This window comes from Sphingobium fluviale (assembly GCF_004122115.1).
Taxonomy (GTDB): Bacteria; Pseudomonadota; Alphaproteobacteria; order Sphingomonadales; family Sphingomonadaceae; genus Sphingobium; species Sphingobium fluviale.
Genome location: NZ_SBKP01000017.1, coordinates 1 through 43922 on the forward strand (window position 1 = coordinate 1; position 43922 = coordinate 43922).

39 protein-coding genes and 2 pseudogenes are annotated in these 43922 nt (G+C 62.3%); 22 read left to right on the forward strand and 19 right to left on the reverse strand.

The window, feature by feature from the left end; all coding sequences use genetic code 11:
- Positions 1 to 121: 121 nt before the first annotated feature.
- The 3 genes from EQG66_RS13315 to EQG66_RS13325 all read right to left on the reverse strand — a co-directional run bounded on the left by EQG66_RS13315 (position 122) and on the right by EQG66_RS13325 (position 6427).
- Positions 122 to 1561: an SNF2-related protein gene (locus EQG66_RS13315; RefSeq protein WP_129405075.1), complete on the reverse strand. Its 1440-nt coding sequence runs from the start codon at positions 1559 to 1561 to the stop codon at positions 122 to 124.
- Positions 1562 to 1701: 140 nt separating this feature from the next.
- Positions 1702 to 5187, reverse strand: coding sequence for an ATP-binding protein (locus tag EQG66_RS13320; protein ID WP_129405076.1), 3486 nt, complete (start codon positions 5185 to 5187; stop codon positions 1702 to 1704).
- Entirely contained in the window at positions 5174 to 6427 is a 1254-nt protein-coding gene (locus tag EQG66_RS13325) for a metallophosphoesterase family protein (protein ID WP_245988093.1), read from the reverse strand. Before EQG66_RS13325 ends, EQG66_RS13320 begins: the two co-directional genes overlap by 14 nt.
- 236 nt (positions 6428 to 6663) lie before the next feature.
- On the opposite strand from EQG66_RS13325, the pseudogene EQG66_RS13330 reads away from it, so the two are divergent.
- Positions 6664 to 7437 (forward strand): annotated as a pseudogene (locus EQG66_RS13330) (ArdC family protein); the annotation flags it as partial.
- Positions 7438 to 7479: 42 nt separating this feature from the next.
- Here EQG66_RS13330 and EQG66_RS13335 read toward each other — a convergent pair.
- Together EQG66_RS13335 and EQG66_RS13340 are read right to left on the reverse strand one after the other, a co-directional pair.
- Complete coding sequence (locus EQG66_RS13335) at positions 7480 to 8301, reverse strand: ArdC family protein (RefSeq protein ID WP_129405078.1); 822 nt, start codon at positions 8299 to 8301, stop codon at positions 7480 to 7482.
- A gap of 81 nt (positions 8302 to 8382) precedes the next feature.
- Positions 8383 to 10497: a ParB/RepB/Spo0J family partition protein gene (locus tag EQG66_RS13340; protein WP_020819396.1), complete on the reverse strand. Its 2115-nt coding sequence runs from the start codon at positions 10495 to 10497 to the stop codon at positions 8383 to 8385.
- Between the two features lie 152 nt (positions 10498 to 10649).
- On the opposite strand from EQG66_RS13340, the gene EQG66_RS13345 reads away from it, so the two are divergent.
- A complete protein-coding gene (locus EQG66_RS13345; protein WP_021222983.1) occupies positions 10650 to 11516 on the forward strand; it encodes an arginase family protein in 867 nt (288 codons plus the stop codon).
- A 204-nt stretch (positions 11517 to 11720) separates the two neighbouring features.
- Here the strand turns inward: EQG66_RS13345 and EQG66_RS13350 are convergent, their stop codons facing one another.
- Both EQG66_RS13350 and EQG66_RS13355 read right to left on the reverse strand, forming a co-directional pair.
- The gene (locus EQG66_RS13350; protein WP_020819394.1) at positions 11721 to 12332 is read right to left on the reverse strand and encodes a PAS domain-containing protein; all 612 of its coding nucleotides are present in this window, start codon (positions 12330 to 12332) and stop codon (positions 11721 to 11723) included.
- A 33-nt stretch (positions 12333 to 12365) separates the two neighbouring features.
- On the reverse strand, positions 12366 to 12740 hold the full coding sequence (locus EQG66_RS13355) for an NAD(P)H-dependent oxidoreductase (protein WP_328588205.1): 375 nt from the start codon (positions 12738 to 12740) through the stop codon (positions 12366 to 12368).
- 277 nt (positions 12741 to 13017) lie between these two features.
- Here EQG66_RS13355 and EQG66_RS13360 point away from each other — a divergent pair, with 277 nt between their 5' ends.
- The 4 genes from EQG66_RS13360 (at position 13018) to EQG66_RS13380 (ending at position 18648) form a co-directional block, all read left to right on the forward strand.
- Positions 13018 to 14271 (forward strand): metallophosphoesterase family protein, encoded by a 1254-nt coding sequence (locus EQG66_RS13360; protein ID WP_020819392.1) that lies wholly within the window; start codon positions 13018 to 13020, stop codon positions 14269 to 14271.
- A 3-nt stretch (positions 14272 to 14274) separates the two neighbouring features.
- Positions 14275 to 17724, forward strand: coding sequence for an ATP-binding protein (locus tag EQG66_RS13365; protein WP_020819391.1), 3450 nt, complete (start codon positions 14275 to 14277; stop codon positions 17722 to 17724).
- A gap of 364 nt (positions 17725 to 18088) precedes the next feature.
- Positions 18089 to 18358 carry a CopG family ribbon-helix-helix protein gene (locus tag EQG66_RS13375; RefSeq protein ID WP_020819389.1) on the forward strand — a complete coding sequence of 90 codons (270 nt, stop codon included), beginning with the start codon at positions 18089 to 18091 and terminating at the stop codon, positions 18356 to 18358.
- Entirely contained in the window at positions 18307 to 18648 is a 342-nt protein-coding gene (locus EQG66_RS13380) for a type II toxin-antitoxin system RelE/ParE family toxin (RefSeq protein WP_223308239.1), read from the forward strand. Before EQG66_RS13375 ends, EQG66_RS13380 begins: the two co-directional genes overlap by 52 nt.
- Positions 18649 to 19076: 428 nt before the next feature.
- Here EQG66_RS13380 and EQG66_RS13385 read toward each other — a convergent pair whose 3' ends face one another.
- Positions 19077 to 19925: a DUF7146 domain-containing protein gene (locus tag EQG66_RS13385; RefSeq protein ID WP_066521295.1), complete on the reverse strand. Its 849-nt coding sequence runs from the start codon at positions 19923 to 19925 to the stop codon at positions 19077 to 19079.
- A 171-nt stretch (positions 19926 to 20096) separates the two neighbouring features.
- Here EQG66_RS13385 and EQG66_RS13390 point away from each other — a divergent pair, with 171 nt between their 5' ends.
- The 4 genes from EQG66_RS13390 to EQG66_RS13405 all read left to right on the forward strand — a co-directional run bounded on the left by EQG66_RS13390 (position 20097) and on the right by EQG66_RS13405 (position 23961).
- Positions 20097 to 20279, forward strand: a complete 183-nt coding sequence (locus EQG66_RS13390) for a hypothetical protein (protein WP_020819384.1) — start codon at positions 20097 to 20099, stop codon at positions 20277 to 20279.
- Between the two features lie 207 nt (positions 20280 to 20486).
- A complete protein-coding gene (locus EQG66_RS13395) occupies positions 20487 to 21683 on the forward strand; it encodes an AAA family ATPase (RefSeq protein WP_015460581.1) in 1197 nt (398 codons plus the stop codon).
- The gene (locus tag EQG66_RS13400) at positions 21680 to 22750 is read left to right on the forward strand and encodes a ParB/RepB/Spo0J family partition protein (protein WP_025160828.1); all 1071 of its coding nucleotides are present in this window, start codon (positions 21680 to 21682) and stop codon (positions 22748 to 22750) included. Before EQG66_RS13395 ends, EQG66_RS13400 begins: the two co-directional genes overlap by 4 nt.
- A gap of 80 nt (positions 22751 to 22830) precedes the next feature.
- Entirely contained in the window at positions 22831 to 23961 is a 1131-nt protein-coding gene (locus EQG66_RS13405; protein ID WP_020819382.1) for a replication initiator protein A, read from the forward strand.
- 1939 nt (positions 23962 to 25900) lie between these two features.
- Here the strand turns inward: EQG66_RS13405 and EQG66_RS13410 are convergent.
- On the reverse strand, positions 25901 to 26935 hold the full coding sequence (locus EQG66_RS13410; protein ID WP_025160827.1) for a hypothetical protein: 1035 nt from the start codon (positions 26933 to 26935) through the stop codon (positions 25901 to 25903).
- Between the two features lie 158 nt (positions 26936 to 27093).
- Between EQG66_RS13410 and EQG66_RS13415 the strand changes: the two genes are divergently transcribed.
- The 5 genes from EQG66_RS13415 (at position 27094) to EQG66_RS13435 (ending at position 30705) form a co-directional block, all read left to right on the forward strand.
- Positions 27094 to 27375, forward strand: coding sequence for a hypothetical protein (locus EQG66_RS13415; RefSeq protein ID WP_020819380.1), 282 nt, complete (start codon positions 27094 to 27096; stop codon positions 27373 to 27375).
- Positions 27372 to 27782, forward strand: a complete 411-nt coding sequence (locus tag EQG66_RS13420; protein ID WP_020819379.1) for a type II toxin-antitoxin system VapC family toxin — start codon at positions 27372 to 27374, stop codon at positions 27780 to 27782. Before EQG66_RS13415 ends, EQG66_RS13420 begins: the two co-directional genes overlap by 4 nt.
- Before the next feature lie 58 nt (positions 27783 to 27840).
- On the forward strand, positions 27841 to 28131 hold the full coding sequence (locus EQG66_RS13425) for a hypothetical protein (protein ID WP_020819378.1): 291 nt from the start codon (positions 27841 to 27843) through the stop codon (positions 28129 to 28131).
- Between the two features lie 13 nt (positions 28132 to 28144).
- Positions 28145 to 29272: a tyrosine-type recombinase/integrase gene (locus EQG66_RS13430; RefSeq protein ID WP_020819377.1), complete on the forward strand. Its 1128-nt coding sequence runs from the start codon at positions 28145 to 28147 to the stop codon at positions 29270 to 29272.
- Between the two features lie 197 nt (positions 29273 to 29469).
- Positions 29470 to 30705: an NnrS family protein gene (locus EQG66_RS13435; protein WP_051585721.1), complete on the forward strand. Its 1236-nt coding sequence runs from the start codon at positions 29470 to 29472 to the stop codon at positions 30703 to 30705.
- A gap of 141 nt (positions 30706 to 30846) precedes the next feature.
- Here the strand turns inward: EQG66_RS13435 and EQG66_RS15645 are convergent, their stop codons facing one another.
- The 3 genes and pseudogenes from EQG66_RS15645 to EQG66_RS13450 form a co-directional block, all read right to left on the reverse strand.
- Complete coding sequence (locus tag EQG66_RS15645; protein WP_037487314.1) at positions 30847 to 31164, reverse strand: ATP-binding protein; 318 nt, start codon at positions 31162 to 31164, stop codon at positions 30847 to 30849.
- Positions 31165 to 31222: 58 nt separating this feature from the next.
- Positions 31223 to 31450, reverse strand: a pseudogene (locus EQG66_RS15770) (response regulator); the annotation flags it as partial.
- Between the two features lies 1 nt (position 31451).
- On the reverse strand, positions 31452 to 31847 hold the full coding sequence (locus EQG66_RS13450; RefSeq protein WP_066521301.1) for a PepSY domain-containing protein: 396 nt from the start codon (positions 31845 to 31847) through the stop codon (positions 31452 to 31454).
- Positions 31848 to 31999: 152 nt separating this feature from the next.
- Here EQG66_RS13450 and EQG66_RS13455 point away from each other — a divergent pair, with 152 nt between their 5' ends.
- On the forward strand, positions 32000 to 32353 hold the full coding sequence (locus EQG66_RS13455) for a hypothetical protein (RefSeq protein ID WP_037487485.1): 354 nt from the start codon (positions 32000 to 32002) through the stop codon (positions 32351 to 32353).
- A gap of 99 nt (positions 32354 to 32452) precedes the next feature.
- On the opposite strand, the gene EQG66_RS13460 is transcribed toward EQG66_RS13455, so the two are convergent.
- A complete protein-coding gene (locus tag EQG66_RS13460) occupies positions 32453 to 32740 on the reverse strand; it encodes a TFIIB-type zinc ribbon-containing protein (protein ID WP_129405084.1) in 288 nt (95 codons plus the stop codon).
- A 503-nt stretch (positions 32741 to 33243) separates the two neighbouring features.
- Between EQG66_RS13460 and EQG66_RS13465 the strand changes: the two genes are divergently transcribed.
- The 4 genes from EQG66_RS13465 to EQG66_RS13480 all read left to right on the forward strand — a co-directional run bounded on the left by EQG66_RS13465 (position 33244) and on the right by EQG66_RS13480 (position 35237).
- Positions 33244 to 34008: a TerC family protein gene (locus EQG66_RS13465; RefSeq protein WP_037487488.1), complete on the forward strand. Its 765-nt coding sequence runs from the start codon at positions 33244 to 33246 to the stop codon at positions 34006 to 34008.
- Between the two features lie 246 nt (positions 34009 to 34254).
- Positions 34255 to 34620: an IS66-like element accessory protein TnpA gene (tnpA, locus tag EQG66_RS13470; RefSeq protein ID WP_037486794.1), complete on the forward strand. Its 366-nt coding sequence runs from the start codon at positions 34255 to 34257 to the stop codon at positions 34618 to 34620.
- Positions 34617 to 34964, forward strand: a complete 348-nt coding sequence (tnpB, locus tag EQG66_RS13475; protein ID WP_037486792.1) for an IS66 family insertion sequence element accessory protein TnpB — start codon at positions 34617 to 34619, stop codon at positions 34962 to 34964. Before tnpA ends, tnpB begins: the two co-directional genes overlap by 4 nt.
- A 60-nt stretch (positions 34965 to 35024) precedes the next feature.
- Positions 35025 to 35237, forward strand: coding sequence for a hypothetical protein (locus EQG66_RS13480; RefSeq protein ID WP_129405079.1), 213 nt, complete (start codon positions 35025 to 35027; stop codon positions 35235 to 35237).
- Positions 35238 to 35360: 123 nt separating this feature from the next.
- Here the strand turns inward: EQG66_RS13480 and EQG66_RS13485 are convergent, their stop codons facing one another.
- On the reverse strand, positions 35361 to 36734 hold the full coding sequence (locus EQG66_RS13485) for a DUF7986 domain-containing protein (RefSeq protein WP_031293519.1): 1374 nt from the start codon (positions 36732 to 36734) through the stop codon (positions 35361 to 35363).
- Positions 36735 to 37304 carry a recombinase family protein gene (locus tag EQG66_RS13490; RefSeq protein WP_013849886.1) on the reverse strand — a complete coding sequence of 190 codons (570 nt, stop codon included), beginning with the start codon at positions 37302 to 37304 and terminating at the stop codon, positions 36735 to 36737.
- A 140-nt stretch (positions 37305 to 37444) separates the two neighbouring features.
- Here EQG66_RS13490 and EQG66_RS13495 point away from each other — a divergent pair, with 140 nt between their 5' ends.
- The gene (locus EQG66_RS13495) at positions 37445 to 40414 is read left to right on the forward strand and encodes a Tn3 family transposase (RefSeq protein WP_015449292.1); all 2970 of its coding nucleotides are present in this window, start codon (positions 37445 to 37447) and stop codon (positions 40412 to 40414) included.
- A gap of 48 nt (positions 40415 to 40462) precedes the next feature.
- Here the strand turns inward: EQG66_RS13495 and EQG66_RS13500 are convergent, their stop codons facing one another.
- From EQG66_RS13500 to EQG66_RS13515, 4 genes are all read right to left on the reverse strand, one after another.
- Positions 40463 to 41041 carry a site-specific integrase gene (locus EQG66_RS13500; RefSeq protein ID WP_245988095.1) on the reverse strand — a complete coding sequence of 193 codons (579 nt, stop codon included), beginning with the start codon at positions 41039 to 41041 and terminating at the stop codon, positions 40463 to 40465.
- 386 nt (positions 41042 to 41427) lie between these two features.
- Positions 41428 to 42558: a tyrosine-type recombinase/integrase gene (locus EQG66_RS13505; RefSeq protein ID WP_245988096.1), complete on the reverse strand. Its 1131-nt coding sequence runs from the start codon at positions 42556 to 42558 to the stop codon at positions 41428 to 41430.
- A gap of 134 nt (positions 42559 to 42692) precedes the next feature.
- Positions 42693 to 43106, reverse strand: coding sequence for a type II toxin-antitoxin system VapC family toxin (locus EQG66_RS13510; protein ID WP_129405081.1), 414 nt, complete (start codon positions 43104 to 43106; stop codon positions 42693 to 42695).
- Positions 43106 to 43396, reverse strand: a complete 291-nt coding sequence (locus EQG66_RS13515) for a FitA-like ribbon-helix-helix domain-containing protein (protein WP_129405082.1) — start codon at positions 43394 to 43396, stop codon at positions 43106 to 43108. Before EQG66_RS13515 ends, EQG66_RS13510 begins: the two co-directional genes overlap by 1 nt.
- A gap of 160 nt (positions 43397 to 43556) precedes the next feature.
- Between EQG66_RS13515 and EQG66_RS13520 the strand changes: the two genes are divergently transcribed.
- Positions 43557 to 43802 carry a hypothetical protein gene (locus tag EQG66_RS13520; RefSeq protein ID WP_129405083.1) on the forward strand — a complete coding sequence of 82 codons (246 nt, stop codon included), beginning with the start codon at positions 43557 to 43559 and terminating at the stop codon, positions 43800 to 43802.
- The last annotated feature ends 120 nt before the right edge of the window (positions 43803 to 43922 follow it).

The window sequence follows — 43922 nt, forward strand, 5'->3', positions numbered from 1 at the left end:
CTCAATAACGCCATGTCCAACACTCCAATATCCCCTGATCACCAAAGACAGGGAAGCGTTCAAACATGGGTCACTTCTCAGTGGAAATTACTCCCCACACCGGGTCAACTCTCAATGAAAATCAACAGAGCAATTCGAAGAAGTCGAAATCGAGCTCGGTCAGGATTGTTTCGGCGGTCCGTTGTTCCGGAGGCAGTTTCGACCAGCGGTTGAACGCGGCCTGGGCTCTGCGGAAGATTTCCTCAACGCTGGATGTGGTGTTCAGCTTCTCGGAAAGAATGTCGGATTGACCTTCATAGGCGAGGGCCAGCTGGTTGCGCAGGTCATTGAAGCGGTTGTTGACCGGGGTCGCCGACAGCATGAGGACTTTGGTTTTGACCCCGGCCCGGATGACCTGGTTCATCAGCTTCTGATAACGGGTTTCCTTCTCCTTGAAGGCGTCATTGTTCCTGAAATTGTGGGATTCGTCGATGACGACGAGGTCGTAATTGCCCCAGTTTACCCGGTTCAGCGGGATCCCGTTCGAGGTGCCCGATGTCCGCGACAAGTCGGTATGGCACAGCACATCATAGTTGAATCGGTCCCGGGCGAAGGGGTTGGTTTTGAGATTGGTGCTGTAGTTGAGCCAGTTGTCCGTCAGCTTCTTCGGGCAAAGCACGAGAACCGAGCGATTGCGCAGCTCGTAATATTTGATGACGGCAAGCGCGGTGAAGGTTTTGCCGAGGCCTACGCTGTCTGCGAGAATGCATCCATTATAGGTTTCCAGCTTGTTGATGATGCCGGTTGCCGCGTCGCGCTGGTAGTTGAACAGCTTTTGCCAGACCAGGCTCTCCTGATAGCCGGTGCGGTCGTTCGGCAGGACGTCCTCGTCAATGTCTTCCAAAAACGCATGGAAGATATTGTAGAGCATAATGAAGTAGATGCGCTCTGGGGAGTTCTCCTGGTAGACCGAGGCAATGTGATCGCAGATCGCATCGGTTACATCTTCGACCCGGGTCGGATCCGACCAGATTGTGTCGAACAGCTGAATATAGCTCTGCGTGTGAGACGCCTCATCGAACCGATTGACGAAGTTTGAGACGGCATTGCCGCGAGCGTAGCCAAGGTCGACAGCCGTGAATCCCGATAGCGGCATGTAGGCAACCGCGCCTGCCGCGCCATCTGCCGAAAGGAATTGCTGCATAGGCGAGCTCGATGCATTCGACTTGAAACGCGCCTTTTTGCGAATCCACTCCGCGCACTCGCGCGCGACAGCGCGCTGCGTCAGTTGGTTGCGCAACTGGATTTCAAACTCAGATCCTGTCAGCCCAGCGACGCGCTTGGCCTTCGGTATGAAGAATTCGCGGCGCTCGCGAGCTTTCCCGTCGGTTGCGCGTTCTGCGGTGAATGTCTGCTCAGTAAACAGGAATTGCAGTTCGTCGATTTGCTGCAACTCTTTACGGAGAGCCTCGAACGCAAAGATCGAAAAGCTGGACGCGGCAATCCGAAGGCGTTGCCCTCGCTTGAGGTCCTTTTTCAGCTCATCTCCGAGGAGGACATTGATGTTATCGATTATCTGCAAAGGTCACCGGATTCGCAAAGATTGAAGAGGGCCGTTGGGTTGCGGTTCTCGATCGAGTGTTCCGCATTCGTGCGAGGACCGTAATCCGACCAATGGTTTGGCGAAACGCGCCGCTACCCTTGCCTCCGTTCGCACAGACCTCATGTCGCACGATCCAGATCGATGATGTTTGCAAGGCCTCGTTGCGCCAGCGGTTCGGCGAGGGCCCGGACGCTGCGATGGTGCGTGAACAGCAGGACCTGGTTGGTCTTGCCAAACTCGGCGAGCAGGTCGAGCGTGGACCGGCTGCGCTCATCATCGAAATGCACCAGAATGTCGTCCGCAATGAAGGGCAGCGGCTCAGTCGCACTGGCATAATTCTCAAGACTTGCCAGCCGGAAGGCGAGGAAAAGCTGGTCGCGGGTGCCGTCGCTCATGGTGGCAACCGCAGCGATACCGCCATTGGTTCGCCGTCCAACCACGACTGGATGGCCTTTGTCATCGATATCGGTTTCGATACCGGCAAACTCACCGAGCGTCGTTGCCGTGAACAGTTCCCCGGCCCGCGCAATGAGCGGATCTTGCTGTTCTGCGCGGATCGTTGCCATGGCCGACGTCACCAATTCGCGCGCAACCGATAGCTCGAGATAGCGTTCGAGGGCGAGATGCATCTGCGCTGCCGCCGCTTCGCGTTCGGCAACGGCGTGATTGACCTCGCTCTGGCTCAGATAGGCAGCAAGGTCGTCCTTTGCCGCCTTCTCGGCGAGAATGGCTGCCTCGATTTCGCTCTCGATCTCGCTAGCACGCGATGTCTGCTCGGACAGTTCCGCGCGAACCTCATCGAGGTCGCGTTCATCCCATTCCGCCCGCAAGGAAGCGAGATCAAGCTTGTCGCCCACGTCCGTCGCGGTGCGTTCCGCCAGAGCGATCTCATTGCACAAAGCCATACGTGCTTCACACCGTGAAGCTGCGTCCAGAAGGGCCCCATCATCGCCGCCATCAAGTTTTGCCGAAGCCGCGAGCCGAGCCAGCTCCTCCCGAGCGGTGCCAAGGGCCTCTTGCGCCTGGTCGGCCTCGACCTTCGCCTCTTCAAAGTCGGGCAGTACCCCGTCATATTGCGTTTGCGCTGTTGCGTTGTCGGTAAATCGGGCCAGCACCATCTGCGCTGCAACCACACAGTCTTCGCCGATCTCGATGGCGAGTTCGGTCGCGAGGCTGCGGACATCCTTCGCAAGGCTCGTCTCGTCGTCGTCCATGCGCTTTAGCCGCTGGCGGGCCTGCCCTATTGCCGTAAGCACACCGCGTGCGCCCACCCATTCGGTGACCGCACTGTTGGCATCTGCCGGCGAAATGTCGGGTTTGAGCCCCAGCGCACCTGTTGCCGCAGGCCATGCCGCATCCCAGGCGGCCTGTGCGTCCGTCAATTGTTGCACTTCCGCCTCAACCAGCTTGTGCTGCCGCGCCAAGTCCTCCCGGTCCCGCGTGTCCCTGGCATACTCGGCATGTGCTTGTTCATGCCGGGAAATGGCGTTTTGCACCGCGCTGACCCGGGCCGCGAACGACAATGTGGTATCGAGCTTGCGGCTCTGTTCGATTCGCTCGAGCAGCTCAACGGCCGGCGCAAGCTGGGCCTCTTCCAAAGCCAGTGCATTTGCCGAATTCCGCAAGCGTTCTGATTCATCCAGCACCAATTGTCGGGCCTGGGCAAATTGGAGCAGCGACGCCAGTTCCGGGTGTTTGACCAGAACTTGCGGAAAACTGTTCCCCCATTGCGCGATGCGCACTTCGCCTTGTGCGACAAGCGCGGCCGTCTCGGCCTCTGCCGCGGTAACCGCAGCCCTTGCCTCCGCGACGCGCCGCAACGCGAGTGCGAGCGATGCAGCCCGTTCTGCCTCTGCCGCGCGGCGATCGGCAAGTTCGTCTGCAGACACGATTGCCGTTTCCAGACCGTCAGCAATAGCGAGGCGAGCAGCGCCGTCATCGGGCAGCTGTCCCGCGACATATGCCGTCTTTATCGGCCTCCAGGCATCGGCGCGCAGGCTGCGCGCCTCGGCAAGAGAGGCATCACTTGCAATGGTCCCGGATGCCTGAAGCGCGCCAATCTCAGCCTCACCGGCTGGAATCTCGCGCTCGGCCTGTCGCTTCAGCTTGGCCTGATCCTCGATCTGCGAGGTCAATGTCTCGCGCGCGGCCTGCTCACTGCGAATATCGTCAACGCTGGGGCATGGCAGGGTGGCAAGCGCATCGATGGTATCGAAGCCAAGCGCCTTGAGCCGTCCGGTCAATGTTGCGCTGTCAGTTTCCAGCGCCTGCTGACGTGCCTGGTGCGCCGACTTCTGAGCCGCAAGGCTGGCAAAGGCCGATGACGACGCCTCGGGCGGAGCATCATGCCCCGCCAGGCGTGCCGCTTCCAAACGATCTTCAATTGTCGCAAGCGAAGCCGCCAGTTCGCCAAGGCGCTTTCTGGCAGAAGCCAGACTTGGACGGCGCTCCACCATCTCGTCGGCAGCCGAGCGCACAAGATTGAGGGCAGACTGGTCCGGGATCAGTGGTGCAAGGTCCGCATCGGCCGGCAGGCCAAGCATCCGGCGCAGCGCCGCCAGTTGAGCCTCGCCGTCATCAATCTCGCGCTGACGATTGGCACGATCGGACCGGGCCTTGCTGACGTGAAGGGCGCGTTCGCTCAGATCACGCACCCGCTGTTCGGCGGCTTTGAGACCCGGATTCACCACCAGCGCATCAAGCCGTGCCTTCAGGCGGTCCCGCCGCTCGATCGCGCCTTCGAGCCGCGTTTCAGCCTTTTTGCGCTGGTCCAGAGCAGTCCGCATCTTGGCCGCGAAATCATCCGGGAAGGACGCGACATCGTCGTAGCCGACCAGATCCAGTGTAAAGTTGGCCAGCTGACGCAAATAGGGCACGACTCGCAGGACGCGCTCCAGCCGGGACGTCGATGCGCCGAGGCTGCGCCTCTCTGATCGCAGGGCCTCGAGCTTTTCCGCGGCTGCGAGCGATGCCTTGCGCGTCTGCTCAAAGGTTTCTCGGGTCAGTTGCGCGCCGCGTGCCGTCTTCTCGGCTGCCTCGAATGCCGTCAGCTGCTGGTAGAAAACACGATTTACCGACCGCCTCGTATCGAAGAGCTTGTCCGCTTCGCCGTCGATACCTTCGAGGCGAGATACCAGCGTGCGCAAGCCGCCGCCTGCTTCGACGATCAGACGCCCGATGTCGCCATCGGCGTGAAGCAATCGCTCCCCGCCGTTGCGCAAGGTTTCGTGGTTCAGACCAAAGAGGGTTTCGAACCGCTCTCGTGTGATGGCGCCCAGCACCGGCGCAAGGACGGTGTCATCGAGCGCCGTTCCAGACAGGTCAGCCAGTGTCTTGCCGTTGCCCTTGCGGCGCTTGAGCGTCACCGTGCTACCATCTGCCATTAACATCGTGGCCCCGATGCGCATGCCATCGTAGCCGAACAAACTGCCACGCTGGGTATTCTTGGGGATCGAGAACAGGAAGTCGCTGATCGCCTCGAGACAGGTGCTCTTGCCCGCTTCATTGGCACCGTAGACCAACGTGAGGCCCGCTGTTTCAGGAATGGCGAGCTCGCGACTGGCGCAGCCGCCATATTTCTCAAGGCTGAGTTCAGTCAGGCGCATGACCAGCCTCGCTGACTAGACTGCGCGCAAGGGCTGCGGCGCGTTCGGGTATCTCGGCGCGCATCTGCTCAATGAATGCATCGGCATGTGCGCCGGCGGGCAGTTTCGTCCGAATCTCTGCAAGCCGCGCTTCGAGAACTTGCGCAATCGCGCTGTCCTGGCTGAGGCGGGTCACTTCCTGATCAAGCTTTCCAGCCACCGTTGGATCGACCGCGTCCGGGGCTTCAGGATGGGCCGTTTCCAACCTCAGCTTTTCGAGCCAAACGTCATCCGAGAGCGTTGCCAGCAGTGTTTCCACGTCCTCCCGGAAAGCGGTGCGCTCGAGGATCAATCTGGAATGGAGCGGTGTCGTTCCAGTCACGGTCAGGCGCAGGGCAAGGGGCCGTCCATCGGCCTGCTCTGCGCCTTGGGCGATATGGCCGCGAATGAGATCCAGTAACTCCGGGTGTTCGCTCGTTCCCGACACATCAACTGTGATCGATGCCCAGCGCACCACATCCAGCGCGCGATGCTCGAGACTGATGACCCTGCCGTCATTGACTTTGACCAGGACGGCCCCCTTGGGCCCCGTCTCTCGTGGGTGTCGGCCCTGAAGATTGCCGGGATAGACGATGTGCGGGTGCTCGCCGAGCACGGCATGGGCGTGGACGTGGCCTAGCGCCCAATAGTCATAGCCATGATTGGTGAGCTGCTCGGGCGTGCAGGGCGCATAGCGGGCGTGAAGACCTTCGCTGCCCGCACAGGCCGTATGGAGAACGCCGATATTGAACAGTGCTTCGGTTGCTGCCGGATATTCGCGCGCCAGATCTTCGGAGACGTCCGGGCGGGGGAAGCTCCGCCCATGGATCGCGACCCCGACATCATCGAGACGATGTGTGGCGGCCTTGGTCTTAGGAAAGACATGGACATTGCCGGAAAGGGACAGCTTGTCGGCAAAACGATTGGCGGAGTCATGGTTTCCAAGGACCATGAACACCGAGATGCCAGCTTCGTCCAGCCGGCGCATTCCCTCCATGAAGTAAAGACCCGTCTGGAAGTTACGCAGATCGCCATCAAAAATGTCACCGGCCAACAGCATGAACCGGCAGCCCTCATCGACCGCAAGGGCCACCAGGTTATCGAAGGCCTCACGCGACGCGGCCTCGACGCGCGCGGCATAATCCGCAGATTTACCTGCCAATCCAAGTAATGGACTGTCGAGGTGAAGATCAGCGGCATGTACAAAGGTGAATTCGGTCAATCGAAGGCCTCCCGTTTCCAACATGGCACGAACCACCCTAAAATGTCTCGATAAAATCGGTCCAGCGCATGTGGAGAAAGCCTTCCCCTGCTGCTGAGCCCGTCCGGTCTCAACAGACCCCTTCGTGCGGGACTGGCGCCCCGCAACGCCCCGCGAGAGGAAGAGAACGGGATGGCCCCGTGACGGGCTGAGAGCGGCGAGAGAGGCTCGCTGCGGGTCCGTCGCGGAGACCTGCCATGACGCAACGACATGTTGCCCGCTCAAACCCTGAGCGGATCAATCTTTACCAGCAAATCACCGACCGGATCATCGCTGATCTCGAGGCTGGGCGCGTCCCATGGGTTCAGCCCTGGGGAACGGCCAGTGCCGGCATCGGCATGCCGCACAATGCTGTCAGTTCCCGTCGATACAGTGGCATCAATGTGCTTACCCTCTGGCATGCCGTCGTGTCCCGAGGCTTCTCAAACCATGCGTTCCTGACGTTCCGGCAGGCTGCGGCCTTGGGGGGCTCGGTGCGTCGCGGCGAACGCGGTGTCGGTATCATCTACACCCGCCGCTTTGTGCCCAGCAGCGAACGTCGCCGAGCGGATACCGAAGGCACCGCAACCAGTGGCGGGATTCCGTTCCTCAAGCATTTCACGGTGTTCTCGGTCGACCAGTGTGACGACTTGCCCGAACATATCTGTCTCCCACCGCCGCCCATCCCGGATGGCCTGATCCTGCCGCACGCCGAGGAACTGATTGCCGCGACGGGCGCCGATTTTCGCATCGGTGGCCCGTCCGCTTATTACAGCCCGGGGCATGACTATGTCGCCGTGCCGCGGCCCGACGATTTCCATGAGCCGATCAACTGGCATCGCACGGCTTTTCACGAACTGGGCCATTGGACTGGCCATGCTACCCGACTTGGCCGCGATCAGACCGGCAGCTTCGGCTCCAAGGACTATGGCCGCGAAGAATTGATCGCCGAAATGGCGGGTGCCTTCGTCTGCGCCGCGCTTGGGATTGTGCCAAGCGTTCGCCACGCTGATTACATCGGCTCGTGGGTGAAGTTATGGCGAGGTGAGCATAAAACCGAGCCAATGCGCCACATAGCTCGCATGACTGTCATGGAGGACGTTGGGCAGACCAAGGTCAGCACAGCAGAGCCCCGCCCCGATCTCGGCGACCAGTTCTTCGAACGCATAGGCCTTGTCGCCGAAGCGCTTGCCGAAGGTCCGTGCGAGTCGGCTGGAATGGCCCGACCAGTGAACCGTCTCGTGGCAACGCGTGGACGCATAGTGATCCATGCTGCGGAAGGCCGTTCGGTTCGGCAGCTGGATATGATCGAAGGTCGGTGTGAAGTAGGCTTGGTTTCCGCCATGGCGAACGTCGGCAGGGATTCCCGTGAAGAAGGCGTCGATCGCCGCCTGCCGCTCGGACGGGATCAGAGGCTGCTCCGGTTCGTCAGAGGGGTAGAAATAGGCTGGAAGACCGTCGATCTGATCGGCGTTGAACACGATGTAATGGCGCAGGAACCGGATGCTCCGCTCCACTTGCTTGCCGGTTTCGGGGTGCTCCTCACGCTTCTTGAACGAGGAATAATAAACCGAAAGCGCGCCGGTTTGACCCTTGCGGACGTGCCCGCCTAGCGTTTCCGCCTGGCGCCAGGTCATCCAGTAACGCGAACGATAACCCTGGGCATCGCCGAGCGCCCAGAGATAAAGCGTATTGATGCCCTGATACGGCGTGCCGCAATGACGCAGCGGGCGTCCGCCCGCCCCGTTCAGCCGCCAGGGCCTCGACCAGGGCGGAACACCCTCCTCGAGCTTGCGGATGATGAGGTCGGTGATTTCGGCGGCGACATCGCGGCTCGTGCGTTTCGCAAGGGACATGGCGCTTCTCCGTGCGGAAGGGGAAAAGGCCGCCGGCACGGGACCACGCGCCGGCGGCAAGGCATCCAGGAGAAAGCGGCGTCAGGCCGCGAGAGCGTCCTGATCGGGCGATTCCGCTTCGATTTCGCAGGCACCGGACACTGTCTCGTCGACGCCAGCCACGCCAACCTCTTCGGCATCCTCGGGCTCGACGATCGCCTGCTCTTCAGGATCGCCTTCGGCGGGTTCGAGATCGTCCGCCTCGGTCTTGTCGAGGAAGCGCATGGCGTCGGGCACCCAGGCAAGCGCCGCGTCCCGGACCTCGGGCTCGACGATCGCTTCGCCCGCGAAGAGCTTCGCGCACGATTCCGAGATCTCCGACTTCTTCATCGTCGCGTGGCGCGCGGTCAGCGCCGCGCCGCCGACATCGGCGAGCAGCGTCAGGATCGAGCCCTTGCTGATGCGGTCGAAGAAGTTCTCGGATGTCGGCCGCCACCAGCTTGCGACATCGACATCCATGATCGTCGCCAACCGGTTGTGGAGCGGACACTGCTCGGCGCGGTAGCTCGCCTTCGCTTCGAGCGACATCGCCACGATGTAGGCGAGCCAGGCCGCCTTGCTGTCGTCGTCGAGCGCCCGGAACGCCTCGAACCGGTCGACCTCGGACTTGTGCTCCAGCCAACTCGCATCGAGCCCGTCATGGGCTTCGGCGAGATAGCCCCGCGCGCGGGTCGTCGGCTGGTCGCCACTCACCGGATCCTGCGGCGAGCGAGCGCGAATGGTCGAGCCATAGGCGCTGAACGTGCTGGCGCGATCGTCAATCATGACGAAGAGCGCATAGTCGAGCGCCAGGGCCGGATGGCTGAGCAGGGTCGCTGCGAGCACGTCGCGCCGCTGCATCGCCAGCTCATCGTAGAGCCGGGCGCTGAGCGGCTTGCCGCCCGGGGCGATCGCTTCGGGCGGCGGAGCAGGCGGCGTGTAGCTGCCGCCCGGGCCGGTCGAACCGCCACCGCCGGCACCATCGCCGTGGTCGTCCTCGCCGTTTTCATCAGCGCCGCCGATGCTGACCGGTTCCTCGCTATAATATTCGGTGTCGAGGACCATCTCGCCTCTGGGCGTCAGCTTGAGAAACGCGCCGACGAGCGGCTTGATCTCGTCAGGCAGCACCGGCGGGATGTTGTGGAGCGCGTGTTCTTCCTCGGACAGGGCATCATATTCCTGGTCGAGCGCCTTGTAGGCATCCTCATCGATGGTCTCGTCATCCATCTCCTCGGCGATGGCTTCCTGCCGCTGTGCAATCGCATCGAGGCGGGCCAGCTGCGCCTCGGTGAAATCAGGCTGCGGCAGGATCACCCGGTAGAGGCCGGTCGCCGCGCTATGCGTGTAGTTCGACGCAATCGGCCGGATCCAGGCGAGACCGAGTTCCTCGCCGATCCGCTTGGCTTCCGCTTCCATGATGTCCGCGGCGAGCCGCTGCGCGATCTCGGGGTTCACCCACTTGTCGCCGCTGTCGCTGAAAAGGTCGCGGTCGATCTTGCCGCCAGCCTCGGCATAGCGGTCCTCGCCGACCAGGATCGCGACCGGATCGGTCGACTTCATCGTTTCGTTGGCGATGACGCGGCGGATAGTGTCGGCATTGGCATAGCTGGTGCCGTAGCTGTTCCAGACGAGAAGCTGCTTCTCCTGGTTTTCGGTCGAGGCATAGGCCTTGGCGACGTCCAGCGTGATGGTGCCTTCGCTCAGCGCCTCGAAGATGGGCTCGGCCAGGGTCGCGAGCCGCAGGCGGCCCTCGACGAACCGACGGGTGAGGCCGAAGCGCTTGGCGACACCGTCGATATCATTATTGAGACCGATGAAATACTGGAACGCGCGGCATTCCTCGGCAGGCGTCATCTTGAGCTGATGGAAGTTGGCCGCGGTCGAGGTCTCGGACAGGGTCGCCTCGTCGCCGACGAGAACCTTGACGGGAACATCGTAGGTTTCAGGGTCGATGGTGCCGCGCTCGGCGAGCATGAGCAGACCGCGCAGGCGGCGACCGCCATCGAAGACCTCGAAAGTGCCGCGCGGCTTTTTCACAGGCGTGACGAGCAGGTTCTGGAGTACGCCGCGAGCTTCGAGATCGGCGGCCATCTGCGGTATTTCCAGCAGGTCGTCGGGCCGCCTGCGGACATTGATGGGAGAAAGCGTAAGCTTCGAGAGCTTAACGGTCGTGGTCATCGGAGGAACTCCTTCTGGCATCCGGATCAGCCCGGACACCAGCATCACTCCCCCTTCCCTCTCGAACCCCGGGGCGCCCCGTGGGCGTGGCTTTTTTCCGCCGGACAACCTACATTGTCTTCTCTTCCGGCCTCGAAAGAATATGATCTGCGGTGACCTCCACGACGCTCCGTTTGAACATGCCGCAATGGCAGGGTGGCGATGAACCCGCCTATAGCTTTGGTTCCGAATTGTTGCGCTGGCTTGCCCCGCCGCATGACGGCCCCGAGGAAACCGTGGCGGTTCCGGAACCGGACGGAAGCTCCCCGCCGGTTAGCCGTGGCATCAAGTGGTGCGCCGCCCTCTTGTCTCAAGCAAGAGCGGCGCGCGAAGCCATCGAGCGGCATGCGCCCGATCGGATCGTGACGCTTGGCGGCGACTGCCTGGTCGATCTTGCGCCGATGGCGTATCTAAGCCGCAGATATGGTGAAAAGCTGGGCGTTCTCTGGCTCGATGCCCATCCCGACGTGATGAGCGCTGCCGAGTTTTCGCACGCCCATGCCCATGTGCTTGCCCTGCTGCTTGGCCGGGGCGACGAGGCTTTCACGGCAGAAGTGCCCCGCAAGCTGGACGCCCGGCGTGTGATGATCGCCGGCATGCAGGGATGGAACGCGGATGAAGACCTGATCCTGAAGGAACTGGGCATCCGGCATATCCCGCCAGCCGTCCTTGCTGACAGCAGCCGGCCGATCCTCGACTGGATCGAGACCGAGGGAATCACGCATCTTGCGGTACATTTCGACCTCGATGTCCTCGATCCGGCTCATTTTTCTCCGCTGCTGTTCAACAGGCCGGGCATGCCGGAGGGGGCCTTCGATGGAATAGAGCAAGGCCGTATGCAGCTGGACCAGGTGGTGCGCCTGTTGAAAGAGATCGGCGCGGCAGTGGATATGGTTGGCCTTGCCATCGCCGAACATCTGCCATGGGACATGCTGCGCCTGAGAAACAGCCTTGCCGAGTTACCCATCATGAAATCATGAAACTCACTGTGGGCTGAAACCGCCCCGAGTTTCGGAATACCAATGGCGCACCACTCGCGAAGCTATCCTCGCCGCTTTGGACACGCCCTCCCCCCGATCTCGAGGTAAACGTCGTCACCGCTACGCGATGCTTCACAATCTGAATGTGACGGACTTCTCCTGTGAGAGCGGCGCTGACCGCCGATGAGACGTCATTAGAGGGTGTCAATGACCAACGAAACCCGCAGTGCCGACTGTTTCGGTGACATCTCGTGCTTGATGCAGAATGCACACCAGCTGCGCTTCGTCATTCAGGATCGGAACGGACACCGTCTGCCAATAGCGCTCGAGAAACCGGCCATCGGAACCCCGCAGGTCATAGCGCTGTGCTTTCATGGCATGCTGGCGCCGTCCCTGTGCCGCGATGCGGATGGAATCAAACAAGCCTGCGACGCCGGTTGCATCCTCAAGATCCGGATTATCCGGAAAGACGTCAAAGAGCCTTTCTCCGGCCACTCTGCTGCGCTCGGTATAGGTGATGGCAGTATGCGCATCGTTGACGTCGAGGATTCGCATACCAGCCCTCGGATCGATGATCATCGTAGGCTGGGTAGAGGTCTCCGTCAGGCGTTGAAAAAGGCTCCGATCACATGATGATAGCGCGCCAAATTCAATAGGATATCTCTGCACGCCAAGTGCGGCGGCGTTGAGCAATGCAAGCTCGCGTTGAATTGAACGGATCTGCTGCAGCAGATAGCTGCGCTCGGTGTCGGCAACGTCTGCGCCCAGGCAGGCCCTGAATTTCTTCAAGTTTTCGTGCAGGATGAAGCGTTGCACATTACCCCCTAAGGTTTCAATTGTGCCTCGGATCTATGAACTTCTCCGGTCCCGAGAAGTTTCCCCGACTCGCTGGCATCTGCAACGCAATAAATACACTGAATGACCTCTGAGCACAGGAACGTCTCCGAGCCATAGTGGGTAAAGGATGACCACATGATTCGCCCAGCGAATGTCTGTCTGGGCCTTGTGAATGGCGGCGGCGGGCGCATTGTCCCGCCACTCCCCGGCCGATCGCAAGATAGGGAAATCAAGTTCTGCAATCTCGATCCGGCGCACTTCATGGCCTGCCGCCTCGCCGCCCGCCGCATAGGCATCCGCAAGCGCATGAACGTACCGGGTCCCGTTTGGGTCGGGATGCCCATCGATAATCGTGATGCGGGTCATGACATCTCCTGAATCCGCCATCCACGCATCGTCGTGCAATTGGGATTATCCCGGAGTGTCGGTGGCGACAGGCACCGGCCAGCCGAGATGAAATCACTTGAGCTATGAGGGGGAGCGTTTCTTCCTCGCAAGAGTCGGGAAACTGGCGGAGGAACCCTGATTACAATACATGCGACTGTGCGGAACGCATGGCCAATAGCTCTGCGGCCATGTTGGGGGTGTTCTCCCATGGGGCACTACACAAACGGAGGATCGCGGTGACCCAGAGAATATCGCCGCTTTCGAGGGGGGAAGAGTTTTGAGCGATTTTCGTTTCCTGCATGCCGCCGACATTCATCTCGACAGCCCGCTCCATGGCCTGTCGAGATATGAAGGTCTGCCCGAGGACGACATAAGAGGAGCCACCCGCGCGGCTTTCGACAATCTGGTACAACGCGCCATCGACGAAGATGTCGATTTCGTCGTGATCGCTGGCGACCTCTTCGACGGTGAGTGGAAGGACATGAGCACCGGCCTCTATTTCGCCCGCGCCATGGGCCGCCTGGATCGGGCCGAAATCCCGGTGTTCCTTCTCGCCGGCAACCATGATGCCGCCTCCGTCATCACCCGCAGCATTCCCTGGCCGCCCAATGTCCGCCTGTTCAGCGCGCGCCGACCGGAAACCCATCTGCTTGCCGAGCTCCAGGTCGCGGTCCACGGACAGAGCTTCTCGACACCGGCTGTCACCGACAATCTCGTTCCGTCCTATCCCGCCGCTGCGGAGCATCACTTCAATATCGGGATGCTGCACACCGCGCTGGCAGGCCGGAAGGGCCACGCCGATTACGCGCCCTGCAGCCTGGATGATCTCAAAGCCAAGCAATACGACTACTGGGCGCTCGGCCATGTCCATCAACACGAGATCGTGTGCGAGGCGCCTCATGTCGTCTTCCCGGGCAACATCCAGGGTCGCACGATCCGCGAGACGGGCCCCAAGGGCGCGGTGATCGTCACCGTGGAGGATGGTCAGGTTTCCTCCATCGATCGATTGGATCTGGATGTGATCCGCTGGCTCGCGGTCGATATCGACTGTACCGACGTGCCGGCCGATAGCATTGCGGAACGCATGCGCTCGGCGCTTCTTGAAGCGTGGCAGCACGGCGGCGATGGATTGCCGCTCGTTACGCGGCTTGTGCTGACGGGCGAGACCGACAGCGCCGGCGCGCTCATCGACAGCGCCGCGGACCTGCGCGACGTCGCGCGCGCCGTGGCCGCTTCGATCTCGCCCAATCTCTTCATCGAGAAAGTGAAGCTGCTCGTGACGAAGCCCGCCGCCGCCGGTGAGGTGATTGTCGGCGACGATCTCGCTGCCTTGATCGATCGGGCCGCCACCGATCCTCAACTGCACGAACTGCTGGCCGCGGACCTTGCGCCCTTCCTGCTCGCGGCGCAGAGCCTGCTCCCCGATGCCGACGAAGCGGACCTTCGCCGCTATGCCGGCGACGGCAAGTGGGACGCGGTCATCGGAACCGCCGCCCAGGCGCTCCGCTCGCGTTTGACGAAGGGGGACTGAGCGATGCGGTTCGCCACCCTGTCACTCGAGCGTTATGGTCGTTTCGAGGATTGCGAGCTTTCCTTTCGCCAAGGCGAGCCCGATCTTCACGTGGTGTACGGCGCCAACGAAGCGGGAAAATCGACCTCGCTTGCGGCGGTCTCCGATCTGTTGTTCGGTTTCCCGGCACGGTCTCCCTACAACTTCGTCTACGACTACGCCCTGCTGCGCGTTGGGGCCGTGCTCGAGGACGAGGGGCACAGCTTCGCTTGTCGCCGCAAGAAGGGGACGGCCGGGACACTGATCGATGCCGAGGATCGTCTCCTCGACGAAGCTATGCTGCTCGCCATGCTGCGGGGGCAGACGCGCGAGACATTCGCACTCTCCTTCAGCCTCGACCAGGATGGCCTGCGAGCGGGCGGGCGGGCCATGGTCGAGGCCCGCAACGACCTGGGCCGAGCCCTCTTTGCCGCAGGCTCCGGGCTCACGGGTGTTGCGGACGAATTGGCTCGCCTCGAGAGCGAAGCCGATGCGATCTGGGGACAACGCGCCGCGGCGAGGCGGAGCTTCACGCAGGCCCAACGCGATTTCGAAGCGCAGACCCGAGCAGTCCGGGACCAGGCCCTCAAGCCGAAGGCTTGGCTCGATGCCAAAGGCGCGGTCGCGGACGCCCAGCAGATGCTCGAAGAGGTTCAGCGGCGGCGCGACGAAGTTCTTGCCGAGGTCAGCCGCCTCGAGCGCATCCGCCGGATTGCGCCTGCCGTCCGTCTTCGCAGCGACCATCTCGCGGCGCTTGCCGCCCACATGGATACGATTGATATCGGGCCGCAGCGCGAGCACGCCGCCGAAGCGGCAATGGCCGAGATGGAGGCCGCTTCGCGTGCAAGGGCCGCCGCGCAGAATCTGGTGAACGAAGCCCGGGCACAGATCGAGGCGCTTTCTCCTGATCCGTCGGTCCTCGCCCACGACGCCGAAATCGACGCGCTGATCGCTTCGTCGGGCGCGGTGACAAAGGGTCAACAGGACTTAGCGCGTCTGAGCGAGGAGCGATCCGCATCGGGAGGTCTTGTCGCCCGGCTCCGCGCCGAAGCCGGCGCGCTCGCCTCCGATCCCCCCACCCGGATCGTAAGTTCCAGACTGCGCGAAATCGCGCTCGGTCATGCCGAGGATCTCGCGGCGCTCCGGCAGATCGACGAGAGTGAGCAGGACCTGGCTGAAAGGCGTGTCGCGATCGAGCGGAAGATTGCGGATCGCCCCCAAACAGGAAATCTGACCGCGATCGTAACGGCGATCGACCTTGCCAGGACCCTCGGGGCCGATGCGGACGCGCGCTGCGAACTGGCGCAGCGCAAAGCCGACCGGGCCGCGGCCAGCCTGGACGTGGCGCTCGCTCGGCTCACGCCCTGGAGCGGGGACGCATCGGCCCTGGCCGCGCTTCCCAGACTGGCACGGCACGAAATCGAAGACGTGCGATCCGTCCTTGCCGAGGCCGAGACCGATCTGCAGCGGGCAACAGACGCCGCTTCGCGCGCCCGCGAAGAGGCCGAGGCGCTCTCGCTCGAAATGGAGCAGCTCTCGTCGGGCGCTGCGGTGGCTGACGAGGAGATCACCGCGGTTCGAAGCGAGCGCGACGCGTTCTGGCGACCGCTGCGCGCGCACATGCGGCAAGGCATGGCCCTCCCCTCCCCTGATGAAGCTGTCGATGCTTATGAGACGGCAGTCGCTCGAGCAGATGAACGCGGAGATGCCCGCTACGCCGCCGCCGACGAGTCGAGCCGTCTGACGGTCATGGGTCAACGCCGGACCAGGCTCCTTCTGGCCGCTGACCAGGCGGACACGCGCGCGCAGGCGGCAAGCGATCGTCGCGAAAGCGCGCTGACGGGCTGGGCACGAAAGTTGGCGGAGGCGGGCTTTCCGGCGTTGGAGCCCAATCGGTTCCTCGGTTGGGTGTCCGAGCGGGAAACGGCTGAAGCAGCACATCAGGAGGCAATCGATGCCCACGACGATGCCAGGGCGATCGTTGCGCGGCGCAATGAATTGCGTGCCAGCCTGGTCGCCGCCCTCGCAGACGAGTCGGTGCCCAAGGGAGAAGACCTCCTGCCGCTGCTCGCCTTCGCCACACGGATTCGGCAAGCCGGCGAGGCGGCCGCCGAGCAGCACAGACTCGACGAGGCCGCACTCGTACAAATCGGGCAGGATGCGGAAGGTCTGCAGCGCCGCCGCACGCGTGTCGATGAGAGTATGGCGACGCGGATGGAGGCCTGGCGCGCGCTGCTGGTCGAAGCGGACATCGATCTCGACATAGCCAGCGCTCCGGCAACTCTCGACGTCCTGGACGAGCTCAGAGCCGCGATTGCCGCGCAGCGAGACCTGCAGACACGCATCGACGGCATAGCGAGAGACGCGCGTGAACATGACGAAAGCGTTGCGGCCCTAACCGAAAGGCTGGGGATTGCCGCCTCGGGCGGCGGAGTGACGCTACTCGAAGGGATGCGGGCCCGGCTCTCGGCGGCGCGCTCGACCGCAAGCGTCCTGGAGGCACTCGAGGAAAGCATTGCCGGCCGAAGCGCTGAGATGGCGGCCGAAGACGCACGGCATGCTGCGGCCTGGGCTTCGCTGACCGCGCTTCTGGAGGAGACGGGCGCTACCGACCTGCAGGGCCTGGGTGCGGCCATCGAGCGTTCGCGAGCAGCGCGCGCCCTGCGCCACGCGGTCAGCGAAGCGGAAGCCGCGATCGTCGCGGCGGGCGACGGCAAGGGACTGGATGAGCTTGTCGCGTCCCTGGAAGACGTCGATGCTGACGGTCTGGCCGTCCGAATCCAGTCGCTCTCGGGGCAGCTGACCCAGCTCAACGATGAGGTTGCCACTGCCGCAAGCGCCCACGGCGATGCCAGGAGAGTCTTTGCCGGTCTGGAGGCGCAAAGCGGCTCGTCCGCCGACGCGGCCTCGGATGCCGAGCAGGCCCGGGCCGAGCTCGCTGTTCTTGCCGAAGATTTTATCCTGAAGCGAACCGAGGCCGTCACGCTACGCTGGGCGATTGAACAATATCGCGAGCGCCATCAGGATCCCATGCTGCTGCGCGCAAGCGAGATCTTCCGCCGGCTGACGATCGGGCGGTATGCGGCGCTGCGGATCGACAGCGACGGACCCAATTCACGGCTCCTGGGGTTGCGCGACGATGGCAGGACCGTGGTGGACGTCGGGGCGATGAGCGAGGGAACCACGGACCAGCTCTTTCTCGCGCTTCGCCTCGCAGCTGTCGAGCAATCCATCGCGGCCGGTGTTCGCCTGCCCTTCCTCGCGGACGACTTGTTCGTCAATTTCGACGATGAGCGTTCCGAGGCCGGTTTCAGGGTGCTGGCGGAACTCGCGCGATCGACGCAGGTGCTGTTCTTCACCCATCACCCCCATCTGGCGGCGATCGCCCGATCTGTCGTCGGCGAAGACCTTCACTCGGAATGCTCCCTGGCCTGAGACAGCCGAGCGACCTTCAGATCAAGCCGCCCTGGACTGGCTGTTCGAATCCGGAACGCGCTGCTCCGACACTCTTTCGGCGCTTTGTGTACGCAACCTGCAGCGGCACCTGTCCTCGTCCCATTCGATGCGCGCCAGCGAATATCGGTGCCGCTGGCAATTGCCCGACGGCTTCGATCTAAGGCCGCATGACGTGGCGGAGGCTGCGGAAATGCGGCAGCGGGTCAAGGACGCCTTGAAGGACGGCAAATAGCGGAGCGCGGCCTCCAGCGCCTTCGCCCGGTTCTCGACTCCACGGCTCCCCAACTTGCGTTTTCTCGTCAGTATGATTATATTTTAATCGGACTGATAACAGGTGATAAACATGGCGACCGAGACGAAGGTATTGACCGCGCATGTCCCTCTGGGGCTCGCGGAAAAGGTTGAAGCAATGGCCTCGCGACTCGAACGCTCGCGCGGCTGGGTGGTGAAGCAAGCGCTCGCCGCCTGGGTCGATCAGGAGGAGGAGCGTCACCGGATGACGCTCGAAGCCCTGGAGGATGTCGATGCCGGACGGGTGATCGACCACCAGGCGATCACGGCATGGGCCGACAGCCTTGGGACGGACAAGCCGCTACCCTCGCCGGTCAAATGAAGATCCAGTGGACCAGCAAGGCGTCGTCGGACCTTGTGCGACTGCACGAGCATCTGGGTCCGGTCGCCCCCGAAGCGGCGGCGCGCGTGGTCCAGCAACTCGCCCACGCACCGGATCGGCTGATCGATTATCCGAGGATCGGCGAGAAGCTGGAAGCCTATGAGCCGCGCGAGGTCCGCCGGATCATCGTCGGCAACTACGAGATGCGCTACGAGATCGCGGCCGGAACGATCTTCATACTGCGCCTCTGGCATTGCCGCGAAAACCGCAACTTCGAATCGGAGCAGTAGCGAGGATGCGATCGACCACCGCCGCAGTCGGCCGGACAGCCATTTCAGAGTAGCTCTCACGGGTTCCGCCAGTCCCGGTTGACCGACGATGGCACCAGGAATGTGGTCGGCTTCGATCCGCTGAAAAACTTGCACTTCGGCTTCACGGTCGGTGGGAAAATGGGGTGCGAGGTCTCGCCTCTCCTCTTCGCCGCCAGCGAACCTCGGCTCGCTCACGCACAAAATCGAAACAGAGACGGCGTCTTTGTTTCCGTCCAATCGGCCGTAATCACTGGCGTATGCCAAATGATCGGCTGCTGCCAGATCGCGGCGCGGCCATAAGCCATGCTTCACGACCCCAGTGAGATTCGCAGCTTGGGTGAAATGCAGCAGGAACCGCACGTCGCGGTCCAGGGCGATCGAGCGGATATGCGTCCTGCGGGCCTCGTTCATCGCAATGATCCCATAGACGCCTCCAATACCTCCGCCCAGTCTTTGACGCCGCGCGGCGCCATCCACGTTATCTCAAGACCGGGCCGAGCATATCGCAACGCCGCGCGTGCCGCCGCCAGTTCACCTTCGGCGTCATTGTCGACGGCGAGGATCAAGGATGTCAGACCTTGCGGCAGCAGGATCTGATCGAGACGCCGTGCACCCAAGCTCGCCCAGCAGGGAGCTCCTTGAATGAGGGTGAAGGCCCGCGCGGTTTCGAAGCCCTCGGCAAGCGCCAGGCAAGAAGCCGCCCGCCCTCCCCCTTGCCATGCCCCCTGCCCTGGCCGCCCCAGCATGAGCTTCATGCGGTACTTGCCGGTTTCCCGGTCGAGGAAGATGCGCTGGATGGCAGTCAGTCGCCGCCCTTCGCGCACGGCCACGAGCAAGGCGGGATGGAACGTGGTCCAGGGCTTGGGACGATAAGGACAGCGTGGATGAAATCGGAGATCATCGGTAGGCGGCTCGAGATGCCGCAGCGTCAGGTAACGCTCAGCGAGAGTGCCCGGGATCGGAAGCCCCTCCTCCCAGAGCCGTGCGGCATTGCCCGAAGCGCGCGCGGGCATGTCCCGGTAGGAGTAGTGTTGCCGGATCGGTATCCGGCGCAATTCGCGCAGGACATCTTCGCGATCACAACCGGCAAAGCAAGTGACAAGAATACCGCGATCGCCCTGACGGATCGAGAGGCTTGGTGTGCTATCAGCATGCGCCGGGCACAGGCACATGGCGGTGCGGCCATGCCAGGTGCCACCGAGAGCACCTACGAGATCGATGAGTTCCTGGGATGGTCGTCGGGCTGTAAGCGGCATGGCATTCCTCCTGCTTGCATGCCCCTGCCCCTCTCCCTCTTTCTCCCGGCCATCAGATCGCGGTCTATCTGTGCTCCGGGCTGCGTGCGCGGATCGAGGAAGCGCGAATAGCCACCGGGGTGCACGGCCGGTTTGCGGATGGGATTTCCTGCGAGCGGAATGAATGCCTCGATGGCGGTGGGCCTTGTCGCCGCCTATTCGAGCGCCAGGAGAACATCGTCAGCGGCAGTTCTGGCCCTGTCCGATTCGTGGACCACCGCCAACTCGGATGCCGCCGGGAAGGAATTTGAGTTCCATTCTCGAAGCGGCGACAAGACCGATCTATGCTTGCCGCCAATTCTGGCGATCACTTGATTCGCATGGAAACCGGAGCTTGTCCGTTCGCCCGGAATGATCCCGGACTCTCCATCTGAGAGCAGCGTTGTCCTTGCATGATGGCGCCAGCTGCTACCAATTTGACTAACCACCATCCTTTTGGCATAGCTGTCCGGGATAAGGGGTCTTTTTTCGACCTTTTTCACGAACCAAGGCCAATTTGGGTTGAGAAGGGGGACAACGCCCATGCTGTCGGGTCAGATTCTCGATGCGATGATCACCTCGTGCGAGAATGCAAAAACCGTTCTGCGGCAAGCGGCGATAGATCCATCCGACAGGAAAACCCTCAATATTTCAATGGGGGCCTCGGTCGCCGCGGAGTTTCTGGGGAGGACGCCCGAAGCCCTGTCCAAGGCGGAAGCGCGTGGACGCCTTCCTGCGCCGAAGACGTCCGCCAACGGGCGCAGATATTACACGGTCGAGGATTTGATCGCGATTCGCGAAGCGCTCGGTATCAAGATGGGCAAATTGCCGTCCGAGCGAGCGGTCGTCGTGGCCGTGCAGAATTTCAAGGGCGGTGTCAGCAAATCGACCACGGGCAAGCACCTTGCCGATTATCTTGCCCTGCGGGGTTACCGGGTTCTTGTCGTGGACTGCGATCCCCAGGCTTCGATGAGCGTGATGTTCGACGTCAATCTCGAGGCCTTGGTCGACGAGACCCATACGCTGTCGAATTTCCTGTCGCCGCGCATCGACGAAGCGGATTCGCTGCGCAAGACGATCCAGAAGACAGCCTGGCCCAATATCGACATCTGCCCGGCGAACCTCGGCCTGCAGGACACCGAATGGGAACTGACCGCGACGATCGAGGAAGGACCGACAGCGATCGCGGGCGCGTTCCGCATGCTGCGGATCGGACTGGAGGAAGTTCGTCACGACTATGACGTCGTCATTCTCGACCCTCCCCCGGCCATGGGGTTTCTCGGCGTGAACACGCTGACTGCGGCCGATGGCCTGTTGATCCCCGTCCCTGCCCGGCAGCTCGACTATCTGTCGACCATTCATTTCATGCAGACCTGCCGCGAGGCGATGGATCTCGTCTCCAAGTTCGACACGTCGATCGACTATGGCTTCATTCGGGTCGTCTGCACGATGTTCCAGCCCAGTCGCACGAACGAGGCGCAGATGCTCCAGGTCATGGAGAAGACCTACGCCGGACAAATGCTCTCGACACCGATTCTGCTCTCGGAAGAGATCAAGAATGCGGGACTTTCGATGTCTTCGATTTACGAGATCAACAAACCCTACGGCTCGCATCAGACCTATGTTCGCTGCCGCGACAATCTCAACATGGTCTTCCGCGAGGTAGAGAAAGACATCTGCAAGCAGTGGCCATCGCGGATGGCGCAGCTTGGCACCGATCGGTTGACGGAGGCCGCATGAGCAGCGCGGGGGGCAGACGGCGGAGTCTCTTGGCGAACGCCATCGAAAGCATCGGCACGACACCGCCCCCGACACGCGCGGCCGATGGTCCCGTCGCCGGGGATCACGCGGATCGAGAAAAGCCCGCCGAAGAACCGGCGACACCGTCCTTCCTCGAACGGCGCGGGGTTGCGTTCGATGAGATCGCGCGCACCGTCAAGCGCCTCACCATTCGCCTGAAGCCGTCGGAATGCTCGATCTGGCCAGGCAATGCGCGCGACTATGCGGCGCTTAGCTATGACCGCTGCGCCTCCCTGATTGAATCGATCAGGGAGGAAGGAACCAATCGCGAACCGGTGGTCGTCAGGCGAACCCCCAATGCCGAACAGCCCTATGAGCTGATCGTCGGCACACGTCGTCATTTTTCGATCTCCTGGCTCCATGCGAACAACCATAGCGAGATCGAACTCGTAGCCCGGATCGAAACGCTCGATGACGAAGGCGCCTTCCGTCTCGCGGACCTGGAAAACCGGGAGCGCGAGGACGTCACCGATCTCGAGCGGGCCCGAAATTATCGGCACGCGGTGGAAGCCTATTATAAGGGCGTCAGGGCGCAGATGGCCGAGCGCCTGGCGATCCCCAAGCAGAATCTTCACAATCTGCTGCAACTCGCCGAACTCCCCGACGAGGTGGTGAGCGCATTTGCGGAACCAGGCGACCTGAAGGTCCGTCACGGCATGCGCCTGTCGCCGCTCATCAAGGATGAGCGCTATCGCGACGCCATTCTCGGTGAGGCGGCCATAATCGCCGCCGAGCAGAAAGAGCTGCTGGCCGCCGGCGCGGAAAAGATCGAGGGCAGCAAAGTCTGCGAACGCCTGGCCGCGGCCGTGACACCTTCCAGGCCTGCGCCTTCGCCAAAGGCGAAGCCGGCTCTGACGGCAGCTTCGGGCAAGGAGATCGGACAAGTTCTCGCCGATACCAAGGCGAAGGGCATCACGATCAACATCAATCCAAAAGGCCGCGCATCGGTCGATGAGATTCTGGACGCACTGCGTCCGGTCATCGAGAGCGCGAGATTTGCGCGATAATGAGAATCCACAATAAATCTTTTATTTTCAAATCGTTATGATGGAGTAAAACGCGTTTTACGCGTGTTGCAGGACATGAGATGCCACAGGACTACCGCGAAGACGGTCAAGTAGACCTCTTTCTGCCGCAACTGACGGCACTGCCGCTTCGCGACCAGCGCGAAACGATGGAACGCCCATTCTTTTCCCTGTCCAAGCGCAAGCGCCTGAAGCCGATCGACTATGTCAGTCCGGACCGAAAAGTTACCGTCCATGTTTCGGCCAACTCGGAATATGGCCTCGCCACGATCTACGATCTCGACATCCTGATCTACTGCGCCTCGGTGCTCATCGAACATAAGCGCCGCGGTGCGAACGACATTCCGCAAACCTTGAACGTCGTGCCCTACGACATGCTCAGGACACTCAAACGCGAGGTCGGCGGCCGAGCCTATGACTTGCTGGGCAATGCGCTTGACCGTCTGCAGTCAACCACGGTGAAGACCAATATCCGCTCGGGCGACGCTGTCGAAACCACTTTCTCCTGGATCGACAGCTACAGTCAGCTCAAGGACCGCACGGGCAACGTGCGAGGTATGCGCATCACCCTCGCCAAGTGGTTTTACGACGGCGTGCTGATGGAAGGCGGCGTCCTCGCGATCGATCCCGCCTATTTCTCGCTCACCGGGGGGAGAGAACGCTGGCTGTACCGGGTTGCGCGCAAGCACGCCGGCGGCGCCGGAACGGACGGCTTCGCGATCTCCATGCCGACGCTGTTCGAAAAATCGGGCGCGGAAGGTGACTATCGTCGCTTCAAATTCGAGATGACCAAGATCGTCCGGGAAAACGCGCTGCCGGGTTACGCGCTCGAACTGGAATTGCGCGCAGAGGCCGAACCGTTCCTGCGCATGGTCAGGCGCAACCTCACGAGCGAACCCGGAGCCCCCTCCCCTGCCCTGGTCCAGACTGCACCCACGCCTGGCCGGGCTACTCCTTCCGCACAAGACAAGGCGATCGACGAACCGCCGATCGCCTTCCCGGAATATGGACATATCGCCCATAGCGCCTTTGGCGCCATCGCACGGGCCAACCTGCCCGAACCGCAGCGTGACCACGGCATGGTCGCCGACGACTTTCGGTCATTCCTGAGGCAGCGCGAAATCGCATACGACGCCAGGAACATCACGCAGATCTTCGCAACATTCTGTTCGAAGCAACGCGCGGCGCTGTAGCGCGCTACAGCGCCGCTTCGAACAGCGCGGCCTTTCAGGAACAACCTTCCGCTACCCGAGTTGCGCATAGTTCTTGCGTTCCTGAAGTACCGACGGACAAGGGCCGGCAGTTGCGCGGCCCCTCCCCACCGAGCACCCCGTCCTACCGGGACGCTATCCCATAGAATATGAGATCTCAGCCATGACGCGGGGCTCAGCGGCCGGGCGTTGCCGCCATTATTTTCGCCTATTACGCTGTGCGGGCCGAAGTCACAGCCACCTTGGCCAAGCCGTTACGTCCTTCCGGGCCAGGCTCGGGCATCGATCATCCCACCAGTTGACCGGCGCCGGGTACATCAGGAACGCGGACACCCTTTCGATCATCGCACGTCGTTTCCAAGCAACCAGGATATAAGCCGGATAAAGCAGATGGCGGGTCAATCTCGTGCCGGCGCTTCCTGGAACGAGAGGGAAGGGAAGGGGGGGAACGCTGCGATCGTTCATCGAGATCGGCTCCGCGGCAATCGATCAGGCGTTCCTGAAATACCGTGCGGAGGAAAACTCCGCCGCCTCGGTCCGCCATGGCAGACGAGATCAAACGGCCGAGCCCAATAGGCGGCCGTTCCCAAAGTACCGCGCCATCGACGTGTATTCACGCCTCGCCAGGCCCGGAGATGATGGCCCGGCGACCGCCGTTTCAAGCGCCCGGCAGCCAGTCATTGAAGTTCAAACCAGAGCGAAACTCCGCTCCAGAGGCTGGCCGCCTGTCTCGATCGGCCCTTCGTTCCTAATATACCGTGGGAGAGTCGGGAGGCCTTGCCGATTTCCCGGCCAGCAAGTGCCCGAGTGTCATGATCGCGGCTACAAGAGTGGCTATCAACTGTGTCCGCCTGTGTCGTCAGGAAGCTCAAAACTCCGGGAAATCAGGGATGTAGCATCGAGTAAAACGCGTTTTACCGCCCTTTCCGCCCCGATCTCCAATGACCCGCCCACACGGTATTTCAGGAACGGCGCACGGTACATTGGGAACCGAATCACGGTCCAATGGGAACACCGCACAGGGTATTTCAGGAACGGTCAGACGGTATTACGGGAACGCGCTGAATTCCCCGACTCGTGATGAATCCATGAGTCGCGTCCGGCGCATCCACAGCCTAACTTTCTATCTTTATTTCTAAAGGAATTAACGGCGCCTGCGGCGCTTCTCCCTTTCTTTGAAAAGATTGAAGGGGGAGGGGACGCCATCGGCAAGCACCGAACACAATGACAAGGCCCAGTGCCCGATCTCGCACGAGCATAGAGCATCCAGAGGATGGCGTTCAACATCCGCTGCCGAACCGTGCATCGCCCGCCTCCCGATCAATCAGCGCGACAACACTCGACGATGCGCACTCGAAGCTGGTCCCATCATCTTGGCTACCCTGCCTTGATTCCCGCGGACGATGGCGGACGAGATCCCGGTTCACCTCATCCTGTCGCCTGACCTACCTCATCACCGGGTCTGCCTCGACGCCTTCGAAAGAATCGAATGTCGGCGAGCCCAGATCGAAGTCCAAACTCTCGAGGGCCTGTTGGAAGCCTGGATCTACCTCGATGCTGAACGTCTGCCATCGAACGGGCATCCAGCTGGCGTAGCGCTCACGCGACATCACCTCGTTCGATCAGCTTGTGAAATGTTAGGGTACATACCGCCGAAGCCAGGGTGCTTCATATCCAGCGCACCCGTCAAAATCGGAACAAACCGAGAAATAGTCCTAAAACGCCGCCAGAGCCTTACCAGGCGCTTTTGGGCCTTCTGGCATCCACGGCCTCATGAATAGCGTCAAATCGCTCTGTGCGGGCGTCTGGCTGGGCCGTATTTTGGGCCAGTTGTCACAAGTTTGTGATCAAAATCAGAGCGCACATGATTGTGAACCCCACTTGCTCCCACCGCAAATTCGCATTTGATTCGCAACACCTGTCATGGCGACGAAAGCTTTGGCCCGCGCGCGCTTGTAAGCAGCTTGTCGATGGCGGCCATTTCCTGATCAAATGCATCGAAAGCCACGGTGAGGTCGCGGCTCGCGGGCAGGGGAGGGGGCTCCTTCGCCGGACGGCCGCGCTTCGGTGCTGCATAACCGAATTCGACCGCAAGGTCCGGTGGCAGAAACAGCCGCCAGCTGCGCCGCTGGGTAATCTCGACCAGAAGATCCGCGGCGACGGCCCGCTCCAGCAGCTTGCTCGCTCCGGCGACGCTGAGGGCCAGCGCATCGGCAACTCCCTGGGGCGATAGCAGCGGGCGATGATGCGTGAGCGCGAGCAGCCGGGGGAGGGCGCCCGGACGGAACGCTTCGACGATCGCGCGTTGGGCGTTGCGATGAAATTTCTCCAGATCGTGAAGCCGTTCCAGACCCTCGCGCGCCGATCGTTCGAGCGCCCGCAACACCGCCAGCCAATCATCGGCGTCGGGTTTGCGCTTCAGCCGGAACGCCTTGGCGCCGCCGGCGAGGCAGGGGAGGGTGCTCGCGGAGAGGCCGCTATCGCGTAGCGCGAACGGCAGGCCGAGCCAGGGCAGGATGCCGCCATCCGCCAGCGCGTGTTGGCGGACCTGATCGAGCGCGCGGACGAGGGCAGGGTGCTGCGTGGCAACCGCCGGCGCGCTGATGGCGGTGGGCAGCGTATCGCGCCAGGCGAGCGGGTCGGGATCGGCGAGCGCCGCGGCCCACGCATCGAAGCGGTCGAACAGGTCGAGGGTGGTCGAGCGCAGCGGCCGGCCGGGGATCTGGAGCCCGCAACCCCAGGAAAATACGTCGATTTCGTCGACCTCGGCCGATTGCAGTTGCAGCGCCCGCGCATAGCCTGACCAGGTAGCCCGCCGGTTCCATGCCGAGGCGGCGGAACTGACGGAAATTCGGGCATCCAGGCGAGAAATGGACGCGGTGCAAGACGCTATGGCTGCCGCCATTTGTGGGGTATAATCGGGGCCATAAGAGGCGGGCGAGGGCATGTCAGCCATGCCCAATAGTGAACTGAAAGCAAAGTTCAGTAAAGTATGCCCGGATGCCTAGTGTTGATAATGGATCGTTATCAACATTAGATGAACCGTGCTTGCGCTGTAGCAGCACGGCCACTATAATCAGGGGCCGATCAAATCTGAACCGTAGGAGTGCCGTCGTGGCTACTGCCGCCCATCATCCGCCGCGCCGCAAACAGCGCGCCATCACCATCCGCTCCGATCATGCGCTCAAGCGCCTCGAACTGCTCGCCCGCGACGGCCGCAGCCAGGTTGAAATTATCGAAGAGGCGCTGGACCGGATGCCGCTGCCAAAGGAAAAGGACCGAGACGCGTTCCTTGCGGAGATTAGGGCGATCCAAGCGCGCGTCCCCAAGCGAACATATCCGACCATGGCGGAGATTGACGCCGAGCTTTGGGACGAGGACGGGTTGCCCCGATGATCATTGATACTTCGGCGCTGATCGCGGTGCTGACGGGCGAGGAGGGCAGTGAGGCGCTGGTCGAGGCGATCGTCGCCGAACGAGGCGGAATTCCGGCACCCGCCATGGTTGAGTTTGTGCGTGTCGCGAGCAACCAGCGATTTGGTCTGCGGGCCGAAGCTGAGGATATGCTTGCCAAGTTCGAACGCCGCGGCTGCGCGACACTGGCGTTCACGCATGACCACGCGAGGATCGCAAACGAAGCCGAACCGCTTTACGGTTCTGGGAACGGCAATGGCGGACCGCTCAACCTGCTCGACCTTATGGTCTATGCTGTGGCCAGAGAACGCGGCGAGCCGCTGCTGTGCACGGGCAAGGATTTCGCGGTGACGGATATCGCGCTTCACAAGGCCAGTCGGCCTTGGTGAAAGTGGACCAAGAAGCCTGAATGCGCTCGCGGCCAACGGCTAGAGCACGGAGAAGTCAATGGACGAACATGCCGCAGAAGGTAAGCTCACCGCGCTGGTAACGGATTATGCGCGAAGCCGGGCAGTTGCCGTATCGCGCGGAGAAGAAACGCCGGGGTTGGCGGCATTGCTCGTCGGCCGCTACGGCCGCGGCATCTACGACGCGGCGGACGTGCTGCTCGGGAGGCCAGCCGCGCAGCGCATCGTCGAGATCCTCGATCGCGAGGTGATGGCGATCGACCCCGAATGGCGGCGCCACGATCAGGATCGTTGGAGGGCGCGTCCTGCCGATCTGACAGGGGGCGCGTGACGAGACGCTCCCGATGACGCTTTCGGCAGCCATGGACGTGCGCGATGGCGCTGTGCTCGACTTGGTGGTGCGCGACGTGCGCGACCTGGTCGGTGCATCTGCGCCGATCGATGCGGAACTTGTGTCTGCTGCCGTCCGGGGCTGGTCGCATAATACACGCCGCGCGTTCCGATCGGACCTGACCATCTGGGGACAATGGTGCCGCCGCAATCGCCTCGACCCGCCGTCGGCCAAGCCACACGACGTCTCCCGCTGGGTTCGATCGCTTGCTGGGCTCGAGCTGTCCGACGAAACGATTCGGGCGATGGCGACGATTGAACGCTACATCGTAAACGTCGGTTGGGCATACCGAATGGCGGGCATTGCCGATCCCACCGCCGCACCGCTGGTCAAGCTCGAGATGAAAGCGGCGCGCAAATCGCTCGGCGTCCGCCAGCGCCAGGCGCGCGCGCTGCGCTTCAAGGGTGACATCGCGGATCTCGACAGCCCGCCGTCGGGCGTTTGCCTTGTCCATCTCCTGAAGGCATGCCGTCGGGACGAGCTGGGCTTGCGGGACGCCGCCCTGCTGCGCGTGGCCTATGACGCCGGGGCGCGCCGGTCCGAGTTGGTGGCGATCGAGGTCGGACATATCGAAGGGCCGGACAGCGATGGCGCGGGCACGCTGTTCATTCCGTCGAGCAAGACCGACCGGGAAGGGGAGGGGGCCTATGCCTATCTTTCGCCTGCGACGATGGATGCGATCGCGAGATGGCGCGAGAAGGCAGGCATCCGCAAAGGACCGCTGTTCCGCCGGGTCGAAACGCATTTTGATGGGTCGGTCGCGGCGATCGGCACCGAACGGCTGCACCCCAACAGCATCACGCTCATCTACAGGCGGGTCATTCGGGCCGCCTGGGCAAAGAAGCTGCTCGGGCCGATCTCGGAAGCGGAGCTGGAACGCTGGGTATCGGCGGTATCGTCGCATTCGATCCGGGTGGGGGTCGCGCAGGACAATTTCGCGGCGGGGGAGGCTCTGCCTGCAATCATGCAGGCGTACCGCTGGCGCGATCCCAAGACCGTGATGCGGTATGGCGCCAGGCTCGCGACCAGGAGCGGGGCAAGTGCACGGCTCGCCGCGCGCTTTTCAAAGGAGCACGCCTGACCAAGCGCCGCATTGCGCCGTAGGCGTATCGCGGTTGCCGCATCCGCTGCGAAATGCAGCTTTCTCACCTCGAGAGATCCGCCAGCGGAGCGGAACGGGCCAGGCCTCTTACCCGGCCTGTCATCATCGTGATCGCCTGGGCGGAAAAAATGTTCTAGTTTCGTCTCGTGACGTCGAGAGGAGCGCTCGTCAGGAAGATGACGATCAATCAGGCGACATCGACAAGAGGCGAGCAGATGCTCGCGTTGCGGCGCGCCCGAATGGCTGCCTCGCCCCCGATCCTGCGAGGTGCTTTCCGGCCGTTCTTCTTCCTGGGGCCGCTCTGGGCCGTTGCCGCGCTGACTTTGTGGCTGCTCACCCTGGCGGGCGAGATTGTTCTCCCCACGGTCCTCGACCCGCTCGCGTGGCATCGACACGAAATGCTGTTCGGCTTTGTGGGCGCGGTCATCGCGGGATTCCTCCTGACGGCCATTCCGAACTGGACAGGCCGCCTTCCCATTGCGGGGATGCCCCTCGCCATGTTGACCGGTCTCTGGTTGATGGGACGACTTGGCGTCCTCTTTTCCGCGTTGACTGGACCGGTCGTTGCGGCGGCAATTGATGTCGGCTTTTACTGCGTGCTTGCGGCGGTTGCCGCGCGCGAGGTGATTGCGGCGAAAAACCGCAACCTTCCCGTCGTAGCTCTGGTTCTCCTGTTCGGAATTGCAAATGCGCTCGATCATGCGGCAGGCGCGGGAGTGATAGGCGATCCCGACCTTGGGTGGCGGGCGGCAATCACGCTGGTCGTTTTGATGATTTCGCTCATTGGCGGGCGCATCATCCCGTCGTTCACGCGCAACTGGATGGCGAAGCAAGGAATGAAGGACGGGCTCCCCGGCCAACCGACGCGCTTCGATCTGGTGGTCATCGGAGTAACCGGGATTGCCTTGTTGGTCTGGACCGTTTCTCCCGAGGCGCGCGTCGTGCCCTGGCTGCTCTCGGCGTCCGGTGCGCTTCAATTGGTCCGAATGTCGAGGTGGCGAGGCTGGCGGACGCTGCGCGATCCGCTCGTGCTCATCCTCCATATCGGTTATCTCTGGATACCGACAGGCTTGCTTCTGATCGCCGCTGTCGGGTTTGGGGCTCTTGTCTCCCGTTCGGCCGCAATTCACGCCCTCACCGCTGGTGCCATGGCGACGATGATCCTAGCCGTGATGTCACGCGCTACCCTGGGACATACCGGGCGGCCATTGAAGGCCGATGCGGGGACCGTGCTCGCATATACTCTGATTACATTCGGCGCGTTGCTACGTATCGGAGCACCAAGCGGCGTATTCGATTACAATGTGGGCATGGAAATCGCCGGGCTCTGTTGGGGCGGTGCGTTCCTTGTCTTTCTTGCCGTCTATGGACCGATGCTCTTTGCCGCGAGGGTCGACAACCCTTCAGGTTAGAACTGAAGTCAGCTTTCAGCGTGGGCTTCGCTAAGCTGTTGGCTCCGATTGTCAGCCTCGGCGTCAGCATTCATTGGCGATCTGTTCATCGCGGATACGCGTGGATCAGGTGTGCTGGAGTATCAGCCGTCCGCTTGGCTATCACTCATTCCATTTCAGAAGCACGGAAAGGCCGCCGCTTGCATTGGATCGCAAGGACAGCTCGCCACCGCTCGCCTCGACGATTTCCCGGGCGATTGAGAGGCCGAGGCCGTGATTTTGGCCCCGTTCGTCAAGGCGCACACCGCGCTCGAGCACGGCCGAATGAAGATGAAGCGGAATACCGGGGCCATCGTCGTTCACCTCGATCCAGCGGCCCTTCCCGTCCGATCCGGCAAGCACCTCGACTGTCGCGCTGGCGTAGCGCGCCGCATTTTCGACGATGGCCCCCAATGCCTCGAGCGCGGCTTCGACGCTCATCGGCGCCAACCTCGATGCCTTCCACCTTGTCGAGCCATGCGCCGCGTGCCGAAAGGATGATGATCGGAAATGTCCTCCCTTCACTTCGCCAGCGCTTGAGAACGGTCAGGCCATCAAGGCGGGGAAGGCCGAGATCCAGCACCACCACGTCATAATCCTCATCCCCGCCCATCACCCACGCCTTCTCCCCATCTTCCGCGTGATCGACCGTGAATCCGGCGCGGGCAAGGGCGTCCGACAGGCCCTTGGCGATTGCTTCATCATCTTCAACCAGCAGCAGGCGCATTTCAGTCTTCTTCGAGTTCGCGGATCGTGCCGCTTCGCGCGTCGATCTTCATCTCGATCGAACGGCTGTCGGCAGTGAGGATCGTTATTTCATACTCAGGTGTGCCGTCGTCGTCTTCCAATTCGACATCGATGACGTCACCGGCGACCCGACGTTGCGCGATCTTGAGGATGCGTTCGAGGGGGAGCAGCGATGGATCGAGGGACCGGGACGGCGCCTGTTCCGTGCCGGCCGCGACAATCGCGACCTGTTCTTGAGAGCCGGCACCTTCTTCGGCGGGGGAGGGGGGCGGCGGCGGGAGGGGGGCCCTGTTCTCCGGCACGTCCGGCTGGCGCGCCGGATTTGCCTGGTCGCCTGCGCCGCCGCCATCACAGGCGCTCAGCAGCGCCAGGACCATCGCTACCAATGTTCGATGCCGGGGACCCATGGAGTAAGATCTGCCTGATCGGTCCTGACACCCCGCTGACGGCCCGGGTTGGATCGCTGTCAGGCAGCGGGGGGCATGTTGGACGGGTCATCGCCAAGGTGACTCGATCAGGAGACACGAGAATGAAACGGAGCTTGTTGGCTGTAGCGCTTGGCGCCGCGGGCGTAGGAGGTATCGTCGTTGCTTCGACAGCGCTGGCGGAACCGGTGCCGGCCGCGGCGAAGAATCAGCCATTTTTTGCCAACGCGCACTGGGACGACGATTTCGACGAGCGGCGCCGCTTTGGCCCAATGCGTGTACCGAATGTCGATGCAGTCAAGCGCGCAGGAATAGTCGATGTGGTGGAAATCGAACGGGACGACGGGCGTCTCGAAGTCGAAGGCTTCGACGCACAGGGCCGGGAGATCACGCTGCACATGGACCGGCGGGGACAGCGCGTCCTGTCGGTGCGTCGTGACCGCGACTGGGACGATTGAGTCGGCTGTTCTGCGAGGCAAGCCGGAAGGGACCGACGCTCAGTTGAGCGTCGGTCAAGCCCGCAGCACGTGGCAGCTTCTGCTTGGGCCTCGAAGCGGCTAGTCGAACAATTCTTCGAGGAAGGACTTGCGCCGCTTGTACGGTTTGTGGCCGTATCCTGCCTGGTGCCCCCAAGGCGCGGTGGGCTGCGGTGACGGCGGCACAGGCGCCGCAGTCTGTGCAGGCGCATCGCGAGCGCTGCGTTCGATGATCTTGTCGAGCTCGCCACGATCGAGCCAGACTCCGCGGCACTGCGGACAATAATCGATTTCGACGCCTTGGCGCTCGCTCATCACGAGCGGAACGGCGCACACGGGACATGGCATACCAGCCCCTGGATTCGTCATATCAGGACTCCCAGTATCTAGGGCTCGATTGGGGATCAGGAAATTTCCGACCTGCACCGAGCCAAACTCGATGCGGTCCGACATCGCAACCGCTTCAGGCGATCGCCAGAGGGGCCCGGCCCGCGTCCGAGATAATGGAGGGGAAGCATCAGGATTTCAATGGTCGCATCTCCTAGTGAGGTTGAGGGGGCCGCTGGGCGCTGGAGATGTCTCTCGCGAACGCGAACAGACCGGCCCGCGCCAAAGCAGCCTTCTCTTGAATCTGCCGCTGCTTCGTATAGCTTTGCGATCATGCGGGCCGGGCCCCTCTGACGATCCGAGGATGATCGTGATGTCGGACCGCATCGAGTGCGCTCGATGCCGGTCCGGAAATCATTTTTCATGGCACATGGCAGACCGCTCGTTCGACAAGGTCAGGCGAGGAATGCTGTGATGTTCGATCATGTTGATCTTCCGCGATCGCGAGACACGCGCGACCGTGCGGGAGGCATTTCATGACATTGATGGAGGGATTTGCGGCGCTCGCGACGGAGCCCGCAGCGTGGGCGGCACTCGCGACGCTCGTCGCGATGGAGGTGGTGCTCGGCATCGATAACCTCATCTTCATCTCGATCCTCAGCAACAAGCTGCCGGAGCAGCATCGCGTGCGCGCAAGAAGAGTGGGTATCGGCCTTGCGCTGGGCCTGCGCCTTCTATTGCTTGCGTCGGTGGCCTGGATTGTTCAGCTGACACAGCCGGTAGTCTCCGCGTTCGGGCACGGTTTCTCCTGGCGGGATATGATCCTGATCGCAGGCGGCCTGTTCCTGGTGTGGAAGGCGACAAAGGAAATCCATCACAACATCGATCCGGTCCCCAATGACGACCTCTTCGATACCCGAACAGTGGGTATCGGTTTCGCTGCGGCGATAGGTCAGATCATCATGCTGGATCTCGTATTCTCGATCGACAGCATCATCACGGCGGTGGGTATGACCGACAACATCGCAATCATGGTCATCGCTGTCGTCGTTGCCGTGGGCGTGATGTTGTTCGCAGCAACGCCCTTATCGAACTTCATCGGCCAAAATCCGACGGTGGTAATGCTCGCCCTCGCGTTCCTCATGCTGATCGGCACCACCCTGATCGCGGAAGGGTTCGGCGCGCATGTGCCGAAGGGCTATATCTATGCGGCCATGGCCTTTTCGGCGGCTGTCGAGACGCTGAACATCTTTGCGCGCCGGCGCCAGGCTCGTTCCGCTCCGCCGGTGGATGCGCGCGATGCGCGTTGAGGTCGCGGGCGCGGGACATCGACGCCGCTGATGCATCGGGGGTGAACAGAGACATTGAACAGAAGGAGAGAATGACGGTGCGTGATATTCTGCTGCAGGCGAACAGCCATCCCGAACCGACGCCGGCCTGGGCGATCGAACGGTATCCCTCCGGCGGGGGCCGTCTTGCATGGTTCGCGAGCGTGGGTGAGATCGTCCTGGTGCAAGTAATGTTATTTGCATCGGTATTAGCGACGGCTCGGTGTGATGACGCAAGTGACGGTGATAACGGGTGTCGAGCGTCGCCGCACCTGGACGGACGATCAGAAGCTGGAGTTGATCGAGGCAACCCTGGAGCCGGGTGCGAACGTGTCGGAGATTGCACGGGCGGCAGATATCGCACCGGCCCAGCTCTATCGCTGGCGCAAGGAGTTGCTCGATCCAGACCCGGAACCGGAGAGCGGCTTCGTGCCGGTGCTGGTCGACGACACGCCGGAGCGCCTGCGGGCCGAACCGACGGTCGATATTGGCTCGGTCGCTATCGAGATCGAGATTGCTGGCGCCGTGGTGCGGATTGCCCCCCATGCACCGCCGGCGCTGGTCACGGCGGCACTGCAGGGGCTGCGCGCGTGATCCCGATTCCAGGACAAGCGCGGATCTGGCTCGCGATGGGGCACACGGATATGCGCCGGGGCATGCTTGGCCTCGCCCGGCAGGTTCAACACGGCCTTCATCAAGACGTGTTCGCGGGCGACCTTTTCATCTTTCGCGGTCGTAAGGGATCCCTATGCAAGATCCTGTGGCACGACGGCATCGGCATGTCCCTCTATGCCAAGCGGCTCGAGCACGGACGGTTCATCTGGCCTTCCGCCAAGGACGGTGCGGTGTGCATTTCGGCCTCGGCGATGTCGTGTTTGCTGGAGGGGATCGACTGGCGCAACCCGCAGGCAACATGGCGTCCGCGGATGGCCGGATAATTACGCTAACGATATAAAAATGCTTCAGGATTCAGCCAGATTCTGCTATCGATCTAGGCGATGGAGAGCGGTGCTTCCCCTGCGGTTTTGAGCCTCGACGAGGCACTTGCTCGGCTTGCTGAAGCCGAGGCCGAAGCGGCCCGCATCAAGGCCATCAACAGCGACCTCGAAGCGCGCAACGCGCTCCTCGAGCTGCAGAACGCAAAGATGCGCCGCGTGTCGGTGCCGGACGTATTCTCCCCAAAAGTGCCGAATGAAAATTCCCCAGTTTGAGGTGAGCGCCAATCCGCTCCGGGGTTAACCCCGGAGCGGATTGGCATCGATCTTGAGGGCATCGCGTGGAAGGTACGCCAGACAACGCTAAGCGAGAACATTTCAAGAACCGCATGATGGCCGTTACCGCCGGAGGTCGCTAAGCCCCAGTTCTTCCCACATCCATGTAAAGTCATAGGTGCCCATCGGATCGGCGGTGCCCGATTTTGCCGCGCCATTTTCGATATATTTGAGCCAGTCGGCTACCTTTACCCGCCCCGCCTTTGTACAGGCCAGAACGCGTGGCGTCTTGTGGCTGAGGGCTGGGACCGGCTCATCGAGCGTTTTCGTATATTCACGGGTCAGCATATCGTGAACGATGCGCTCCATTTCATGCGGTGGAATATCCAGCGCCTCGTCCTGTGGCGTGCGGGCGGCATCGTCGGCCATAACCTGATCGAGCGTCCGGATTTCGGCCATAGGCGCGCTCACGCAATCACCAAGCCATTCGCCCATCTGGGTAATTGCTCGCTCCGCGCGGGCGGCACTGTTTACCTCGACGATCAGCTTGCGCCCTGCCAGTTCCACATTGGCAAAAACCGGCGTGCCGTCATCCATGGTCGTGACGAAGGCCCGCTTGCCTTTGGTCGCTTGCGGCTTCTTGTTCTTCGTCGCTGGTGCCAGCCAGTTCCAGAAACTGTCGCTGGCAGGTTCCAGCCATTGTGCCGCGTTCAGCCTTCGGATCAGGCTCTTGCCGACCACGCCTTTCGCCAGCGGAAAAACGATACGGTGGAACACCAGGTCATCGCCGTCGGCGTTGACCATATCCGGCGCGCTGCCGGGCATGGCCTTGCCCAGACAGTCGAGCAGCCACATGTTCGTGAACATCGGTCCCGATGCTCCCAGAAGCGCGTCCCGATCGGACGGGTCCAATTCCGCAGTGTCCTGAGTTTCGTCGGCAAGTCGGGAAAATGCCTCGACCACTCGCACGGCGCCCTCAGCGCTGAACGGCAACAGCGCTCCGGAAATGCCATGGCGCCCGTTCACGTCGACAACCCTTGCGGCGATCTTGTCCCAGTTGACCAGGGTCTGGGTTGCACCGTGTTCGCGCACCGTCACCGGAGCAACGTCGCGCAGCAGATCGCGCAAGGTCATCGACTGACCAGGCACGACTTCGCTGACCTCATAGAGCGACATGACCGTATCGCGTAACGCGCGCATATAGGCCTTGTTCGGCGCCTTTTCGTTCCAGCCCCGGCGCTTGAGATAGTCATCGACCAGATTGCGACCGTCGGGTTCCAGTTCCTGCGTAAGCAGATCTTCAAAGGCGCAGCCCCATAGCGGCCCTTGCCAGTGATCGCCAATTATCTCGAATATGGCGTCAGGCTCGAGTCCGGTCGCTTCGCTCGCCGGATCGAGATGCGCGGACAGCATTTCGGCCAATGCCTCATCCCATGGCGCGCGATCCGCATATTTCATCAGGCCGGAAAGATCGTGAGCCGATTTCGATCTGGACATTCAGATGGGCCTTTCCACGCCGAGGCGGCGCATTTCTCGATAGATGGTCGATCGGCCGATGCCGAGTTGTCGTGCTGCTTCTGTCGGCGAGATGCTCGCTTCGACCAGTTTGATGGCGGCATGTACCTTGGACATGTCGAGCGGCTGACGGCCGGGCAACTTGCCTTTGGCGCGCGCGGCGGCGATCCCATCCCTGGTTCGCTCGGAGATCAGTCTCCGCTCGAAATGGGCGATGGCCCCGAACACATGGAAGATGAGTTCGCCGGCGGCCGACGATGTGTCGATCTTTTCCTCAAGACTCAGGAGCGCGATGCCCTGGCCGCGTAGCGTCTCGACCGTGGTGAGCAATTCGGCGAGCGAGCGCCCAAGCCGATCGAGGCGGACCACCGCCAGCGTGTCGCCCTTGCGGGCATAGGCGATCAGTTCGGCCAGACCGGGCCGCTCCATGCTCTTGCCCGACATGACGTCGGTGAACACCTTGATCGCGCCGGCCTCCTCCAGACGCATGGTCTGTCCAGCCACGTCCTGATCGCCGGTGCTGACGCGGGCATAACCCAGAATATCGCCCATCCCGTGCGTCTCCCAAACGGTCGTTCTGTGGACGATCTGAAGGGCGATCGCTTCGCCCCATCCATATCCGTCCACATACTATGTCTCTTTACTCATGGCTGTCCATAGGCCCAGATGACCTTTTGTGGACGGGAATCGGAATGACGAAGCGTAAGCATCAACTCCTGACCGAGAGCGAACGCGATCAGATCCTCGCCATCCCGAGCGAGCGCGACCATCTAGCCCGGCTCTACACCTTCGAGCCTTCGGACATCGAGATCATCGGCGCACGACGGGAGCGACGGAACCAGTTGGGTGTCGCGCTGCAACTCGCGCTCTTGCGGCACCCGGGCATCACACTGGCGCAGTTGATACAGGACAAGGGAGCGATACCCCATGATCTCGCCGCCTTCGTCGCGGAACAACTTGGTCTACACGTAACCGACCTGGCCAACTATGCAGCGCGGGATCAGACGATGACGGACCATGCCCGCGAGCTGGCGATGCGAGCGGGCCTTCGTGGACCAACCCGCGCCGACATTCCCTTCATGATCGAAGCGGCCGCGAAAACGGCATGGGCGACCGACAAGGGGATGACGATAGCGATCGGCGTTGTCACCGCCCTTCGCGAGGCCCGGATTCTACTGCCGTCCATCTCCACCATCGAACGCGCCAGTAGTGCGGGACGCGCGCGTGCCCGCAAGCAGGCTGCCTACGCCCTGATCGCTGATCTTAGCGCCGAACAGGTCCACGCCCTCGACCAGGTCTTTGACGACGCCGGCGGCATGAGCCAACTCGCTTCGCTCAAGACCATTCCCGTTGCGGCCAGGCCCGATCACATCCGCCAGATTCTCGACCGCCTGCGGCAAGTGCGGAAGATCGGCATCTCCCCGGACGTGGCTGGCCGCATCCATGCCGACCGATTTCGGCAATATGTCAGGGAAGGCCGCGCTTCGCCTGCCTATATGATCGAGCGATATATTCCCTCCCGACGGCGCGCTACGCTGGTTGCGTTCCTGCTCGACCTCGAGGAACGACTGACCGATAACGCCTTGGAGATGGCGGACAAGCTGATCGGCAGCATCTTCACCCGCGCGAAGAACGCCCAGGCGCGCAGCTATGCCACCACGTCAAAGAATGTGGCGCGGCTGATGCTGATCTTTCGCAGGACAATCGACGCATTGACCGATGCGGTCGATACCGGCGAAGATCCAATGGAGGCCCTGGACGCATCGGTCGGGTGGAACACCCTCCTGAAGGCGAGGCCAGAAGTGGCGACAATCGCGGAAACCGCCAACCTTGATCCGCTGACGGTGGCGGCCGACCGCTATGCGACGTTGCGCAAGTTCGCCCCCGACCTGCTTGAGGCGCTCCAGTTCAGGGCCGGAAAGGGCAGTGCAAAAACGATCGCCGCCATCGAGATGCTGCGCGACCTCAACAGGTCGGGCAAACGCGATCTGCCTGCCGACGCTCCGATGCCCTTCCGCAAGGAATGGCGGAAAATCGTCGTGGGCGATGACGGCAAGATCAACCGGCGTCTCTGGGAAATCGCGACGATCGCGCATCTGCGCAACAAGCTGCGTTCCGGGGATGTCTGGGTGGAGCGATCGGCAGGATACCGCCGGTTCGACAGCTACCTGCTCAGCGAACCCCAGGCGAAGCCGATCGTGTCGGCTCTCGGTCTGCCACCCACAGCCGGCGAATGGCTCGAACAGCGGGGCCGCGAACTTGACTGGCGGCTTAAGAAATTTGCCCAGCGCCTGAAGCGCGACGCTCTGGAGGGTGTGCGATATCGCGACGACCGCCTCCAGATATCCCCCGTTCGCACGATCGCGACGCCCGACGCCGAAGCGCTGGCCGACCGGCTCGATGCCATGATGCCACGCATCCGCATCACCGAGCTACTGCATGAGGTGGCGCAGGAAACCGGCTTTCTTGCGGCGTTCACCAACCTGCGTACCGGCGAGCCGTGTCCCAATGAAAACGCGCTGCTCGCCACGATCCTCGCCGATGCGACCAATCTCGGCCTGTCGCGCATGGCGGCGGCGAGTCAGGGCGTCACGCGCGATCAGCTCCTCTGGACCCATGACGCCTATATCCGCGACGACAGCTACCGCGCGGCGCTGGCCCTCCTCATCAACGCGCACCACCGCCTGCCATTCTCACGAGTATGGGGCGACGGCACCACGTCCAGTTCCGATGGCCAGTTCTTCAGGGCCGCGAAGCGCGGCGCGTCGGGCGGCGATATCAACGCCCGCTATGGCGTCGATCATGGCTTCAGCTTCTACACCCATAATTCTGATCAGCGCGCGCCCTACCACGTCAAAGTGATCTCGGCCGCGACGCATGAGGCGCCCTATGTCCTCGACGGCCTCACCAGCCACGGCACCGATCTCAGGATCGTCGAGCATTACACCGACACCGGCGGGGCGACCGATCATGTCTTCGCCCTGTGCGCGATGCTGGGATTTCGCTTCTGCCCGCGCCTGCGCGACTTCCCCGACAGGCGGCTCGCGCCGATCGCGCCGGTCACGGCCTATCCGTCCATCACCCCGCTGTTGGGCAAGCGTATCCGCACCGACATCATCGGTGAGCAATGGGAAGACGTGCTGCGCCTCGTAGGGTCGATCAAGGCCGGCCATGTCGCGCCATCGGTCATGCTGCGAAAGCTCGCTGCCTACGAACGGCAGAACCAGCTCGATGTCGCGCTACAGGAAATCGGCAAGATCGAGCGGACGCTGTTCATGCTGGACTGGCTAGAAAATCCCGATCTGCGCCGGCGATGCCATGCCGGTCTCAACAACAGCGAGCAGCGCCATGCCCTGACGCAGGCGATCTACACATTCCGCCAGGGCCGCATCATCGACCGCAGCCACGAGGCGCAGCAATATCGGGCGTCCGGCCTCAATCTGCTCGTCGCCGCGATCGTCTATTGGAACACGATCTACATGGATGCCGCCGCCCAGCATCTACGATCAACATCGGTCGCGGTGCCTGATGATCTACTCGCCCATACGTCCCCAGTAGGTTGGGAGCATATTGCTTTCTCGGGCGATTTCCTCTGGGATCGAGCAGCCGCTTCCGCTGGCCGCAAGGCCCTCAATCTGCCGCCGGATAGCCGCGCCGCCTAAGCGTTCGCTGATTGTTCGCCCTTAGCGTTGTTTAGCGTACCATCCACGCTATGCCCTCTCATAGGCAAGACTGATCAGCGCCGCGTCGCGCAGACCGATGATGTCAGTGCCGCACGCGGCCAGCAGCGCCTTGACGGTCACGCCCTCTGGCGGTGCCTGACCCTCCTGCATCGCCTCGCCGAGTCGCAGCGGCGCGGCCTGCTTTTGCCGTTCGCGCTTCTTGCGGCGGATGGCTTTCAGAGTGTCGCGCACCATCCCGGCTTGAGTTGGCAGCGGTTCGCGATCACCGAAGCCGAGGATTCGGTGGATCCGCGCGATCGAGGCGATCCGGCGGGCAAGCGTAGCAGACTTCGCGGGTGGGCGGGTTTCTGAACCCTTGGCCAGCCAGTGCAGATAGTGGACGAGGGTTTCGGGTTCGGCCGGGACTGCGGTGGCGACGGGCCGCCGCGCCTTGCACCAGGCAAGGAAGCAATTGAGATCGGCTGTGATCGCCGACCTGGTCGCCGGCGCCATCGCCGCCACCTCCGCTTCGAGCGCCAGCGGGCTGGCGGCGCGGGTATCGACCAGCAGCGCGTGGCCGCCCAGCACCAGTTCGACCGCGGACGGAAACGGGCGATAAGCGGTCATGCGCGAAGGTCCTGACGGGCAGGTTTCATGGGCACTTTTTACGCCAAAAACGACGTTATCGGCAAGTCCGTTTTTACCATAATATCAGATTATGGAAAATCCGTAATTTTCGTCCTACTCCTGATGAGATACCAAAGTGTCAGTTTAGTGAACTCTTGATTGACAGCGATCGCTGGCCCGGCTAGCCGGATTGAAGCACCGAGAGTGAGGACCATTGCATTGAACAGTGCGATCGACGCCGCCCCTGTCGCCTTCCGTATCGGCCAGATCGACACCCTGGTGTGAACGGACAAAGAAGACTGCATTGCCCGCCCACAGCGTGGAGTTCATGTCAGCCATAATTTACTGCATTCCCCGTATTCACATCTCCCTCGTCCCGACCGCACCTATGCGAGCTTTGCCAGCAAACGCCCCGCAGCGCCGTGCTCGGCGGCGAGATTGCGGTTGTACGCGAGCGGCATGCGCGGAGATTTCCAGCGCAGTGCATCCATGACCCCCGCCAGATCCTCGCCGCTCGCGAACAGGTCCTGATTGAGCCCTATGCGCGTGGAATGCGCGCTAATGCCCTTGAGCAGCCGCGTCAGATCGTCGGCGGTCAGATCGGGGAGTGCGCCGTGATCGAACGCCCGCTGGATGATGGCACGGAAGATCGGTCCGATCGAGCCTGGATGCAGCGCCTTGGTGCCGATGTCATACTCGACCCGCGCCGGCTGCGCCGGTTTGGACAGCGTCTTGCGCAAATCCCATTTTTCGCGGGCGGAGATGCTGTCGATCCGCCGTCCCTTGACGGCGGCCCGCGCCTTGGTGCGGCGAACCTGCACGCGCCGGAACAGAGGCCCCGCGCCGATCCCGGCGGCCTCCGTCCAGGCCACGATCGCCGAGACGGTGCGCGGGCTGAGAAAGGCGGTCGCCCCCTCCCCTTCCGGATCGCCCTTGCTGCGCAGGATATTCAACAGTCGCGCCTCAGGATCGATCGCCTCGACGATCTGCTCGATCGCAACCGCCACCAGCTCGGACGCGCGCAGGCCGGTGTCATAGGCGGTCGACAGCAGCGCGCGATCACGCAGGCCCGGAAGATCGTCAGCGCAGGCTTCGAGCAATGCGCGCACATTGAGCCCGCGCGGCGCGTCGGCTGCGACATCCGCTACCTGCCCCTTGAAGCGCAGCGGGCGCGCCTGGGCCTGGGCTATGCCCTTGTCCCTGCGCACCGCCGCCAGTCGGAGCTTGACCAGGGGAGTCGGCGTCGGATCCTTGAGATCGAGCAATTGGTGGACCTTGGCGATCGACGCCTTGTACCGGCTGAGCGATGCCGGCCTGCTCCCCTTCGCCGCGCGATCGTCAAGATAGTCGGCCACGGTTTCGGGCAGCGCCGGCAGCGCGATGCGATTGTGACCCCGGCACCAGAGATCGAACGCCTCAAGGTCCGACTTGAGCGCGCGGATGCTATGCGGCGACGAGGCCGCCTGGTAGGCGGCGAGCAGCGCCTTGTTAACGACGATTGTCGCGCCGGCGCGCATATTGATCACCGTCCACGACAGCTCGACCACGGGCGCAACGGCCGGCAAGGTGTCCGTCGATACCGGTTCTGCCTGCGCGAGGGATGACTCCGGTGCCAGCAGTCTCTGCGGCCGCGCGACGACGGGCTTGCGCATCAATCGCCCCACGGATTGATGAGGTCGAGACCAGTCGCTTCAAAGTCCCGAATATTTCGCGTGACCAGCGTCAGACCATAGACCGCGGCGATGCCCGCGATCTGCGCATCCATCCGCGACATTGGTCGACCGGCGCGCGCGCTCACGCCGTGCAGTTCGCCCGCCATCTCCGCCGACGCCCGGTCGAAGGCGTAGACGCGCGGACCGAACCGGCTGATCGCCCGCTCGATCGTCCCGAGCAACTCGTCACGCCGCCGACCATCGGGCAACTGCGCAAGGCCCAGGCGCAACTCGAAGATCGCCACGGTCGATATGCCGGCGTCTCCGATATGAAGATTCGCCCAGCGCCGGACGCCGTCATTGGGCGCGCGCTGCGCGAATTCGGAAATGAAATTGGTGTCGACCAGATACATTAGTCGAACGTCGGCAACGGCCGATCGGGCAGTGTTCGCTCGGCGACAATCCGGTCCATGATGTCCGCAAAATCCTCATAGCCCGGACGGGTGATGCGCACCAGCCAGTCGCCGAACGGCTCCTGCGCATCGGGGTTCTGCGCATCGGCGTGCGCGGTCGCGTCGAGAATCTGGCGCAGTTCCTCTTCCAGGCTGTGCTTGTTGCGCATGGCGCGGGCGACGAGGCGCGACTTGGTTTCCTCGGACAGATTGCGGACGACGACGCTGGCGATGACACGGCTCCTTTGCACGGCCTTTTAGCATCGACGCCCTCGTCCCGCAACCATTTTGATTGCTTGCTATCAGATCTAAGCCCAACATTTGCTTATGTGATAAGTGCAATTATCACATGTGCATTTGCAGGACGTCCCAGCACTTGTGCAGTGTTTGGCACTTCACTACACATCAGGCATGGATCCGCTCGCAGAATTTGCTCTTGATGACGACGCTTCCGGCGAAGAGGCCGCGCTGGCCGAGGCGTCCTGCGCGCTTGTTCTGGGACGGCTCGACGGACTGGTCGCGGGCCTCTCAGATGACGAAAAGACGTTGTTTTGCATGCACTTGCTCCGCAAGACACTGATCACCGCGCTGCTGCAATCGGGGTTCACCGATGCCGAAATGCGCTTCGATCACTGGTTCGCAGGGCTCAGTTGTTGATTTTCATTGAGAGTTGACCCGGTGTGGGGAGTAATTTCCACTGAGAAGTGACCCATGTTTGAACGCTTCCCTGTCTTTGGTGATCAGGGGATATTGGAGTGTTGGACATGGCGTTATTGA

Excerpts from the sequence above, each read along its gene's own strand:
- EQG66_RS13320 (WP_129405076.1), bottom strand. The coding sequence starts at position 5,187 with ATGCGCCTGACTGAACTCAGCCTTGAGAAATATGGCGGCTGCGCCAGT.
- EQG66_RS13335 (WP_129405078.1), bottom strand. The coding sequence starts at position 8,301 with ATGTCCCTTGCGAAACGCACGAGCCGCGATGTCGCCGCCGAAATCACC.
- EQG66_RS13340 (WP_020819396.1), bottom strand. The coding sequence starts at position 10,497 with ATGACCACGACCGTTAAGCTCTCGAAGCTTACGCTTTCTCCCATCAAT.
- EQG66_RS13355 (WP_328588205.1), bottom strand. The coding sequence starts at position 12,740 with ATGGCGGATTCAGGAGATGTCATGACCCGCATCACGATTATCGATGGG.
- EQG66_RS13365 (WP_020819391.1), top strand. The coding sequence starts at position 14,275 with ATGCGGTTCGCCACCCTGTCACTCGAGCGTTATGGTCGTTTCGAGGAT.
- EQG66_RS13375 (WP_020819389.1), top strand. The coding sequence starts at position 18,089 with ATGGCGACCGAGACGAAGGTATTGACCGCGCATGTCCCTCTGGGGCTC.
- EQG66_RS13380 (WP_223308239.1), top strand. The coding sequence starts at position 18,307 with ATGGGCCGACAGCCTTGGGACGGACAAGCCGCTACCCTCGCCGGTCAA.
- EQG66_RS13385 (WP_066521295.1), bottom strand. The coding sequence starts at position 19,925 with ATGCCGCTTACAGCCCGACGACCATCCCAGGAACTCATCGATCTCGTA.
- EQG66_RS13390 (WP_020819384.1), top strand. The coding sequence starts at position 20,097 with ATGGCGGTGGGCCTTGTCGCCGCCTATTCGAGCGCCAGGAGAACATCG.
- EQG66_RS13395 (WP_015460581.1), top strand. The coding sequence starts at position 20,487 with ATGCTGTCGGGTCAGATTCTCGATGCGATGATCACCTCGTGCGAGAAT.
- EQG66_RS13400 (WP_025160828.1), top strand. The coding sequence starts at position 21,680 with ATGAGCAGCGCGGGGGGCAGACGGCGGAGTCTCTTGGCGAACGCCATC.
- EQG66_RS13405 (WP_020819382.1), top strand. The coding sequence starts at position 22,831 with ATGCCACAGGACTACCGCGAAGACGGTCAAGTAGACCTCTTTCTGCCG.
- EQG66_RS13410 (WP_025160827.1), bottom strand. The coding sequence starts at position 26,935 with ATGGCTGACATGCCCTCGCCCGCCTCTTATGGCCCCGATTATACCCCA.
- EQG66_RS13420 (WP_020819379.1), top strand. The coding sequence starts at position 27,372 with ATGATCATTGATACTTCGGCGCTGATCGCGGTGCTGACGGGCGAGGAG.
- EQG66_RS13425 (WP_020819378.1), top strand. The coding sequence starts at position 27,841 with ATGGACGAACATGCCGCAGAAGGTAAGCTCACCGCGCTGGTAACGGAT.
- EQG66_RS13430 (WP_020819377.1), top strand. The coding sequence starts at position 28,145 with ATGACGCTTTCGGCAGCCATGGACGTGCGCGATGGCGCTGTGCTCGAC.
- EQG66_RS13435 (WP_051585721.1), top strand. The coding sequence starts at position 29,470 with ATGACGATCAATCAGGCGACATCGACAAGAGGCGAGCAGATGCTCGCG.
- EQG66_RS15645 (WP_037487314.1), bottom strand. The coding sequence starts at position 31,164 with ATGAGCGTCGAAGCCGCGCTCGAGGCATTGGGGGCCATCGTCGAAAAT.
- EQG66_RS13450 (WP_066521301.1), bottom strand. The coding sequence starts at position 31,847 with ATGGTCCTGGCGCTGCTGAGCGCCTGTGATGGCGGCGGCGCAGGCGAC.
- EQG66_RS13455 (WP_037487485.1), top strand. The coding sequence starts at position 32,000 with ATGAAACGGAGCTTGTTGGCTGTAGCGCTTGGCGCCGCGGGCGTAGGA.
- EQG66_RS13460 (WP_129405084.1), bottom strand. The coding sequence starts at position 32,740 with ATGACGAATCCAGGGGCTGGTATGCCATGTCCCGTGTGCGCCGTTCCG.
- EQG66_RS13465 (WP_037487488.1), top strand. The coding sequence starts at position 33,244 with ATGGAGGGATTTGCGGCGCTCGCGACGGAGCCCGCAGCGTGGGCGGCA.
- tnpA (WP_037486794.1), top strand. The coding sequence starts at position 34,255 with ATGACGCAAGTGACGGTGATAACGGGTGTCGAGCGTCGCCGCACCTGG.
- EQG66_RS13480 (WP_129405079.1), top strand. The coding sequence starts at position 35,025 with ATGGAGAGCGGTGCTTCCCCTGCGGTTTTGAGCCTCGACGAGGCACTT.
- EQG66_RS13485 (WP_031293519.1), bottom strand. The coding sequence starts at position 36,734 with ATGTCCAGATCGAAATCGGCTCACGATCTTTCCGGCCTGATGAAATAT.
- EQG66_RS13490 (WP_013849886.1), bottom strand. The coding sequence starts at position 37,304 with ATGGGCGATATTCTGGGTTATGCCCGCGTCAGCACCGGCGATCAGGAC.
- EQG66_RS13495 (WP_015449292.1), top strand. The coding sequence starts at position 37,445 with ATGACGAAGCGTAAGCATCAACTCCTGACCGAGAGCGAACGCGATCAG.
- EQG66_RS13500 (WP_245988095.1), bottom strand. The coding sequence starts at position 41,041 with ATGACCGCTTATCGCCCGTTTCCGTCCGCGGTCGAACTGGTGCTGGGC.
- EQG66_RS13505 (WP_245988096.1), bottom strand. The coding sequence starts at position 42,558 with ATGCGCGCCGGCGCGACAATCGTCGTTAACAAGGCGCTGCTCGCCGCC.
- EQG66_RS13510 (WP_129405081.1), bottom strand. The coding sequence starts at position 43,106 with ATGTATCTGGTCGACACCAATTTCATTTCCGAATTCGCGCAGCGCGCG.
- EQG66_RS13520 (WP_129405083.1), top strand. The coding sequence starts at position 43,557 with ATGGATCCGCTCGCAGAATTTGCTCTTGATGACGACGCTTCCGGCGAA.